This is a genomic window from Kosakonia sp. YIM B13588, from assembly GCF_042788165.1.
Taxonomy (GTDB): Bacteria; Pseudomonadota; Gammaproteobacteria; order Enterobacterales; family Enterobacteriaceae; genus Kosakonia; species Kosakonia sacchari.
On sequence record NZ_JBHZPO010000010.1, the window covers coordinates 57,672 to 115,342 of the forward strand.

The window sequence follows — 57,671 nt, forward strand, 5'->3', positions numbered from 1 at the left end:
CGCCGGTCCTCAAGCTGCTGATAACGGTCGTCATACTGTCTGCGCTGGTCGCGGCTTTGGTAGTCATCATCGCGCCTGTCATCGCGGCTATCTGTGTTATACGCCTCGCCAATCGCCCGCTGGATATTACCAATCGCATCATCAATCATATCCGCGTGGGCAACCTGACCACTGAGTAAGAGAGCGCCGAGCACCAGCGCATTCGTGTAACGTTTCATAAAGGCCAGCCTCAAATAGGGACGAGGCTTACGTTAATTCAGCCACGCGCGCACCGGGTAGCGGAGGAATCTCAAATCCACTATGCCGCAATGCGCCGCAGCGCCTGGGCGAGCTGTACGCGGGTAAACGGTTTGCGCAACAGTTCAACATCCGGCAACGCAGGGTTATGCGCCGGGCGCAGATCCTGACCGCTTATCAGCAATAGCGGCAGTTGCGGATAGTGCTGGCGCGCAAGGTTAATCACTTCCGCCCCGCTTAGCGTTCCGGGCAACATCAGGTCGCTAATCAGCGCGCCAATCTCCGGCGACGCGCTCAGCAGTTGCAACGCCTGCTCGCCGCTCTCGGCCTCCAGCGTTAAATACCCCAGCTCATGCAGCTGTTCACACAGCGTCTGGCGGACATCTGCTTCATCTTCCAGCACCAGGATCAGCGTGTCGCGGGTATCACGCGTTTGCGCCAAATCCGGCTCGGGGTGATTGACCACCTGCACCGCCGCGCGTGGCAGTTGCAAACGCACCGTGGTGCCCTGCCCTGGCGCGCTTTCAATCTCTACCCGTCCGCCGGACTGGCGGACAAAGCCGTAAACCATCGACAGCCCTAACCCGCTGCCGCTGCCGGTCTGCTTGGTGGTGAAGAACGGTTCAAACACCTGCGCTTTGACCTCTTGCGACATTCCGCAGCCGTGATCCACCACTTCCAGCGCCACCATATCCTGCTTGCGCCCGTCGCTGCGGGTGACACGCTGGTTCCAGGTGCGCACTTTGATAACCCCGCTTTGTCCTTCCATGGCATCGCGGGCGTTCATCACCAGGTTGATGATGGCGTTTTCCAGTTGCCCGACGTCGATCCACGCAGGCCACGCCGGGTTCTGCGCCTCAATCTCCAGCGTCAACGTCGCCGGCAGGGAGTGGCGCATCAGCTCGCCGAGGTTTTCCAGCAGCGGCTGCATCTCTACTGCGTGCGGATGCAGCGACTGTTTACGCGAAAACGCCAGCAAGCGCTGCGTGAGCAACGCCCCGCGCTCGGCGGCTTTCAGCGCCCGCGAAATGCGCGGCGCATCCGGCGAACCCGGTGCGACCAGTTCGAGGCTACCGATGATCACCGCCAGCAGGTTGTTAAAGTCGTGCGCCAGCCCGCCGGTCAGTTGCCCGACCGCTTTCATCTTCTGGCTGTGCAACAATTCAGCTTCCAGCCCTTTGCGCTCGGTTCGGTCCAGCACCACATTAACCATCCCACGCCCCGGCACCGGGCTGAAGCGCAGCTCAATAGTGCGGTCATCTGCCAGCCGCAGCTCCTGGGGTTTCGGCAGCGGGCGCGCCAGATTCTCCTGCACGTGACCGGGTAAATCACTCACCTGGTGCAGCAAACGCTGATAATGCTGCCCGCGCTGGAGCGCATCGGCGGTTAACCCCAGCAGCAGCGGATATTGCGGGTTCCACACCACCAGGCAGCCCTGGTTATCAAACAGGGCAAAGCCGTCGCGCATGGCGTGAAACGTGGTTTCCAGTTGCGTACTTTTCTCTTTCAGCAGCTTTGAGGTGTGCTCAAGCGAAGCAGTATTACGAGCGAAGACGTTAAACGCCCGCGCCAGCTCGCCCAGTTCATCACGCCGCTGCAAACCCGGTACAGAAACGTCCTTTTCACCGTGCGCCAGCCGCGACATCGCGCGCGAAATCGCGGTTAAATTAGACCCCAGGTTACGGTAGATATACCAACCGGCAAAGCCGGTGATCACCAGCGCCAGCAGCGCGAAAACGCTGATAAACGCAATGATGGACCGCATCTCCTGATGGCTCTGGGTGGTGCGCAGTTCCGAGGCGTTCGCCACTTCCGAGACATACTGGTTAATGTCGCTGTTGAGTAGCGCCACCAGCGCTTTGATGTGAAACATCGACCAGCTGATCGCCAGATCGCTCTCTTCCAGTTGCAGCGACAGTGGCTCCAGTTTGCGCAACTCTGCGCTGAAATCGGGCAGGATAAACGCCACCGTTGGGCTGGCGCTTTGTAGCGGTAATGCCGCCATCACCTCAGACAGCTGTTTGATGGTCGGGCGCGGGGAAGGCGTTTGAATGGCGGCAATGATGAGCCGGTCCATCTCTTCCAGCAGGCGGCTGTCGGGGATATTTCCTCCTTCCCGCGTATTTATCTCCTGTAAATGGCGCAAGTAGCTTTGGCTCTGGTAGAGCGAACTGAGCAGTGCATTACGCTCCAGGTGACGGTGCTGCCCGCGTTGCAGCATCTCGGTGACGCTTTGCTGCAACTCATGGCTGCGCCGCGTGATCTGCGCCACCAGCTGCGGCTCCAGTTGCGCCAACGGCGCGTTCGCAAGCTGGTTAAGCGAATGTTGTAGCGCACTTTGCGTCGCTTTCAGCCGCTCGGCTTCTCCTTTGTACTCCAGCGCGCCGACCACCTGCGACAAACGCACCGCCGCCGTGGCGACGTTGGCGGTATCGCGCGCCAGGTTCATGCTGCCGGTCATATCGTCCAGCGTCTGCTGCTGCACCTGTTCCTGAATCTGGCTGGCATGGCGAAAGCCGAACACCGCCACGCCGCACACCATTAAGGTTACCGCCACCACTAACACATTAAAAAACAGCAGCCGCCCACGGGCGCTGGAAAAGAACGGATTCGCGCGATACGGCATAGTGGCTCCACAAGAGGCTCAACGCGGTTATGTGGCGTCACTATGACAAATATGAACAGCTTCTGACATTGTGCATTTACGAACGTGTGATGAAGTGCCGATATCGTCCTTCCGAGGAGCCTGACATGAGCACAACGCCCGTTCTGGAGATGCGCAACATTGCCAAAGCGTTTGGCAAGTTTTATGCGCTCAAAGGGGTGGACCTGACGGTCTGGCCCGGCGAGATCCACGCGCTGATGGGGGAAAACGGCGCGGGGAAAAGCACGTTAATGAAAATCCTTGCCGGGGCGTACAGCGCCACCAGCGGCGAGATCCTGATTGACGGTAAGCCTTACAGTATCAAAGGCCCGAAAGACGCACTGGCAGCGGGCATCACCTTGATTTACCAGGAGATGCAGCTCGCGCCCAATCTTACCGTCGCCGAAAACATTTTTCTCGGCAGCGAAATCGCCCGTGGCGGGCTGGTGCAGCGCAAAGAGATGGCCGCGCAAGCCCAGGCGGTGATCGATCGCCTTGGCGCAAATTTCAAAGCCACCGACCGGGTGATGACATTAACCATCGCTGAACAACAGCAGGTGGAGATCGCCCGCGCATTGCATCGCAACAGCCGCATTCTGGTGATGGATGAGCCCACCGCCGCCCTCTCCTCGCGTGAAACTCACCGCCTGTTCGAACTGATCCTGCGCCTGCGCGATCAAGGGATGGCGATTATCTACATCAGCCACCGCATGGCGGAGGTGTATGAGCTTTCCGATCGCGTCAGCGTGCTGCGCGACGGGCAGTATGTCGGCAGCCTGACCCGCGACCAACTGAACGCCTCCGAACTGGTCCGCATGATGGTCGGGCGACCGCTCAGCGATCTGTTTAACAAAGAGCGCGATATTCCGCTCGGCAACCCGCGTCTAAGCATTCACCACCTGACCGATAACGAAAAGATCCAGCCGGTCAGTTTGCATGTCCGCGCCGGGGAGATCGTCGGTCTCGCCGGGCTGGTTGGTGCGGGGCGATCGGAACTGGCGCAGCTCATCTTCGGCGTGCGTAAAGCCACCGGCGGCATGATCGAAGTGGATGGCGAACCAGTGGTGATCCACTCCCCGCGCGCCGCCATTGATTTGGGCATCGGTTTTTTGACCGAGAACCGCAAAGAGCAAGGGCTGTTTCTCGAACTGGCGGCGCAGGAGAACATCACCATGGCGACGCTTGAGCGCGACGCCGCCTGGGGAATGCTCGATCGCAAAAAAGCGCAGTCGATCTCCGATGATGCCATCAAGCTGCTCAACATCCGCGTACCGCACGCGCAAGTACGGGCGGGCGGGCTTTCCGGCGGTAACCAACAAAAACTGCTGATCTCGCGCTGGGTGGCGATTGGCCCGCGCATTTTGATCCTCGACGAGCCAACACGCGGTGTCGATGTCGGCGCGAAAAGCGAGATCTACCGGATCATGAACCAGATGGCGCGCAAAGGCGTGGCGATCCTGATGATCTCCAGTGAGTTACCGGAAGTGGTCGGCATGAGCGATCGCGTATATGTGATGCGCGAAGGCGAGATTGCCGGAGAGTTACTCAACGGCGACATCACCCAGGAAAACATCATGACGCTGGCGACCGGCGTTAACGAATCCCTACACCCGGCGGTACACCATGACTGATTCCAAAGACAATACAGCCACAGAGGTCGTCAAATCGGCCTCCGCCAAGAAGATGTTGATGGGCGATCTGATGCAAACGGTCGGCATCTTGCCGATTTTGATCCTCATCGTCGCCGTGTTTGGCTTTATCGCACCGAACTTCTTTACCGAAAGCAATTTGCTGAATATCACCCGCCAGGCGTCGATCAACATTGTGCTGGCGGCAGGGATGACCTTCATCATTCTGACCGGCGGCATCGACCTGTCTGTCGGTTCGATTCTGGGCACCACGGCAGTGGCAGCCATGGTGGTGTCGTTGATGCCGGAGCTCGCCATGCTGTCGGTGCCGGCGGCGCTGATGCTTGGCCTGGTGCTGGGGTTATTTAACGGTGTGCTGGTCGCGTTCGCCGGGTTACCGCCGTTTATTGTCACGCTCGGCACTTACACCGCGCTGCGCGGTGCGGCCTATCTGCTGGCTGACGGCACCACGGTTATCAACTCCGACATCAGTTTTGAGTGGATCGGCAATAACTACCTCGGCCCGGTGCCGTGGCTGGTGGTGATCGCGCTGGCGGTAATTGCGGTGTGCTGGTTCATTCTGCGCCGCACCACGCTTGGCGTTCATATTTACGCGGTGGGCGGCAACATGCAGGCCGCTCGCCTGACCGGCATCAAAGTGTGGCTGGTTTTACTGTTCGTCTATGGCATGAGCGGGTTGCTTTCCGGTCTTGGCGGGGTGATGAGCGCCTCGCGCTTGTACAGCGCCAACGGCAACCTCGGCATGGGCTATGAGCTGGACGCCATCGCGGCGGTGATCCTCGGCGGCACCAGCTTTGTCGGCGGCATTGGCACCATCACCGGCACGCTGGTGGGGGCGCTGATTATCGCCACCTTAAACAACGGGATGACGCTGATGGGCGTCTCCTACTTCTGGCAATTGGTGATCAAAGGGGCGGTGATCATCATAGCGGTGCTGATCGACAAATACCGTACCCGGCATCATCAGGCAGCATAACAATACCCTACAAAACAGCAACATAAGTGAGGATTACAGCATGCGTCTTAAACCTCTTGTCACTGCGCTCTGCGCGGGTGCTCTGCTGGCAAGCGCCCCGTTCGCGCAGGCCAAAGAACTGAAGTCCATCGGCGTCACGGTGGGCGATCTGGCGAACCCCTTCTTCGTGCAAATCACCAAAGGGGCGGAGCTGGAAGCGCGCAAACTGGCGGGCGATAAGGTCAAAGTCACGCTGGTTTCCAGCGGCTACGATCTGGGTCAGCAAGTGGCGCAAATCGATAACTTTATCGCCGCCAAAGTCGACATGATCATCCTCAACGCCGCGGATTCCAAAGGTATCGGCCCGGCGGTGAAACGGGCGAAAGACGCCGGGATCGTCGTCGTGGCGGTTGACGTGGCGGCGGAAGGCGCTGACGCCACCATCACCTCCGATAACACCCAGGCAGGCGAAATGGCGTGTAAATACATCACCGATCGTCTGAAAGGCAAAGGCAATGTGGTGATCATCAACGGGCCACCGGTTTCCGCCGTGCAGAACCGTGTCGAAGGTTGCCAGACCGAGTTTAAACGCCACCCGGACATCAAGGTGCTTTCCGATAACCAGAACGCCAAAGGCAGCCGTGAAGGCGGGCTGGAAGTGATGACCTCACTGCTTGCCGCTAACCCGAAAATCGACGGCGTGTTTGCGATTAACGATCCAACCGCGATCGGCGCCGATCTGGCCGCTAAACAGGCGCAACGCAACGAGTTCTTTATTGTTGGCGTCGACGGCAGCCCGGACGGTGAGGAGGCGCTGAAACGTAAGAACTCGCTGTTTGTCGCCACCCCGGCGCAGGATCCACAAGTGATGGCCGCCCGCGCGGTGGAAATTGGCTATGACATCCTGCAAGGTAAACCCGCGCCGAAAGCGCCGGTGCTGATCCCGGTGACCATGATCGATAAACAGAATGTGGGTAGCTACAAAGGCTGGACGGTGAAATAGCGGTTTATCCCTCTCCCGCAAGGGAGGGGGAGCGCCAACACAGGGGATACCATGAAACGCTCCGCCATTAATGAGATTCTCGGCCATACACGACAGTTCTTCTCGATGCACGATGTGCATCTGCCTCCTTTTGCCAGTTTTCCACCGACCAAATGGCAACAGCTGGACAGAGAGGCCTGGCGCGAAGTGTTCGATCTGAAGTTAGGCTGGGATGTCACCGCCTTCGGCAGTTCGAATTTCTACGCCCAGGGACTGACGCTGTTTACGCTGCGCAACGGCTCGCCCAACGGCGCGCCCTATGAAAAATGTTATGCGGAAAAGATCATGCACGTGCGCGACGCGCAGGTGACACCGATGCATTTTCACTGGCGCAAGCGCGAGGACATCATTAATCGCGGCGGCGGTAATTTAATTATTGAACTGTGGAACGCCGGAGCGAATGACGAAACGCTCAACACCGACGTTACCGTGGTCATTGATGGCTGCATTCAGACACACGCGGCGGGCAGCCAGCTGCGCCTCTCACCAGGGGAAAGTATTTGCCTGCCACCGGGGCTGTATCACAGCTTCTGGGGCGAACCCGGCTTCGGCGATGTGCTGGTCGGGGAAGTGTCGTCGGTGAATGATGACGAACATGACAACCACTTCCTGAACGCCATGGATCGCTACAACAACGTTCTGGAAGACGAACCGGCGCTGCTGGTGCTGTGCAACGAGTATCATCTGTTTCTGAGCTAAAGGAGTTTGCTATGCCGCTGATTTCTCTTGCCGAAGGCCTGGCGCATGCCCGCGAACATCACTACGCCCTGGGCGCGTTCAACGTGCTCGACTCCCACTTTTTGCGCGCCTTGTTCGCCGCCGCGAAGCAGGAGCGATCGCCGTTTATCATCAATATCGCCGAAGTGCATTTTAAGTACATCTCGCTGGACTCGCTGGTCGAAGCGGTGAAATTCGAAGCCGCCCGCAGTGACATTCCGGTGGTACTCAATCTCGACCACGGCCTGCATTTTGAATCGGTGGTGCGTGCCTTGCGGCTCGGCTTTAGCTCGGTGATGTTCGATGGCTCCACGCTGGAGTACGAAGAGAATATTCGCCAGACGCGGGAAGTGGTGAAGATGTGCCACGCGGTGGGCGTTTCCGTTGAAGCCGAGCTGGGTGCGGTGGGCGGCGATGAAGGCGGTGCGTTGTACGGTCACGCCGATGAAGCCTGTTTCACCGATCCGGCGCTGGCGCGGGATTTTGTGGATCGCACTGGCATCGATACGCTGGCGGTCGCCATTGGCAATGCGCACGGCAAGTACAAAGGCGAACCGAAACTTGATTTTGAGCGCCTTGACGCCATTCGCCAGCAAACCGGCCTGCCGCTGGTGCTGCACGGCGGTTCCGGCATCAGCGATGACGATTTCCGCCGCGCCATCTCGCTCGGCATTCATAAGATCAATTTCTACACCGGCATGTCGCAAGCCGCACTGGGCGCCATTGAGCAGCGCATGGGCAACCGCCAGCCGCTGTACGACGAGTTCGCGCAGCTCTTGCTCAGTGTTGAAGAAGCCATTACCGATACCGTCGCCGGGCAGATGCGCATCTTTGGCAGCGCGGGGCAACTGTGATGGAACGTAAAGGGGTTATCGCCGCCGGAAATATGCTGGTCGATCATGTCCACCAGATTGTGCAGTGGCCGGAGCGCGGCTGGCTGGCGGAAATCACCCACAGCGAGCGCTCCACCGGCGGTGCGCCGCTAAATGTGTTGCTGACGCTGGCGAAAATGCACGTTGGCCTGCCGCTACAGGCGGTCGGGCTGGTGGGCGAAGACAGCGACGGCGATTATATTCTGGCGATGCTGGAGCAGTACCACGTCAACCGCCAGCATGTGCAGCGCGCAACGTCTGCACCGACGTCGATGTCGCAGGTGATGACCGACCCTTCCGGTCAGCGCACCTTTTTCCACTCGCCGGGTGCGAACCGTCTGCTGGATTTGTCTGCCTTTGACGGGCTGGATGACAGCATGAAGATTTTCCATCTCGGCTATTTGCTGCTGCTCGACAGCCTTGATAAAGCGGATGAGGAGTTTGGCACCCGCAGCGCGCGTCTGCTGGCGCAAATGCGCGAACTGGGCTTTGAAACGTCGCTGGATTTAGTGTCGCGCAAGGGCGATCCACGTTATCAACCGCTGGTGCTGCCCTGCTTGCCGCACCTCGATTACCTGGTGATCAACGAACTGGAAGCGGGCGAATTCAGCGGACTGGCAATGCGCACTGCCGACGACGGGCCGTATATCGACAATATCGCTCGCGCGGCGGCAAAACTGCTGGCGGCGGGCGTAAAACAGCGGGTGGTGATCCACTGCCCGGAAGGCGCCTGGGGTGAAACGCCCGGCGAAGCGGGCAACTGGGTGCCTTCGCGGATGCTGAGCCAGGCCGAAATTATTGGCAGCGTGGGGGCGGGAGACGCCTTTTGCGCCGGGTTTTTATATGGCTGCCACGAAAGCTGGCCGCTGCAAAAAAGCATCCTGCTGGCACATGCCTGCGCGCGCGCCAGCCTGCTGTGCGCCAACGCCATTGACGGCGCGAAAACGCTGGACGCGTTATTACAGGAGTGCTGAGGCTCAGGCGGCTTTATCGCCGTGAGAAACGTCAGCGGCAAACACGTAGCCAAGCCCGCGCAAGGTTTTGATCAACGCGGGTTGGTGGGGATTGGTTTCGATTTTGCGGCGCAGGCGCATAATCAACACGTCAATGGTACGGTCAAACACATCGACGCTTTCGCTATGCGTTAGCTCCAGCAACTGTTCGCGATTCAGTACCCGACGCGCGTTTTGCACCAGCGCCAGCAATAAACTGTACTCCCCTTGCGTCAACGCCACACTCTGCTGCTGCGGGTTAAACAGCTCGCAGCGCTCAGGATCGAGATGCCAGCCGTTAAAGACAAACCCCGGCGTTTTGATGGCACTGGCTTCCGCCGCCAGCACGCCGGTACGTCGCAATACGGCTTTGACGCGCGCGACCAGCACACGCGCGTTGAATGGCTTGCCAATGTAGTCATCGGCACCCATTTCCAGGCCGACCACCACATCTGATTCGCTGCCAAGCCCGGTGAGCATCACCACTGGCAGCGACGGGCGCAGTTTTTGCAACTGCTGTAACACCTGCAAGCCGTTGATATCTGGCAACATCATATCCAACAGCACCAGCGCGATATCCGCATGCTGCGCACAGAGGTTTACCGCATCGCGCCCGTTATGGCAGGCGTAGACCGTAAAGACGTGCTCGTTGAGCACATCTTCCAGCAGTGAACATACCGCCGTATCGTCATCTACAACCAGAATCGCAGGTTTCATTGTCCGCTTCCGCCAGGCTTCGTTTGCTCATTCTGGCTCATTCTGTTGGCTGCGATTGATAAATGCAGCGACTAAATGCCGGATTTTTAACCGGGGTCACATCCCCCCCACCTTTCGACACGTCACTTTTGACGATGACCTGCGTTTCGTCAGTATTTTGACCAAATATCCGCCGTAATATCAGTGAATACCCCCAGCAACACTGTGGCATAGAAGATGCATAATCGGGGGCGATATTCTTAACTGGAGCGAAAGTGATGAAAAAAGTCGTCACGGTTTGCCCGTATTGCGCCTCAGGTTGCAAGATTCACCTGGTGGTCGATAACGGCAAAATCGTTCGGGCGGAGGCAGCGCAGGGCAAGACCAATCAGGGCACTCTCTGCCTGAAAGGTTATTACGGCTGGGATTTTATTAACGATACCCAGATCCTGACGCCTCGCCTGAAAACCCCGATGATCCGTCGCCAGCGCGGCGGCAAACTGGAGTCGGTATCCTGGGATGAAGCGCTCGATTATGTCGCCGGTCGTCTGAGCGCCATCAAAGAGAAGTACGGTCCGGACGCGATCCAGACCACCGGCTCTTCCCGCGGTACGGGTAATGAAACCAACTACATAATGCAAAAATTTGCGCGCGCCGTTATTGGTACCAATAACGTCGACTGCTGCGCTCGCGTCTGACACGGCCCATCGGTTGCAGGTCTGCACCAGTCGGTCGGTAATGGCGCGATGAGTAATGCCATTAATGAAATTGATAACACGGACTTAGTGTTTATCTTTGGTTACAACCCGGCGGATTCTCACCCGATCGTCGCTAATCATGTGATTCGCGCGAAACAAAACGGGGCGAAAATCATTGTCTGCGATCCGCGCAAAATCGAAACCGCGCGCATTGCTGATATGCACGTTGCATTGAAAAACGGGTCGAACATCGCCCTGCTCAACGCGATGGGGCATGTCATTATTGAGGAAAATCTGTACGACCAGGCGTTTGTCGCCAATCGTACCGAAGGGTTTGAAGAGTACCGGAAAATCGTTGAAGGCTATACGCCGGAATCGGTTGAAGAGATCACCGGCGTCACGGCGCAGGAGATCCGCCAGGCTGCCCGCATGTATGCCGGTGCGAAAACCGCCGCCATTCTGTGGGGCATGGGCGTGACCCAGTTCTACCAGGGTGTGGAGACCGTGCGTTCGCTGACCAGCCTCGCGATGCTGACGGGCAACCTCGGCAAAGCACACGTTGGCGTGAACCCGGTGCGTGGTCAGAACAACGTGCAGGGTGCCTGCGATATGGGCGCGTTACCGGATACCTACCCTGGCTACCAGTACGTGAAAGAGGAAGCGCACCGCGAGAAATTCGCCAAAGCCTGGGGCGTTGACAGCCTGCCTGCGCATACCGGTTATCGCATTAGCGAACTGCCGCACCGCGTTGAGCACGGCGAAGTCCGCGCCGCTTATATCATGGGCGAAGATCCGCTTCAGACAGATGCCGAACTTTCAGCGGTACGTAAGGCGTTTGAAGGGCTTGAACTGGTGATCGTGCAGGACATTTTCATGACCAAAACCGCAGCCGCGGCGGACGTCATCCTGCCGTCGACCTCCTGGGGTGAGCACGAAGGTGTTTATACCGCAGCGGATCGCGGCTTCCAGCGCTTCTTTAAAGCGGTGGAACCGAAGTGGGATCTGAAAACGGACTGGCAAATCATCAGCGAAATTGCCACCCGGATGGGTTATCCGATGCATTACAACAACACGCAGGAAATCTGGGATGAGTTGCGTCATCTGTGCCCGGACTTCTACGGCGCCACCTACGAAAAAATGGGTGAGCTGGGCTACATTCAGTGGCCGTGTCGTGACACGTCGGATGCCGATCAAGGCACGTCGTATCTGTTTAAAGAAAAATTCGATACGCCGAATGGGCTGGCGAAGTTCTTCACCTGCGACTGGGTCGCGCCAATGGATAAACTCAACGAGGAGTATCCAATGGTGCTTTCCACCGTGCGTGAAGTGGGTCACTACTCCTGCCGTTCAATGACCGGTAACTGCGCCGCGCTCGCCGCGCTGGCGGATGAACCGGGTTATGCGCAAATCAACACGGCCGACGCCGCAAGGCTGAGCATTGAAGATGAAACGCTGGTGTGGGTGAACTCGCGCAAAGGCAAAATCATCACGCGTGCACAGGTCAGCGAGCGTCCGAATAAAGGCGCGGTGTATATGACCTACCAGTGGTGGATTGGCGCCTGTAACGAACTGGTGACGGAAAACCTCAGCCCAATAACCAAAACGCCGGAGTACAAATACTGCGCCGTGCGCGTGGAGCCGATCGCCGATCAGCGTGCCGCCGAGCAGTATGTGATAGATGAGTACAACAAACTGAAGACTCGCCTGCGCGAAAGCGCAATGGGTTAAGCGGTTAATGCGGGGTGTTCACCACCCCGCATTTTTTTCAGATCGCTTTGGTAAAACAGCCAAACCAGAACCCATTTTCTCGTTCGAACTTTTCATCGCCAAAAGCGCGAGTATGTTCGGAAACCACATCCAGACAGCAAACAGACAATCCCGCCAGATAGCGTTTCAGCTCATCCGCCGAATAGGCTTTTTCAATCATGTTGTCGAACTTACGTTTAAACAGGCCCGGTTCATCCAGCGTTGCATCGACGACTTTGTCGTTAAACACCGCCTGGTTACTGACGGCAAGGAAGAAATAAGCGCCGCCTGGTTTCAGGAGCCTGACCACATTGTTGAAATAAGCGACGCGTACCGCTTCATCGGGAATAAAAGTAATAGCGGACATAATATCGAAAATGCAATCGAAGTGATCATTCGGAAAGGGTAAATCACCTGCCGCGTTGGCCTTAATAATCTGCACAATGCCTTTCTGTTGATAATCGCTGAGCAGCTCCGTTGCTTTATGAATCGCGATATCGGTCTGATCAATACCGACGTAATTATCAGAGAAACCATGGGTAATAAGGTAATGAAGATTGCGACCAAACCCACAGCCAATTTCCAGCGTGTTGACGGTGGTAGAGTGAGTTTGAATATATTCCAGACTTTCGTAGATTCGTTTTATGGCATAACTGGGTGTGGTGCGCACACTTTCATCCGCCGATTTTTTATGTAACTCTTCCCATTTACTTTTATTTTGCTGACTACGCTTATTTGATGCAAAGATATCCATGGAATTCACCGTATTTCATGATCGTGGCAATTTGTTTAAACCCAACTTCCGCAAGAATCTTTCTGTTTTCTCGTTCGGTGCAGGGCCGCATCATTCCTTCGAGGCTAAATTTTTTAGCGAGAATTTCATCAACCGAAAACCCTCGCGACAGTTTGAATTTAAGATAACAAGACTCGATCATTTCATTTATTTTTGAGTCGTCAATAACCTCTTTTTCAAAAAGAATTAATGCACCACCCGGAATTAACGCATCATATAATTTTTCATAAGCCACTATGCGCTTAGTCAGTGGAATAAATTGCAAGCAGTAATAAGAGGCGATAAAGTCGCACGCTTCCATGTCGATATTTTCAATAGTGTTATTCAGATATTCAATGGGTAAGCTGCCGGTTCTTTTTTTCGCCTGCGCGATCATATTCTGAACCGGTTCAACACCAATAAACCGTGTCGCTGCTTTTTGACTATGACGGGTATAAATTTTATGAATCAGTGCGCCGGTGGAGCAGCCTATTTCATAAAATACTGAACCATCTTTAATAAAGAAATCACTTAAAAAACCAATAAGCTCATGGCCCTCCTGATAAACCGGCACCGACATTTGCACATGTTCATCAAAATGGCTGGCGACATCATTATCAAAAGACCATTGTTGCCCGGTTGATATTGAAATACTGTTACCCACTTCCATGTTAATACTCCCGATTAAGAAGAAAGAGTGAAAGGACAATCAGGCATCCGCCGATAATAAGCTGGATGGAAAGACCATCATGCAACGTGAAAATTGAAAAGATCGTTGAAAAGAGAGGAACCAGAAACAGAAAGCCGCTGGCAAGCGTTGCGCCGCCCTGCCGTAGCGCTGAAAACCACAGGCCGAACGAGCCGACGCTGGCTGGTAAAATAAGCCAAATAAACCACACCCAGCCCCAGGTTTGTAAATCGCCGATGTCATATTTTTCATGTCTTATCCAGGCAATGATCAACATAAACAACGCACCGAGAAAAAGCTGCCAGCCGGTAAATACCCAGCTATCTTTATCAAACACAAATCGCTTACTCACGACCGTGCATACCGCCCAGCATATCGAGCCTAAAAACGCATAAAATAAACCGGTTCCACCTTTAACGCTCTCAAGCCCCAGGCAAACAATCACCCCTGCGACACCAATGACCAGTGAGATTATTTTTCGCTTATTTAATTTATCGTGCAGCAGATAATGCGCTAATACCGCGAGCCACAGTGGGTTGGTAAATAAAATAATAGAAGACATGGATGAGGTAACGCTCTCCAGCGCCAGGTTGAGAAAACCCATTGTCCCTGTCGTCTGCAACGCGCCAACGACCGCGGTTAAAAGTAGCCCCTTCGCAACCGACCCTTCGCTGGACGGAATGATAGCCTGAACGCCACGGGTAAAAACCGGGATTAACAGCATAAAAAGCCCGGCCGCCATAAACCGCCAGCCACCCATTAAAAACGGTGGCATATTTTCATAAGAAATTAAGTATTTCCCGGTTGGAAAAGAAGACCCCATACAAAGGGTCGCAATAACGACTTTTATTAGAAAGTTCATATTTCTTGTGGTCACACGGCTTTCCTTTTATCAATACAGCCAATGGCAAACAATAAAACGAATGAAAGAGCAATAACGAGCATCGAGAGAAGGAGATAATCCAGTTGTCTGAAAAAAGCCACGGCGGTAAACAAATATTGAATAATGACCAGCGCCAGCAGTAGTTTTCGGATAAATGCATCCCCATGCCGAATAGAAAAGAGAATACCTAAAGGTGCAAAAATAATGACCACCGGAATCGTTGCACTAAGGTATTTTAATGTCTGCATACTCACGTCACCGGCACTGATATTTAATGCTGTCGCAAAGATGGATATCAACGCCATCACAATGACCGCAGAAGGTGTTGCCACGGATTCAGTGCGGGAAAACAGTAAAATCAACACGCAAAAAAAGACCACATCGATACCATTACCAATCCACGACGTCACAATTCCACCCGCGAAGCAAATAGCGATAAATAGCAATAATCGCCAGCCGCTCGCGTGAGCAGTTTCAATAGTCTGCGAAATAGTTTGTTTTCTTCTGACAAGAAAAATCGCTGCGCCAAAAGCAAGCCAGAAAGAGGAGAAAAAGACTTTTAAACCTGCGGATGAAAAGGGATTGGGAATATAAAATAGCGCCAGCAGATAACCTATAAAGCTGGTAATGACACACCAGGTTATCAGAAATTTATCCACCGGTATCTTGCGGGTAAATATCGCTAAAGAAGACGCCGACATGCCAAACGATTGCATTGCCAGGCAAAAAACCGCAGCCTCTTTCGCAGGGATCTGCTTGATAAAGGTCAGTACCGGAAACGCAACTACACCACCGCCCACGGGTGTGGCACTGCCGACAAACGCGCCGACCATCATGGCGAGACTTAAAATATAATTCTCGGCAATACTAACAAAGCCAGTAATATAAGCCGTCAATAGAAGCCATAAAATTAAAGCAAAAAATCTGAAAAAGAGGAGGGGGTCCTTATATAAAGGTCGTTGTAAGAACATTATGACTGCCTTGTCTGTTCTGAATTGCGGTATTCTTTACGAACAAACACATAAATGTTTAATTCTTTAATGAACTATGAACGTAATGACAGAACAACTTCCTAATTTTAGTCGGTTGGCTTGTTTGTTAGCAGATGCGAGCCGGGCAAGAATGCTCTGCGCGTTAATGGATAATAGCCGGCTCACCGCATCACAATTAGCCATTACCGCCGGGCTTTCTCCTCAATCGACGAGTAATCATCTGGCGAAACTCATCCATTGCCGCGTCGTTGCCTTCGATAAAATTGGCCGTAACCGTTATTACCGGCTTCATAACTCGCTGATTGCCCAGGCGATAGAATCAATGATGGTCGCCACCTATGCCGATAGCAATTTTCAGGAACGGCTAAAACCCAGCGGGTTCAAGAAAATGTGTTATGCCAGAACCTGCTACGACCACATTGCCGGGCATGTCGGCGTGGCAATCTACGAACATCTTTGCCAGCAAAAAGTGCTCGAGGCCGCAGAAGGAAACCTTGCCATCGGCACCACTGGTGATACGTGGTTCGGCACTCACTTAGGTATTGATGTTAACGCGCTTCGCCATTCACGTCGGGCGCTGGTTATCCCCTGCATGGACTGGAGCGAACAGAGTTACCATCTTTCGGGAGAGCTCGGCGCGCATCTCTTTAGCGCACTGCTCAAAAAGCGTTTTATCATCAAAACCAATGAAGCACGTATTTTGACCCTCACCCCTGCCGGGAAAGCGTTTTTGCAACGCAGCCTGGGGATCCATAACATTGATGATGAGTGACGTGCCGTTTATCAGCCATCGCCTCTTGTACCAGCCTATCGTGAAACGTTTTCCCCCCGTGGCACAGGGGACTGCGTAGAGGAGACAAAAAACACTCTGCTCCGCCACCGCTTCGATGGCAAAAACCGGCAGCACGCGATCTGAATTCACGGTTTCCGGCCAGTATTTTTCCGGTATTTATCGGCAAACGCAGAGTTCTTCGTCGATAACACATTTTCAGGCCCATTTCTTTTGGCAAAAAATAAATGCACACCACAGGAAAATTAAAATAAATATTCAACCGTCAGTAAAAGTCACAACCATCATTCATCATAAATAGCCGCATTATAAGCAGCTTATTTCGTTATTGATCAACGCAGTGCTAATGTTACCCTCTTGATATATCTAACAAAGTTAGCCAGAATTCACATTCCACCACTAATACCATTCGTTCTATAAATAATTAAAGGCAATAACATGGAAGTCACAAATAATAAGTGAGGAAATAATGCATCGTATTACCCGGTTATTCAGCATCATTTTATTTCTGTTTTTATTTACGCTAAGTTCTCACGCTTACAGCGAAACGCTCAATATAAGCTCGAAATTCTCGTCATCATCTGGAAACGATTTTATTAACACCACGCCGCAAGGCGATTTTTGTCTCGAATTTTCACAGCAATGCAGCGGCAATAAGACGTACAGTATCTCGCTCGCCCTCACGGCATCATTAATGCAGGACTGGATCCTGGCGTATGGCGCGCCTCAGGATGCTATGTACTACAAAATGCCGGGAGCCTTGCGGAGTGTGAAAGTGACGAATGCCGAACACAAAAGTGTATTTGTCCATTTTAGGTTTGCAGGGCTCGCCGCCACCTATTCAACACACACTGACTGGACCGTTGCGCAGCACACTAATACCTGGGCTGGTGGTGCATTTGTTAATGCGCCGAGCCCGTGTATCTCTTCCGGCGTCGGGTTGCCTTTAGAAAGAAAGTATACATTTATGTGGAAATGGCCCGAAAACAATGTGGCTTGCTATAAAACCCCGGTCGCGGATCTGCATTATGAACCTTATGTGATACATGACATGAGCATTGTTTATGAATTGCGAACACCTGACCCATTTCAACTGGCGTCCGGTGAATATAAAGGAAAATTGCATTTCACCATCGGCCCCGGCGGGGATATGGATTTTGGCGATCGTTTTGTCCCCAGCGATTCCAGCCTGGATATTAACTTCCTCTTGTCCGTGAACCATGAGTTTAAAATAACCACCTCCGCAGAAGACCGGATGGTGGCGCTACAGCCCTGCAAACCTGGACAGGTCTGTTCCGCAAAAGAGGGCGAGGCGAACTGGGAACGCTGGATGGTCAGCCGCGTCACACCGCAGCTCACGGGGCGAAGCAACTTTGGCATCACCAGCTCCGGGGATTTCACCGTTTATCTTGCCTGCATGAATAGCCAAATTGGTCAGGACTGTGCGCTGGAAAGTGATAACACCGCGCAGCAGGTGCCATTCTCTGCCTTTATCAACCTGCCCGCGAATATTGTGGATAGCACCACGGGAGCGGCGGTCGTTCAGCAGCGCTTACATATTGGCAAAGACCCCGCGAAGAATCTCTTTACCACCAAAACCTATGCGCAGAATCAAAAAGGCAGTATCGACTTCCTGGTCGCGCAGCATGATGTCGATACCATGCTCAGCACCCGACCGGATACCTATCGTGGCGGCGCAACGGTGATTTTTGACCAGAACATCAATTAGCGGCGAGTTTGCTATAAAAATCCCTCCGTAAAGGAGGGATTGAAAAGCCACTGTTCGCCCGTTTACGCTGATTATCGCTACATCCTTTCCTCATAGACCAGCACTGTTTAGCACTCAATTTATCCCGCTAATTCCAGCGTCTTTTCTGGCGGAAAGTACGTTTCCGATATCGCTAAATGGGAAAAAAGACGAAAACATGCAAGACAACTTACTCACGGTTAAACGTCATAAAAATTTATTTCCCCATCACCATTCATCATAAAAAGCGCCAATATTGCCGGGTAATCGCCCTATTATTATTCACCACCTAAATGTTACCCTCAACGCTATATGTGTACGATTTAGCGGAATTATTTCTCACCGCTATTTTACTGGCGGGATACTATCATTGGTCACAGCACAAGGTGGCAATAAAAAATTAAGTGAGACAGCAATGAGCCGCGTCACCAAATTATTCAGCATTATGTCCTCTATTTTTCTGTTAATTATGAGTTTTCACACCTACGGCGAAAGACTCAGTATTAGCCAGGAATATAACTCCGCATCCGGAAGCACCTTTGTTAACACCACGCCGCAGAGCGGGTTTTGTATAGAACATGCTCCGCTGTGTACCGACGGTAAAACGTTCAGCCTCTCACTCCATTTAACAGCAACGTTGATGAAGACATGGATCCTGGCGAACGCAGCCCCACGAGATGGCGTGTACATAAAATTGCCGGGGGTCGGGGGTGATGTGAGGGTCATCAATGCCGAGGGGAAAATCACCACGGTTCATTTCAGGATTGTGGGCTTAGCCGCGAATTATAATACCCATTATGACTGGGATCTTACTGATCACATTAACTCATGGGTCGGTGGATCGTTTGCGACTGCGCCCAGCCCATGTACCTCTTCCGGGATAGGTGTAGCTCTCACCCGAGACTACCAATTTATGTGGAGATGGCCTAAAAGCGCTGTGGCTTGTTATAAAACTGCCGCAATGGATCTCGAAAATGAACCCTATTTATTAAATGAGCTGAGCATTATCTACGAATTAACAAACGCCAGCCCGCAACTATTAGTGTCGGGTGATTATACCGGGACATTACATTATTCCGTCGGTCCCGGCGGAGATATTGATTTTGGCGACGCGTTTGTCGCCAGTGATACCTCCGGCATTGATATTGACTTTCGCCTGACCGTGAAGAATGAGTTTAAAATCACCACCACCGCAGACGACCGACAAGTTGCTTTGCAACCGTGCAAGCCCGGCAAAATCTGTACACCAGATGAAGGCGAAGCAAACTGGGAGCGCTGGATGGTCAGCCGCGTCACACCGCAGCTCACAGGGCGCAGTAATTTCGGCATCACCAGCACCGGCAACTTCACCGTTTACCTTGCCTGTGCTGACGGTCAGGTGGGTCAGGATTGTGCCTTAAAAAGCGATAACACCGGGCAACTGGTGCCGTTCCGGGCATCACTCAACCTGCCGACAAATATCGTGGACAGCACGACGGGCGCGACAGTTGTTCAACGGCACCTGAACGCCGGGAAAGATCCGTCGCAGAACATCTTTACCACCAAATCCGCGGGACAGGATCAAAAAGGCAGTATCGATTTCCTGGTTCCTCAACGCGATGTTGAAGCCATGCTCAGCACCCGGCCGGATACCTATCGCGGCGGCGCAACGGTGATTTTCGACCAGAGCATTAATTAGTTTTTGATGTCATGTTGCAGGCAAGGCAGGCAACACCGCCTTGCCGAAAAATGCTTAATAAAAAAAGACTTAAGTCGTTAACTGCGAATATTGTCCTGAGTGCCAGGCTCAGAATTCGCTCATTTCACTCAGTTTCGCTGTTCTGGCGAATCAGGCCAAATGACGACACCATGCCTGTGCAGATCCTCGCCCTCCCCGTACGTTAAAGCACATCCAGTATCGGTTTTAGTAATCCACAAGGTTATGTTTAATAAAAGAGTTATGGTAAATAGGCGCATTACTGAACGTTAATCACATTATTATTTCATGTAGCGTTAAGATTATACTCAAAAATAAAATCTATTTATTAGCCCTCATCACCTGTATTTTTATTATTTATTTTTACCGTGCACGCCACGATAAAAATTAACGCGAGACAGTAATGCCCCATTCCATCAAATTATTCAGCATAACTTCATTGTTATTTTTACTTATTGTATGTTTTCACTCTTATAGTGAAACAATCAATATCAATGCCAGATATTCCCCCTCGATGGGTAACAATGCGTTTACCATCACCACGCCACAAAGTGAGATTTGTACCGTACACCCGCAGATATGCAGAGACAGCCAAACCTTCAGCGCTACGGTGGAAGGGTATGTCACATTAATGCATGCGACGATTAACGCGGGTGCGGATCCACGCATGGGCATGTACTTCAAAATGCCGGGGGCCTGGCGCAATGTGACGGTGACAAATAAAAGCGGGCAAAGTGCAACGGTACAATTCCGGGTGGCAAGTTTCGGCGCCGTTTACGAAACTCATACCGACTGGACAGCCGAGAAGCACAACGACGCATGGGTTGGCGGATCGTTTGCTCAAGCACCAAGCCCATGTACGGTGACCGGGCAAGGCGTTGCCGGTACGCGTCAATTTATATTCAGGTGGAACTGGCCGGTCAGCGATGCGGCTTGTTATAAGATCGCGGCAATCGATCTTGGCAATGAGCCTTATGTATTACTCGATATGATCATCACGTATGAAATAAAAACCCCAGACCCGATGCAAATGCCAGCCGGTGACTACGCGGGTGTGTTGCGTTTTCACCTTGGCCCCGGCGGCGATATGGATTTTGGTGATGCTTTTGAACCCAGCAATACTGCTATTGATATCGATATCCACTTAACCGTGGAGCATGAACTTAGCATCACCACAACGTCACAGGACAAACAGGTCGCGCTGCAACCGTGCAAACCCGGCCAGATCTGTACGCCGGATCAAGGCGAAGCGAACTGGGAGCGCTGGATGGTCAGCCGCGTCACGCCGCAGCTCACAGGACAGAGCAATTTCGGTATTACCAGCACCGGCAGCTTCACCGTTTATCTTGCCTGCGCTGACGGCCAGGTAGGCCAGGATTGTGCCTTAAAAAGCGATAACACCGGGCAACTGGTGCCGTTCAGATCGTCACTCAATCTGCCGACGAATATTGTGGACAGCACAACAGGCGCGACGGTGGTTCAAAGGCCGCTTGGCGTTGGAAAAGATCCGGCGCAGAACATCTTCACCACCAAAACCTACGGCCAGGATCAAAAAGGCAGTATCGATTTCCTGGTTCCGCAACGCGATGTTGAAGCCATGCTCAGCACAAGGCCGGATACTTATAGAGGCGGCGTGACGGTGATGTTCGATCAGAGCGTTAATTAGCGAGCGGTGTCGTTTGACAGGCAAGGCGGGCAAGCCCGCCTGATGTAAAAATCCCTCCGTGAAGGAGGGATTGAGAAGGTTACTGATCGGCGGTTTTATCAAATTTGCCCAACATCTCGCGCTCGTAAGCGCGCGCTTTTTTGCGGTCAAATTTGTGTTCCCACTTGGCAATCACCAGCACCGCCAGCGCATTACCCACCACATTCAGCGCAGTACGCGCCATATCGAGGATACGGTCAACACCGGCGATAAATGCCAGCCCTTCCAGCGGAATACCGACGCTACCCAGCGTTGCCAGCAGCACCACGAAGGAGACGCCCGGCACACCCGCGATACCTTTCGAGGTGACCATCAGCGTCAGCACGAGGATGATTTCCTGCCACAGCGACAGGTCAATGCCATACAGCTGCGCAATAAAGATGGCCGCAATACTCTGGTACAGCGTCGAACCATCGAGGTTAAAGGAGTAACCGGTCGGCACCACGAAACTGGTGATCGACGCCGGTGCGCCATAGGCTTCCATCTTCTCGATAATGCGCGGCAGCACACTTTCCGAACTGGCGGTGGAGTACGCCAGAATCAGCTCATCTTTCAGGATGCGGATCAAAATCCAGATGCTCAGGCCGCACACGCGCGCCACAATCCCCAGCACCACCAGCGCAAAGAACAGAATGGCGAAATAGACCAGGATAACCAGCTTTGCCAGCGGCCACAGCGAAGCGAAACCAAAGTTCGCCACCGTCACTGAGATCAGCGCAAACACGCCGACCGGCGCATAGCGCATCACCATATGAGTGACTTTAAACATGGTTTCGGAAATAGAACGGAACACGGTGACCAGCGGCTCGCGGTGCGAGGCAGGCAGGGAAGAGAGCCCAAGACCAAACAGCACCGAGAAGAAGATGATCGGCAGCATATCGCCCTTCGCCATCGACGCGATGATATTGGTCGGCACCAACGATAAAATCGTCCCCATCAGGCCGTGGGCGTGGCTTTGCACATCCGCGGTGGTGCTTTGGTATTTCGAAATATCCACCGTCGCCAGCTGCGACATATCAATTCCCGCGCCCGGCTGGAACACATTCGCCAGCGTGATGCCGAGAATAATCGCCACCGTAGTGATCACTTCGAAATAGATGATGGTCTTCGCGCCGATTCGGCCAAGCTGTTTCGCGTCGCCAACGCCTGCAATGCCGACAATCAGCGTCGAGATAACAATCGGCACGACAATCATTTTGATCAAATGGATAAAGATATCGCCTGCCGGAGACAGGAGATTCGCAATCAACCATTCGCGGCTGTCGCTGTGGTAGTGCAGATAACTACCCAAAAGAATACCCAGCACAAGGGCTAGCAGAATCTGCCAGGCCAGGCTGATTTTCATGTTTTTCATAACTACAGACATCCTCAATGAAGCGCCATTCCAGGTCCGGAACGACCCATACTGAAAGGGTATGATTAGCGTCGCACAGTATTGCGGGGTTTTTTAACGCGCATTATCAGTATCATTTGCAGGGTGTAACGCGCAACCCTATACCGGGAGGGGGTTTGACTGAATTTTTACTCAAAAACCGTCTTTTATTTCAGTTATGATAAATAACTCTTTGTTATGAAAAACTTTTCACTACTCCTAAATCCAATATTTACCATTAGAAATTATTACGCATAATTTGTTCATTTGCGCATTTTTTAATCATGAAAAATGCCATCCCGACCAATCTTTACCGAAATTTCGTCTGCCTTTCGTGATGAATGCAGTGAATAATACACAGCACCAACCATTATCAGGCTAATAATCGAGTAGTGCATTTTCATAGACTTGCATCAGCCTGCATTTTTACGCCGATAGTAAGCGTAATCGAACTGCCACATTCCATAACTTGCTGTTATGAAGCGCCTTTCTTTCCGCTCCACCTTTTTGCGTTCTTTCGCGCGCCAGCACATTTATTTTGCTCGCTTTTTGCACAATTCATTTAATGCGTGATCTATCGCGCAAATAGTAAACAAAGCTGGCAAAGGCCCTACAATTAACGTTCTTGTGACATATTATTAACATCTTACAAGGAGAGCAATCGCCATGAGCCAAATACATAAACACGATATTCCCGCCAATATTGCGGAACGTTGCCTGATAAATCCGGAGCAGTATGAGGCCAAATACCAGCAATCGGTAACTGACCCTGACACATTCTGGGGCGAACAAGGCAAAATCCTCGACTGGATCAAGCCTTACAAGAAAGTGAAAAACACCTCCTTCGCGCCAGGCAATATTTCCATTAAATGGTATGAAGACGGCACGCTGAACCTGGCGGCCAACTGCCTCGACCGCCACCTCGCCGAACGCGGCGATCAAACGGCCATTATCTGGGAAGGTGATGACGCAAGCCAAAGCAAACTCATCACCTACCGTGAACTGCACCGCGATGTCTGCCGCTTCGCCAATGTGCTGGTGTCGCTCGGTATTAAGAAAGGTGATGTCGTCGCCATCTATATGCCGATGGTGCCGGAAGCCGCGGTGGCGATGCTCGCCTGTGCGCGTATTGGCGCGGTGCATTCGGTCATTTTCGGTGGCTTCTCGCCGGAAGCGGTCGCCGGGCGCATTATTGACTCCAGCTCGCGGCTGGTGATCACCGCCGATGAAGGTGTGCGTGCCGGGCGCAATATCCCGCTGAAGAAAAACGTCGATGACGCGCTGAAAAACCCGAACGTCAGCAGCGTCGAGCATGTCGTGGTGTTCAAACGCACCGGCGGCAAAATCGACTGGCACGAAGGGCGCGATCTGTGGTGGCACGAGCTGACCGACAAGGCCAGCGACCAGCACCAGCCTGTTGAAGTGGGCGCAGAAGATCCGCTGTTTATCCTTTATACCTCCGGCTCCACCGGGAAACCGAAAGGCGTGCTGCATACCACCGGCGGTTACCTGGTCTATGCCGCGTCGACCTTTAAATATGTCTTTGATTACCACCAGGGCGATGTCTACTGGTGTACTGCCGACGTCGGTTGGGTCACCGGGCACAGCTATCTGCTGTACGGGCCGCTGGCCTGCGGCGCCATCACGCTGATGTTTGAAGGCGTGCCGAACTGGCCGACCCCGGCGCGCATGAGCCAGGTGGTGGACAAACATAACGTGAATATCCTCTATACCGCGCCAACCGCCATTCGCGCGCTGATGGCAGAAGGGGATAAAGCGATTGACGGCACCAGCCGTGCTTCGCTGCGGATCCTCGGTTCCGTAGGCGAGCCGATTAACCCGGAAGCCTGGGAGTGGTACTGGTCAAAAATCGGCAACGGTAAATGCCCGGTCATGGACACCTGGTGGCAGACGGAAACCGGCGGCTTTATGATCACCCCGCTGCCGGGTGCTACCCAGTTGAAAGCCGGTTCCGCCACGCGTCCGTTCTTCGGCGTGCAGCCTGCGCTGGTGGATAACGAAGGTAACGCGCTTGATGGCGCGACCGAGGGCAACCTGGTGATCACCGACTCCTGGCCGGGCCAGGCGCGTACGCTGTTTGGCGATCATGATCGCTTTGAGCAGACCTATTTCTCCACCTTCAAAAACATGTACTTCAGCGGCGACGGCGCGCGTCGTGACGAAGATGGCTACTACTGGATCACCGGTCGCGTGGATGACGTGCTGAACGTCTCCGGCCACCGTCTGGGGACGGCTGAAATCGAATCGGCGCTGGTGTCGCACCCGAAAATCGCCGAAGCGGCTGTGGTGGGCATTCCGCACAACATTAAAGGCCAGGCCATTTACGCTTACGTCACGCTCAACCACGGTGAAGAACCGTCACCGGAACTGTACACCGAAGTGCGAAATTGGGTGCGTAAAGAGATTGGCCCGCTGGCGACGCCGGACGTGCTGCACTGGACAGACTCACTGCCGAAAACCCGCTCCGGCAAAATCATGCGCCGTATTCTGCGCAAAATCGCCGCTGGCGATACCAGCAATCTCGGCGATACCTCAACGCTCGCCGATCCTGGCGTAGTGGAAAAACTGCTCGAAGAGAAGCAGGCCATTACCATGCCATCGTAATAATCGTAAAACCCTGCCGGATAGTGGCGCGAAAGCGTGTTATCCGGCGGCAAACGCAACCATAACGCTCTCCTTCCAAGGAGAGGAAACAACCACTTCACCCTACAATTCCTAATGGATTTCGTGTTGCAGGAAAGCGGCAAACGCGCATATCCCAGGCGCAACGATAACGATGTGACTGGGGCGGGCGCGTGCGGCCAACTGACCGGCAGCGCGCAAGACAACGGGGAGACCTCTGGAGAATTCTGTGATGAATAACATTTATCAACAGATAGAAAACAGTGCGCATTTCAGGGAGTTAGTTGAAAGACGGCAACGGTTTGCCTTTATGCTTTCCATCATCATGCTGATTATCTACGTCGGCTTTATTTTGCTTATCGCGTTTGCCCCGCACTGGCTCGGTACGCCATTGCATGAAGGCACCAATGTCACGCGCGGCATTCCGATTGGTATTGGTGTGATTGTGATTTCGTTTGTGCTGACCGGCGTGTACGTCTGGCGAGCAAACGGCGAGTTTGATCGTCTGACAAAAGCGGTTCTGAGCGAGGTAAAAGCATCATGAAGAGAGTCCTGACGGCGCTGGCCGCCACACTTCCTTTTACGGCTCACGCCGCCGATGCCATCACCGGCGAGGTACAACGCCAGCCGACCAACTGGCAGGCGATCATTATGTTCGTCATTTTCGTCGCACTGACGTTGTACATCACCTACTGGGCGTCCAAACGGGTGCGTTCGCGCAGCGATTACTACACCGCGGGTGGCAATATCACCGGTTTTCAGAACGGGCTGGCGATTGCCGGCGACTTTATGTCTGCAGCCTCGTTCCTGGGGATTTCCGCGCTGGTGTACACCTCCGGCTACGACGGCCTGATCTACTCGCTCGGCTTCCTGGTTGGCTGGCCGATCATTCTGTTCTTAATCGCCGAGCGCTTGCGCAACCTGGGGCGTTATACCTTTGCCGATGTGGCCTCTTATCGCCTGAAACAAGGCCCCATCCGCACCCTTTCCGCCTGCGGTTCGCTGGTGGTTGTCGCGCTGTATTTGATTGCGCAGATGGTTGGTGCAGGCAAATTGATTGAGCTGCTGTTTGGCCTGAATTACCATGTCGCCGTGGTACTGGTTGGCGTGCTGATGGTGCTGTATGTGCTGTTCGGAGGCATGCTCGCCACCACCTGGGTACAGATCATCAAAGCGGTGCTGCTGCTGTTCGGCGCAAGTTTTATGGCCTTTATGGTTATGAAACACGTTGGTTTCAGCTTCAATAACCTGTTCACGGAAGCGATGGCGGTCCACCCGAAAGGCGCGGCTATTATGAGCCCAGGCGGGCTGGTGAAAGACCCGATCTCCGCCCTGTCGCTCGGGCTTGGGTTGATGTTCGGCACCGCCGGTTTACCGCATATCCTGATGCGTTTCTTCACCGTCAGCGATGCGCGTGAAGCGCGCAAAAGCGTGTTCTACGCCACCGGGTTTATGGGTTATTTCTACATTCTGACCTTTATCATCGGTTTCGGCGCCATCATGCTGGTGGGCGCAAACCCGGCGTTTAAAGACGCGGCGGGCGCGCTGATTGGCGGCAACAATATGGCGGCGGTGCATCTGGCTGATGCGGTCGGCGGCAACCTATTCTTAGGCTTTATCTCCGCCGTGGCGTTCGCCACCATTCTGGCGGTGGTTGCCGGGTTAACGCTGGCGGGTGCCTCTGCGGTTTCCCACGATCTCTACGCCAACGTGATCCGCAAAGGCGCGACCGAACGCCAGGAACTGAAAGTGTCGAAAATCACCGTGCTGATCCTGGGGGTTGTCGCCATTCTGCTTGGCATTCTGTTCGAAAAACAGAACATCGCCTTTATGGTCGGACTGGCGTTCTCCATTGCCGCCAGCTGTAACTTCCCGATCATTCTGCTCTCGATGTACTGGTCGAAGCTGACCACGCGCGGTGCGATGATCGGCGGCTGGCTGGGTCTGTTGACGGCGGTTGTCCTGATGGTTCTCGGCCCGACAATTTGGGTGCAGATCCTCGGTCACGCCGCACCGGTGTTCCCGTATGAGTACCCGGCGTTGTTCTCTATCGCCGTGGCGTTTATCGGCATCTGGCTCTTCTCCGCTACCGATAACACCGAAGCCGGCAAACTGGAGCGCGAGCAGTTCCGTGCGCAGTTTATCCGTTCGCAAACCGGGATCGGTATCGAACAGGGCCGCGCTCATTAATCTTTTTACCCCGGTCAGTAATGGCCGGGGATCACACTTTCCCGCCTTTTCTCTACCCCTCTTCTGCCAGCGCGCTACAGTACCCTCAGCTTATTGAAACAATGTTTTTAATACATCAGCACGTTAATTCATTTATGATTTAAGAGGGTGTGATGAAAAAATATGCTTTAGTGGGAACCGGCGGGCGCGCCGGGTTATATATTTCCGCCATCGGCGGGCAGTGGAAAGAGAATGCCCGTATGGTGGCGTTTTGCGACAGCAACCAGACGCGCATGGATTACGCAAATCAGCTGTTACAAAACGAAGATGCGCAGCCCGTTTCCACGTGGAAAGCGGCGCAATTTGAAGCGATGATCCGCGAAACCCGGCCAGACATTGTTATCGTCACCACCATGGACAGAACCCATGACGACTACATTGTGCGGGCGTTACACGCAGGCTGCGATGTGATCACCGAAAAACCCATGACCATCGACGAACAGCGCGCGCTGCGCATTCTCGATGCCATTGAACAGACCGGCAAAACCGTGCGCGTGGCGTTTAATTACCGCTATGCGCCGCACCACAGTAAAGTGCGCGAATTGCTGATGAACAACACCATCGGCGACGTTTATTCGGTGCATTTCGAATGGCTGCTGAACACCGAACACGGTGCCGATTATTTCCGCCGCTGGCACCGGGAAAAGCGCAACAGCGGCGGCCTGCTGGTGCATAAATCGACCCACCATTTTGATCTGATGAACTTCTGGCTCAACAGCTACCCGCAGCGGGTGTATGCCGAAGGCGGGCTGCGTTTTTATGGCAAAGAGAACGCCGAAAAACGCGGCGTCACGCAGTTTTATCCGCGCACGCACGGCTATGCCGCCGCTCACGATGATCCTTTTGCGCTGCACATGGTCGACAACCCGCAGTTAAAAGCGCTTTATCTCGACGCGGAACATGAAGATAACTACTGGCGCGACCAGAGCGTGTTCAGCGACGGCATCACCATTGAAGACACGCTTTCAGTGCTGGTGAAATACCAGAACCAGTGCCAGTTGAGTTATTCACTCAATACCTACTTGCCGTGGGAAGGGCTAAACGTGGTGTTTAACGGCAGCCAGGGGCGGCTGGAGATGAAAATCGTCGAGAAATCCTACGTCAACGCCGGCGGCGAGCGCGCCAATGAAGGCAGCCTTGAATCCTGCGACATTACCGTGTTTCCGATGTTTGCCGAACCGTGGAAAGCCGACTTCACCCTTGGCGAAGGTGGCCACGGCGGCGGCGATAACGCCATGCTGGCGGATTTGTTTGGCACACCGGGCAATGACCCGCTGAAACGCGCCGCCGATCACCGCGCAGGCGCGATGTCGATTCTGACCGGCATTGCTGGCAACATTTCCATCCAGCAGCAACGCCCGGTTAACTTTAACGAGTTCGAACTGGTTGCAAGGCTGAAAAAGCACTGACCTTGCGGCTCCCCGTTGCAAGGCGGGGAGCTAAAACATCACGCGGGCGATCAAGGGCGCTGCCAGCACCATCAACACGCCAGAAAGCATCATCACCAGGCTTGCAACCACGCCCTCCTGCTGACCCAGCTCATAAGAACGCGCCGTGCCCGCGCCGTGCGAGGCCGCGCCAAAACCCGCGCCTTTCGCCACGCCTTCGCGAATCGATAAGCGCAGAAACAGCACATCGCCAACCGCCATGCCAAACACGCCGGTGACCACCACAAACAGCGCCACCAGATCCGGCTGACCACCAATCGGCCCGGCGGCCGCCAGTGCAAAGGGCGTGGTGATTGAACGCACCGCGAGGCTGCGCTGGATCTCATCCGGCAGTGTAAACAGGCGCGCCAGCCAAACCGAACTGGTTACCGCCACCACCGAAGCAGTAATTACGCCCGCAGAAAGCGACATCCAGTGGCGGCGAATAATCGCCAGGTTGTCATACACCGGCACGGCGAAGGCGATGGTCGCGGGCCCCAACAGCCACATCAGCCAGTGGGATTCCCCGATGTAGTCCTGCCAGGAGATATGACCGAACACCAGCATTAACACTAACAGCAATGGTGTGAATACCAGCGGCATCAGCGGCAATTTTCGAAAACGGCGGTAGAGCCGTTTATTGAGGAAATAACACACCAGCGTCATCGCCAGGCACAGCAGGCTTAAGACGAAATCACTCATTTTTCAGCCTGCTGAGTTCGAAGCGGTAGACTTTATCCACCACCCAGGCGGTGGCACCGAGCACCAACAGCGTGCTCAAACCGATCACCATAAAAATGCGCCAGCCTTCCACCATCAACAGTTGCGCGTAATTGACCACGGCGACCACCGCAGGCACAAAGAACAGCAGCATTTCCGCCAGCAGCCAATGCGCCCCGGCGCGCACCCAATTGAGCGGGATCACCCGGCAAAGTATTAACCCCAGCAGCAGTATCATGCCCACCAGATTGGCGGGAAGCGGCAAATGCAGCCATTGCACCAGGTATTGCGCAAAGATAAACAGCCCGGCATAAAGCACCACCTGAACCGGAACCTGCAAGCGACGCACAAGGGCAGGCGTAACACGGCTTAACGCCACGTCCATAACGATTTTCCATCAAATAAGCAGGCGGCCAGTATAGAGAGCCCCAGTGCACTACTGAAATGAATTAAACTCATCGCATACATAGTTCTAAGGAATAATTATGGACATCAGAACGCTGCGCTATTTTGTGGAGGTGGTACGCCAGCAAAGTTTCACCCGCGCGGCGGAGCGCCTGTTTGTGACGCAACCGACAATCAGCAAAATGCTGAAAAACCTTGAAGATGAGCTGAACTGCACGCTGCTTATCCGCGACGGGCGCAAGCTGTTACTCACCGATACCGGCCGCGTGGTGTATGAGCGCGGCATCGCCATCCTCGCGGAGTTTCGCCAGTTAGAAACCGAACTTGGCGACATCAACCACCTGAACAAAGGGGTTTTGCGCCTCGGTATTCCGCCGATGGTCGGTATGTTGATGGCCGGGCCAATCAACCTCTTCAGCCAGCGCTACCCCGGCGTGGAGCTGAAAATTGCCGAATTCGGCGGTCTGACCGTACAGCAAGCCGTGAGCAATGGCGAACTGGATGTGGCGATGACCGCGCTACCGGTTGAAGAAGAGAGTGGCCTGGCTACCCTGCCGCTGTTCAGCCATGCGATGTGCGTGCTGGTGCCGCGCTCCGGCAATTGGCTTGAGCGCGACGTCGTGACGCCGGAGGAACTCGCTGAACATCCGCTGCTGATCTACAACGAAGATTTCGCCTTAAGCCGCCAGCTCATGCTGCTCTTTCAACAGCATGGCGTGAAGCCGCGTATCGCCGTGCGCAGCGGTCAGTGGGATTTTCTCGCCGCCATGGTGCAAGCGGGCGTAGGTATTGCCATTCTGCCGGAGCCGGTCTGCCAGCGGCTGGATAAAACTACGCTGCGCTGGCTCCCGCTGCAGAGCGACCTGCGCTGGGAGTTAGGAATGATTTGGCGCGAAGGCGTTTACCTTTCGCGCAGTGCGCAGGCATGGCTGCAATGTTGTAAAGGGTTCTGGCTGGATGAGAAAAGCGAGTAGCGGGGTTAACTGACCGGGCAGCGCATAAACGGCTGCCCGGCGCAGGGTTTACTTATGCTCTAACAGCAGCGCTTCCAGCAGGTCGAGATCGTGCAGCAATTTTTGCAGCGTCTCGTTGCTGATCTGCCGGGTTGCGCGCAGATGGTAAAGCTCGGCGCGCTCTGAGCGCAGTGCCGCCAGGCGGAAGCGACGTTCCAGATTCTCTTCCTGCAGGGAACTCTCAACGTTATTGCGTCCGTCTGCACGGCGGCGCAGGTTACCAATTACCCGCGAACTCACTTCCGTGAGTAACTGGTTATCGATGTTCTCTTCGGTGTCTGCCGCCAGGCGCTCTTCCATCTTTTGAATCGCTACAATCGCCACGTCCGCCGTTGCCGCGCGCGCCATCCGTTCCTCTTTGTACTGCTGCGCGTGGTCGCGCACTTCAACATGCTGCAACAGCGCAGGCAGCGCGATTACGCCAACAAACAGCGAGAACAGAATCACCCCGGCGGCAAGGAACACCAGCTCATAGCGCGCCGGAAAGACATCGCCGCTCGGCAACAACAGCGGAATGGAGAGCACACCGGCAAGCGTTATCGCCCCGCGCACCCCGGCAAAGGTGGCGATCAGCAGCTCGCGGTCGCTCCACGAGGCGAACTCCATCGGTTTTTTCACCAGGAAGCGCTGGCTGAATCTCTTCATCGTCCACAGCCAGCCAAAACGCACCAGCATCAGCGCGGCGTAAATCAGCACAATATCGGTAAACAACATCCAGGTTTCGACATTTGGATCGGCTTCTGCCGCCACCAGCGAAGACTCAAGAATGCCCGGCAACTGCAAACCTAACAGCAAGAACACCATGCCGTTAAAGACGAACTCCAGCATCGCCCAGGTGCTGTTGGCGCGCAGACGCATCGCCAGCGGCGCGGTGCGCATCACGCCGGAACGGGTGATGGTCATCCCCGCCGCGACTGCCGCGAGGATGCCGGAAAAGCCGATATGTTCCGCAATCAGATAGGAGGCAAACGGCAGCAGAAACAGCAGCACGATTTGCGTTGCCGGTTCATCGCCGCCCCAGCGGCTGAGGAAACGCAGCGAGCGGCCATACAGCCAGCTCACTACAAACCCGGCCAGCAGACCACCAATCGCCACTTTGAAAAACTCGAGCGTTGCGCCGCCGACGGTGAACACCATGGTGCCCATCACGACCGCCACGGCGAATTTCAGCGACACCAGGCCCGAAGCGTCGTTCATCAGCGCCTCGCCCTGCAAAATGCCCATGATTTTCTTCGGAATGCGCCCTTCCCCGACAATGCCGGAAAGCGCTACGGCATCGGTTGGCGACAGCACGGCCGCCAGCGCAAAGGCGGGCACCAGCGGAATGCCCGGCACCATCCAGTAAATTAAGAAGCCGATCCCGACCACGGTGACCACCACCAGCGCCAGCGCCAGGCCAAAGATTTCGCGGCCATGCTCGAGAAATTCGCGCGTGGGTGTTTTCCAGCCGTCGGCGAACAGCAGCGGCGGAATAAACAACACCAGGAACAGTTCCGGGTCGAACTCCACATGCAGGCCAAAGGTGGGAAAGGCGAGCAACGCGCCGATGGCGATTTGCATTAGCGGAAGCGGGATTTGAAATGGAAGAACACGAGTCACGACGCCAGAAAGCGAGACGACAAGGGTCATGATGAGAATGGTAAAAAATATTTCCATGCGTTCCCTGTTTGCGATGTGTTGTTATAAAGGCCTCAGACCTTGATGCCAGAGCCTTCAGCTTAACGCAAAGAAACCGGGCTGTGGGCAAAAAAATGGGCAACCGAAGTTGCCCATTATGTAAAGGTTTACGCTCAATGCCCTCTGCCCACAGGAAGAGGAAACGCGGTGTCAGATTGCCCAGCCGCCCGCATAGAAAGCCACCAGCGCGATGGCAATCACCACGGTACCGATGTTCAGCTTGCGCCACTCACCGGATACCACGCGGCCAATCACCAGCGATGCAAAACCGATCATGATGCCGGTGACGATGTTGCAGGTCAGCACGATAAACACGGCAGTAATCAGGCCCGCCATCGCGTCGACGAAGTCGGCAAAATCGATTTTCGCCACGTTGCTCAGCATCAGCAGACCCACGTACATCAGCGCCGGTGCCGTTGCGTAAGCCGGCACCAGGTAAGAGAGCGGAGAGAGGAACAGGATCAGCAGGAACAACACGCCTACGGTGATCGCCGTCAGACCGGTTTTCCCGCCTGCCGCCGTACCCGCCGCAGATTCGATATACACCGCTGCCGGTGCCGCGCCCACCAAGCCAGAGAAGACGCTGCTAAGGGAATCGGTGGTCAGCGCTTTGCCGCCATCGATAATCTGGCCGTCTTTACCCAGCAAGTTTGCCTGGCCCGCTACCGCACGGATGGTGCCAGTGGCGTCAAATACCGCCGTCATCACCAACGCCAGCACGCTTGGCAACACCACCGGGTTCAGCGCGCCGACGATATCCAGGCTGCCGATCAGCGAGTTGCCTTTGTCATCGCTCAGCGATGGCATGGCGAAGATGCCAGAAAAATGCACGCTCGGGTCGAAAATCAGGCCGACAATCGACACGCCGATAATGGTCAGCAGAATGCCGCCCGGCACTTTCAGTTTTTCCAGACCGATAATCACCGCCAGACCAATCAGCGACATGATCACCGGGAAGCTGGCAAAGTGACCGAGAGTCACCGGCAGGCCATCCAGCGGGTTCTTGATAACCAGACCCACGCCATTCGCGGCGATCAGCAGCAGAAACAGGCCGATACCAATACCGGTACCGTGCGCAACGCCCTGCGGCAGGTTGCGCAGGATCCAGCTACGAATGCCGGTGGCAGAGATAACCGTAAACAGCACACCCATCAGGAACACCGCGCCGAGCGCGACCGGTACGCTGATATGCTGACCCAGCACCAGGCTGAACGCAGTAAAGGCGGTCAGAGAGATAGCACAACCGATAGCCAGCGGCAGATTCGCCCACAGGCCCATCACGATGGAGCCAACACCGGCTACCAGGCAGGTGGCGACAAACACCGCAGCCGGCGGGAAACCGGCTTTACCCAGCATGCCAGGTACGACGATGACCGAATAGACCATCGCCAGAAACGTGGTTAAACCGGCAACGATTTCCTGACGAACCGTGCTGCCACGGGCAGAAATTTTAAACAGTGCGTCAAGCGAACCGCCGGTACGCGCAGAAGGCGTAGACATAGAAACATCCCCTGAGAATTTTATTGTGCGTTGGCATGCGTGGTGGACAGTCCACTGCCGGTTAAACGTCATCTCCCTGTGCTGCGTTGTGACAAGGGGCCACAAAAAAGCAAACGTTTAACTCCGCGCATACAACGGTTGGTCAAAAAAAGGCAAACGATTATCCAGCGTTTATATGGCGCTTTTCAACTGAACTTTGCCGCTTTTCGCTAAATTTCGCGCGAAGCGGCGAAGAAGTGGCCGGCGGATGCGCAAACGTTATCGTCGGTGCGCAACTTTGCAACATTTGCCGATCATTTTTAGCTACCAGGCAGATCAAATGGCCCACCCTGCACAATGGCGCGCTGCCATGCCGGACGCATCTCGACCCGTTTTTTCCACGCACGTAAATTGGGCAAATTCTCCACGCCGCCGCGAGCCAGCAGCGCGAACACCGGAAAACTCATCTGAATATCGGCCATGCTCAGTTGGTCTCCGGCAAACCAGCTTTTCTGCGCCAGTTCGCCCTCGATAAAGCGCGCATGGTTTTCAATTTGCTGTTTCAGGAACGCTTTATCGACACCCTTCGCGAGGAGTTTGCCAACACTGCGTATCCCAAACGGCACCGGAGGTTTGCCCAGGCTGCTCATCACCAGTTTCATTAATAGCACGGGCATGAGCGAACCTTCGGCGTAGTGCAGCCAGAAGCGGTAATCCAGCTTCTGTTTTGTCTCCTGCGGTTTAAAGCGCTGCTGTGGATCGTACGTTTCCTGCAAATATTCGAGGATTGCCCCGGATTCGGCGAGGATCAGCCCTTTATCTTCCACTACCGGTGACTTGCCGAGCGGGTGCACTTTTTTCAGGGATTCCGGTGCCAGCATCGTTTTTTCTCGCTGGTAACGGACAATTTGATACGGCACGCCCAATTCTTCTAAAGCCCAGAGCACGCGCTGGGAGCGCGACTGATTAAGGTGATGCACCGTAAGCATGTTTTTCTCCAAAGAATTCATACACATTAACTATAGAAAACCTACCCTTGCAGCGGTGAAAAAAAAGACAAAAATAATTGCTCAAAAAAGTAGCAGTTTCACGATACTGGCCTACACTAAAAGTGTCAGCACAACCCGGAACCTCCAACATACTGAGGGGTGCTGGTGTCGGGGGAAACCCTCCCGTAACAGAGCGGGATAGAGAGAAAGACAAAGACCGGAAAACGACTAAAGCGCCCCAACGGGCGCTTTAGTTTTTTGTACGTTTCAATCGTCTTCCAGCAAGCGCGCGCCGGTGCCCTGTTGCCCAAGTTGGTCGCCGGGGTTACGCAGCGGACAATCGCTGCGCGACAAACAGCCGCAGCCGATACAACCATCCAGCTCATCACGTAATGCCACCAGCGTGTGGATGCGCCTGTCCAGTTCTTCGCGCCACTGTGACGACAACTGTTTCCACTCTTTCTTGCTTAGCGTATGCCCTTCCGGCAGCACACCAAACGCGTCGCCAATGGTCGCCAGCGGAATACCAATGCGCTGGGCAATCTTGATGATCGCCACATAGCGCAGCACATCACGCGTATAGCGCCGTTGATTGCCGGTATTACGGGTACTTTTGATTAAGCCTTTGCTCTCATAAAAGTGCAGCGCAGAGACGGCCACCCCGCTGCGCTTCGCCACTTCACCGGGGCTGAGTAAGGCTTTAATACGTGGCGTTTTCTTTTCCATAAAACCTCTTTACCTCAAGTTAACTTGAGGAATTATACTCGCTCCCAGACAAAACGACGAATCGGGAAATGAGGAAGCCATATGTCCCATCAGCAAATTATTCAGACACTTATTGAATGGATTGATGAACATATCGACCAACCAATGAACATTGATGTAGTCGCCAGAAAGTCAGGTTATTCGAAGTGGTATTTACAGAGGATGTTCCGCACCGTGATGCATCAAACGCTGGGTGACTATATTCGCCAGCGCCGTTTACTGCTGGCAGCGGAAGCGCTGCGAACGACGCAGCGGCCTATTTTTGATATCGCGATGGATTTGGGATATGTCTCGCAGCAGACATTTTCACGCGTCTTTCGCCGGGAGTTTGATCGCACACCCAGCGATTACCGGCACCAGGCCTGATGGCCTATTACTTTAACGAAGGCGGCTGCTGTACCCAGCGTTTAAATTCCTGTGACGGCAGCGCCTTTGCAAAGTGCCAACCCTGACAGAACTGTACGCCACGTTTTAACAGCCACGTGACCTGCTCCGCCGTCTCGACCCCTTCCGCAATAATCTTCAGACGCAGGCTCTGCGCCATCTCAATAATGTGTTCAGCAATCAGATGGCTGGTACTGTTAGTCGTCAGCGTATCAATAAAAGATTTGTCGATTTTCAGGATATCGACATTCAGCGAGTACAGGTTGTGCAAATTGGAATAACCGGTACCGAAATCATCAATCGCCACTTCGTAACCCGCCTGGCGAAACGCCTGAATAACCGGCGTGGTTTTCGGCACATCAATAAACCCGCGCTCGGTCACTTCAATCTTAATCTGCTCGGCGCGCACCGCATGCATTTGCGCTTTATTGGCAATCAATGAGATCAGGCGCGAGGAGTGAAAATCAGCGGCGGAGAGGTTAATCGAGATATAAAGGTGCGGCACCATTGCCAGGAAATCGCCCAAATCGCTGAACAATTCATCGACGACATAATCAGTAATACGCTCAATCATGCCCTCTTTTTCTGCCAGCGGAATAAACTCCGCCGGGCTCATGACCGGCCCATTAAACCCCGGCCAGCGCAACAACGCTTCCGCGCCAACGCAGGTGCCATTTTTGATATCGATAATAGGTTGGTAATGAAGGCGAAGCTGGCGTCGGGTTAACGCCCGGTGGAGCATACGGCGTGGAGAGTTAAACTCCTGCCGTGTTCGCGACCATATTAATAGCAGAACAACGCTACCAATCACGCCCAGCGGCAGCGTTAATGTGGCCTGGTGATAAAGAGACTGAAAATAGTGGTCACTCGATGTCGAAACAATAATCGCGATCGGACGACTCTCCGAACGCGCAATGGTATAAAAGCGCTGATCTTGCTGGAATGTTAAATCGTCGGTGCGTAACAGCGTAGCTAACTTATCAAGGTGGGCATTCTGGCTGACAGAAAAAAACTGTCGCGTAACGGTATCGTAAATACCGTAAGCCAGATCAGTATTGTCTGATGCCACATCGCTGTAAGTGAGCGGATTAATCACCGCGACATAATTTCCGCGCTGCATGTACACCATCTTGTAGCCTGCGTAAAAAGGCGTATCACGATAGTAATAAATGGCGATATCGGGCGCGCGTTTATAATCCGCTGGTGAAATAGCATACGATTGTGTGGGCGTTATTACGCTCGAACATAAAAAGTGATCGCCACGAGCATAAATTAAATCCGAAACATACATGCTGCTGCGGACGATATTGAGCATAGCCGCGCGATGTTCCGGCGCACAAATTTGTCCGTGGTATTTTTCCGCCGCGCTACGAACCGTATCCACTTGCTGGATAACGCGTTCCGTTTTATTTAGCGCTAATTGGGCAAACGATTGAAGCTGGGCACTCGTTTCTTTCACCGCACGAATATGCGCAAACCATAGCGACAACACCAGCGGTAGAAGAACTACCGTGATGAGCACGACGACGCTGAGCATCTTGCGACGCACGCTATGATTCATGTCCGCCTATATCCATGCATTTAAAGTGCCTTTTTAATGTTTGGCAGGATGCTTTGATAAACAGGTGATTACGTTGCATGAATCAAACGACATTAGCAACTGACTTTTCTCATTAAAAACCTAATATTTGGTTATGACCGAAATACGCGACCATAAAGCAAACTCAGAGTGTGCCCAATGTTTATATTAAGGAAAATATTAATCCATTCGTATGGGGGTGTTTTAAGTTAATACAACAGAGTATCGTTGATTAAGCCAAACTGGCCGCAGGATAAAAAAAGGTGCGCCATTCGGGTATTTTTTCATCTGTCGTTGAGAAGTCTTCATAATTTCTTCTTTATTTATAAAAAAGCACCAACCACCACGGTTTTACTGCGTCCTGCACGTTTCGCATCGTACAAAGCGTTATCCGCAAGCGTAAGTAAAACTGAAGTATCGGACTCTTCACCGGTGACGAATACTAAACCAGCGCTAAAGGATAAGGCTATCTTTTCACCATTGCTAAACAATGGATTTCGCGCCAGTGACGCGCGAATCTTTTGGCTAAAACGCAGCGCCATTTTACTGTGGGTATGCGGCATTAAAATCAGAAATTCCTCACCGCCTAAACGACCAAAAATATACGATGGATCGCAATGTTCGCGGATCTGATCGCAAAAATGGATCAGTGCGGCGTCGCCCGTTAAATGCCCCCAGCGATCGTTGATATTTTTAAAATAATCCAGATCCAGCATCAGCAGGCTGAAGTGGCTGCGCGGCTCGTCCGACCGACACGCCACCAGCGCCTCTTTTAACTTCCTCAGCATGGAAAAACGATTATAGCAGCCGGTAAGATCGTCAATGGTGGCTTTCATTTCCAGCTGCCGCTCCGCTTTTTTACGCTCGGTAATATCAAGCCCGATGCTGAGAACCGACTGATCTGGCAGTTGAATATTCGACCAGAGTACCGTCAGCACCTGGCCATCACGGCGTACCGGGTGCCATTCGTGCATGTCGACGCCCGGCGATGTATTAACCGAAGAGCGAACTTTTTGCCGAACCTCGGGATCGGGGAAAAATAACGCTAATGGATCGGCCTGCTGATTGAGCTCATTAATGCTCCAGCCAAATACGCGTTCGCACTCACCATTCCATAATACGCAGCGGTTACTTTTATCAAAAGAGTTCATTAAAACCGGGGCGCGTTCAAATAGCGCTTTATATTGTGTCACTATGCGCTGCATCTCTTTTGCTGTGCGTTCTCGCGCGACAATTTCAGCAAGATAGTTTTTTAGTTTTTCGACCAAAACAATAACAACATTTTTCACAATCGATAAAGAGTTCAAGGGCTGCGGAAATGCCAAAAAGAAATAACCTTCGAGTCCCGACTCTTTATAATTTAACTTACACAAAATACCGCTGCGTAATTTTCTGGCCGATATTTCTTGATGCGGAAATAATAAATCGCCAGCATGCCGTCGCCAGCAAATGGCTCGCCAGGCACGCTGATGTCGTTGCAGTTGAGATTGCTCAAGAAAGGTTTGTACATCCTGCAGCGTGCAGCCTGGCGCACCTGCGCTGACCAGCTGCCACGCGTCATCCTGCCGGATAACCACCCACGCAAGCGTGGATCCAAGTGCCGCATTGATTGCGCGTAATATCTCTTCCATTGAACGTTGCGCGGTGAGCCAGGGCATCAGCCTTACCAGAACCGACAACGCCGCATCGGCATCCTCTGGCGGCACGGCGGAATTTTCTATTTTCATATTTTTTCATTCGCAGGTTATAAGACGCGAAACCAGCTCAAATGATGTCATCAGGAAAAAAGAAGAGGCGGCCATCAATTCAGTTAGCGCAACTGCACGCGCAAATATCTTCCTCACGCATGAAAAACGTGATGAAAAGAATATATCGATAAAGATCAAAACCCTGAATCATCATTCACAGGCTAATAAGATTTTCCTCAAAAGCATAATATATGCGACACAAGCTGTAAACGTTGTAGCAATTAGGATGCTAAATATCACTCAAATGTATTAGATGGAAAAATCATTAATTCCTCCGCACACATAAATATATCGGCAATATATTTACGAATGAAACACAACTATCACGATGCAAAAAGCACGCTTTTTGTACTGGCGAATAAATCAACAAATGTGATATAGTTCACATATTCTTGAAACGAAAAACACCGTTTCAATTCGTTGTGTTATTCGCGGATGTTCAGCATTGCCACTCGCGCAACATGCTTGTCCGCCCGGTATTCGGTTCTTTCTGAGGATGGTTTGATGGCTACCTTTACCGCCAGCGTCGTGCTTCTCCGCTGGCAGTTGCTGAGTGCAGTGTTGATGTTTATGGCCAGTACGCTGAACATTCGTTTCCGTCGTGCTGATTATATTGGCCTGGCGGTGATCAGCAGCGGCATGGGCTTAGCGGCGGCATGCTGGTTCGCTACCGGTTTGTTGGGCATTACGGTGATAGATCTCTCCACGACCTGGCACAACCTGCTCGTCGTGATGGAAGAGATTGCGCAAAAAGCGCCACCCGAATGGCCGATGATCGTAACGTGATTGCTTAAAGCGCCTGCGGGCGCTTTTTTATTTATCCTGGTGGTCATTTTTCTCTTCGACGCACTTTCGCACAAATATAAATAACGACTCTGCGCCAGCGGCCGATCTGTACCGCAATTGGCATAACGGATCACCGGCGCGTAAAGAGGCTAACAGCCACGCGCTTTCAAAACGGATCGGGCGGATAAGCCGTCGCCAGCCTGGGGGGTAAGCGAGAATGCACACTCGCCGAACCAATGCGTAAAAACAGATGCCCGCTAAGATTCTGCTTCGCGGGCATCTGCACTTTTACTTCAGCACCATGATTGTTTTATTCAAGGATGCGGCTTTCCCACGGCCGCCAGAGCGGGTGGAATTTCTGTGGCTGATAGTGCGTCGTTTCTCGCTTGCCAAAATAGAACAGCGCATCCATCTCATTTTTTATCACCACCATATTTGAACCGTCCGCATGCCCGCCGACAGTGACCGAACCGTGATAGCCTTTTACCGGCACGCCGGTGTAATTCGCCAGTTTTTGTGCGAAAGAATCAATGCCGCCTTCCGCACCGTGACAGCTTAAGCATCGGATATTCTTAAACCGCACATCGCCAGCCAGTTCCAGCGTATCAAGCGCCACATCGAACGGCGCTTTGATACCACCAGCGACCTGCATGCCGGTGGTGCTTTCGCCGTTTGGGGTAAAAATGCCATGGCCAATGATATTCAGCCGCGGCTCCCCCTTATAGCTATCGGTGAAAAACATATACATATTCGGGTCATTTAACGGGCCGTCGCGACGCACAATATTGATGTCGCCGGATAAGGTCACCGCCCCCATTTCTTTTTCACCCACATCCGCGCCAACTTTAGAAATTTCAGCGAATTGTTGGATGCTGAGTTTTGACGACGCCATGGGATCGGAAAAATTTTTTCCTCCCGCTTGCGGTAATGACACCTGTAATAGGTCTGGCCCGGAGGCTTCGGGTATGGCGTGACTTAACGGCTTACTGCCAGAAACATTCGCTTCCGTTGCTGGTTTTAATGGTCTTGCCATCGCCATCTTCGGTTCCGCAACAACGGGGTTGATCTCACCACGTAACTCTTTAGAGGCACCGGAAGGTCTTTCAGTCAACCGCGCGGCGCCCGCACCGGAAAGTGACCGCAAGCCACCAGGGTATTCCGGCAGCGGGCCACCCAACACCGCGCCCAGAAAAACCTCCTGCAAACTTTCACCCAACGTGGGCAACGGAGTTTTTCCTTCGTCTTTCGGTATCCGGGAAGCGTCCGGTTTTTTGTCACCGGTCCGCCACGAATAATGCCGCTGTTGAAAATCCTCAAAAGATTCCCTGGAAGGGGCATAGGCTGGTTCCTGCTGAACTGCTCTTTGCGTTTTGTCTTCGTAGGGTGAAATATCATAAGGTTTAAATACATCAATCGCTGCCGGGCCTTTGATATCCATACGTTTTCCTCCGACTGTTGCCGTCTTGTTTTGGCTGCTTGCGTTGCGCCACAGCTCTCTATTAAGTGGCCCGGCACGCGCCTTTTCGTGACGTCGTCAGATAATTATTTCCCCAGTTTCGACAGCATTTCCGGGCGCATAAATTTATGAATAACCATCATAAACAACACCGACGGCACCAGCAGGATCAACGCGGTAATGGATGACACCTGGTAGTTGCCCGACATACTGGCGGTATAGAGCAAAATGGGCAGCGTGGTGATATCCGGCGCGCCAACAAAAAAGGTGGCGGTAAATTCATCCAGCGATTCCAGGAACACAAAAATGCTGGCGGCAATCAGCCCAGGTGCGGCCTGCGGCAAAATAATATGGAAAAACGTGTAAACCGGCCCGGCGCCCAGGTTGCACGAGGCGCGCGCCAGCAGCGGATCGAGTGAAGAGAACGCCGCCACGCTTATCCAGATCGAATACATCAAGCCGTGAACGCTGTGTACCAGCACCACGCCCGCCACCGTACCGTTAAGCCCCCATTGATAAAATAGCCGCGCCACGTTCATATACACCGTCAGGTTGGGAAACGCCTGCGGGATGAGAAACAGCAGCATAAAGAAGGCGCGACACGGCATAGATCGATGCGACAGCGCGTAACCTGCCGGAATAGAAATCAACAGGCAAACCAGCACCGACAGCACGGCGATCAGCACGCTAATGGAGAGCGATCCTGATACATCGCTGTAGGGGCTAAACACCTGGCTCCAGTACTTTAATCCCCACTGGCTCGGCAAGGTGTGCGGGAAAAACCAGCTTTCTGCCACCGTCCAGATAAGCAGGTTCAACAGCGGGCCAAACAGCGCCAGCACCAGAAAAGTGAGCAACAGAGTTTGCAGCAGAAAACTGCCGCGGAGTTTTTGTCGAAACGTGGTCATCACTGCGCTCCTTTCGCATGCAGGCTGTGGCGTAAATAGAACCAGGAGAGCGCCGCGCAAATCAGATAGGAGATCACCCCCATCGCATTTGCCACCGGGTAATCGCCGTAAGAGTTGACGCGAAACGCCATATCGACCGTCATCATGGTTGGCGTGCCGGTGCCAATCATCAGCGGCACGGAAAGTACCGACATCATCGTCACCGTGGAGAGCACCATCGCCACACCAATCGTCGGCAGCACCTGCGGCAAAATGATGTCGAACAGGATGCGTAAACGCGACGCACCGAGGTTTTTCGCCGCCAGAGTATGCGACGGATCCACCGCCGACATCGCGCCGCAAATCAGTAACGTCGAGAACGCCATCTGCTTCCAGACAAAAGTAATAATGATCCCGCTCCAGCCCAATAGCGAAGTGGTATCCATCGGCGTTAACAGCCCGCCCGCCACCAGCACATTGTTCATCAGGCCGTTTTTGGCAAGGAAGGTGCGCATCATCTGTGCGGTAACAATAAAGGGAATAAACAGCGGCAGGCGGTATAAAAATGCCAGCGTCTTAACGATGCCGCGAAACGGCGACAGCACAATAATGGCGGAAATAGTTATCGACAGCAGCGCCAGTATTGCCAGTGAAACCAGCACGATAAGCACGGTAAAGAGAATATCGTTCGAATAGAGCGCAAAGACTTTATCAAAGTGCGCCAGCGTGAATGTCTGCGTATCACTGGTGAACGCCGAGATCAGCGAAAAGCCCAGCGGCCAGAGGAAAAAGACGGCTATCAGCAGCGTCGCCGGGCCAACCAGTAAGAAGTATTTAAAGGCGTGTCGCATGGTGAACCTGAATAATCACAGCAAAAAAATGCCCGGGCGAAATGCCCAGGCATATCCGTCAATCAGTTAGAAACCTGGCTCTCGTAGCCCTCTTTGATATCGTCAAAGTACGGCGTGATCGGGAAACTTTTGCCATATTTGGCTAAATCATCCGGCGAAATTTCCGCAAACAGTTTCTGCCAGGTCGCGGCGTCCAGCTTCTCTTTCACGTACTTCGCATCAATACCCGGATACCAGTTGAACTGCTTCACAATGCCCTGCGCCTGCACGTCCGGGCTGGTCGCCAGCGCAATAAACTCCTGCGCCAGTTTGGCCTGCGCGGCGTGTGCCGGAACGACGTAATACATCGGCTGGCCCGGCATCCCCGGGGAGATTAACGCCAGTTTGATCGACGGCGGCACTTTGCCCTGATCTTTCCAGCTATAGAACATATCGACCCACACCGGCCCCATAGTGATTTCGCCCCGACTGAGCATATCCAGCGTCCCGGCGTTACCCGGCGTGAAGGTGACGTTTTTATTGAATTCTTTCAGTCTGGCGAACGCCTGGCTCCAGGTTTTTTCTACGCTTTTGTCATACGGCAGCGCGGAAAGACGGGCCGCATCGGTGCCATAAGCGTAAATCCAGCCGACCACGAAGCTGACGCCGGACATGCCGTTTTTAATGCCGTTATAGCCAAAGGCTTTCGGGTTTTTCTGCGACCACTGCACCAGCTCGTCGTAAGATTTCGGCGGGGTTTTAATCAGATCGCTGTTATACGCAATGGCGGTCTGGCTTAAAAACATCGGCATTACATAGCCATCAACGTTAACGCCCAGCGCGTTTTTAGCGTTCTCCGCCGTCACCATTGAACCGGTATTGATGGACGAGCGGTATTTCTCCAGCAGCCTTTTCTCCACCAGCTGACCACCCGCCGCCTGGTGCACAACCGCGACGTCGATATCCCAGTTTTTCGCGCCGCTCTGCTGTTGCGCCGTCAGTTTTTCAACAATCTTGTTCGAGCCCGCATCGCCCGGCCCGGTGCCGACCACCTGCACTTTCACGCCCGGATGCGCGGCTTCAAACTTTGGCCCCAGCCAGGTTTTAACGTAATCGACCATATTTTGATCGCCCGCCGTCGCCACATTGAGAACCGTTTCGGCGCTGGCGGTGTGAACTGCACCCAAACAGAGTGCGGCGATGACAGCAAGTTTCGGTTTTACTGACATGATAATCCCCAGGAAAAGTGTGTGTTGGTTGGCTTAAGAAGTTGCAAAAACATGCAGCGCCGTTTCCGGCACATGCAAAATTACAGGCGTTCGGGCAGGCCAGAACTGTGTGGAATCGGCGAGAAAAACCTGCCCATCGCAGCGCACGCTGTGGCGATACTGATGGCCGAGAAACGCGCTCTCTTCCACCACGCCATTCAGCACCAGGCCTGATTGCTCCACCTGCGTTAACGGGCGGTGCATGTTGACGTCCGAACTGCGGAAATAGAGCGTTTCCCCGCCCGCATCAGCCCGCGTCATGCAGTTATCCGCGCCCATAAAATCCGCGACAAACGGCGTGGCCGGGCGGTGATAAATATCTTCCGGCGTCCCCATTTGTTCGATGCGCCCGTTATTCAGCACCGCAATTCTGTCGGCCATCACCAGCGCCTCTTGCTGATCGTGCGTGACGATTAACGAGGTAAATCCGAGCTTTTTCTGTAGCGCTTTGATCTCATGGCGCACGTTGAGGCGCACTTTGGCATCCAGGTTCGACAGCGGCTCATCAAGCACCAGCACATCCGGCTCAATGGCTAATGCGCGCGCCAGTGCCACGCGCTGACGCTGGCCGCCGGAAAGCGCTGTCACTTTTATATCCGCATAATTTTCAAGGTTGACGATTTTTAATAATTCCTGCACGCGTTGCGCAATCGCCTCTTTTTTAACGCGCCGGACTTTTAAGCCATAACCAATATTTTGCGCGACGGTAAAATGCGGCCATAAGGCGTAACTCTGAAACACCATGGTAATATTTCGCTGCTCCGGCGTGCTGTAAGTAATATCTCTACCGTTAACGGAAATACCACCAGAACGCACCGGAATAAAACCGCATAACGCGTTGAGTAACGTGGTTTTTCCGCAGCCAGATGGCCCAAGCAGCGCAATCATTTCGCCCTTTTCCACAGCGAGATAAATATCGTAAAGAACGATATTTTCGCCATAGCCAATTTTCAGTTTTTCAATCTGTAAATAACTCACGGGCGTTCCTTTCTTCAACTTTTCTTTCACCGATGAACACGTGTTCATTTATTTGTAAAAAAAATGCAACTTTGCACCGACATTATGTGAGCCTACTTTGTCGTCTATTTGTGACAGTTTGATTAAGTGCGCAATAATTTTGGTGGGGCGAAATGAAAATAGATGTTCTGGGCTGCGGTAGCGCCTTCTCGTTGCAGCAAAACACCTCGGCAATCCGCGTTATCGATAACGAAAACCGCCAGTTGCTGATCGATTGTGGCCCGACAATCCCGCGCGCGTTGTGGCAGCGCGGCGGCGACGTAAACGACATCGACGCCATTTACTTCACCCACGTTCACCCGGATCACTGCACCGGGCTTACCGCATTGCTGAATTACTGGAAAAGTTTTCAGCGCCGTAAGCCGCTGATCATCTGGTCGCAGCGCGAGCAGCGCCCGGTGCTGATAAAACTGGCAAGCCTCGCTAACTGGCCGGCAAACAATCTCTGTTTCGACATTGACTGGCGCGACAGCGAAGCCGAATGGCAGTGGCAAGGCTGGCGCATGCGCACCGCGTTTACGCACCATGAACTGCCTAATCTCGCCCTGCGAATCGAAGCAGACGGCCACACCCTTTTCTACAGCGGCGACGGACGCCCAACGCCGGAAAGCATCGCGCTGATGCACAACGCCTCACTGGCGTTTCAGGAGTGCGCTTCAGCGACGGCGCTGCTCAATGACGCCTCGCACGGTGACTTTCCCGGCTGCCTGGCGCTGTTCGAACAATTGCGCTTACCACGCCTGGGTTTGTACCACTGCAACGACGCCGCCTTGCCCGCGATTGAGCAGGCGTGCACGCCCTATCCGGGTTTGTTTCTCAGCCACGATGGTTTCGCCACCGATCTCAGCCGCCGCGCGGAGGAGAAAGTGTGAGCCAGACGTTACGCAAACAAGCAGTAACCGCCGAAGACGTGGCGAAGCGCGCGGGCGTGTCCCGCGCCGCGGTGTCGCGTGCGCTCAGCAGCAACGGCAGTATTTCGCCTGCCACCAAAGAGAAAGTGCTGCGCGCCGCGCAGGAGCTTGGCTATCAGGTCAATTTCCTCGCCCAGGGGCTGAACCGCCAGCGCAGTCACTTGATTGGCGTGATTGTCGCGCGCATTGGCGACCCGTTTCGCAGCAGCCTGCTGGAAGGTTTGCTGCATGAAATTCAGCGCCGGGGTTACCAGGCGCTGGTCACGGAGATCACTGGCGAGCAGGATTTGGTCACTACACTGCGCCGTTTTACCCAGTTTCGCGTCTCGGGTGTGATTGTCACCTCCGGCCAACCGCCAGAAGCGATTGTTAACGAGTGCGTCAGCCAGCGCATTCCGGTGGTCGGCATCAACCGCCACCCGGATATTCCATTGGTCGATTTCGTCTGTTCCGACAACGTTTCCGGCGCGCGCCAGGCCGCTGAGCAGCTTTATCACGCCGGTTGTCGCCGTTTTGGCTGGCTCAACAATTGCGGATCGACCTGGGCGGGTATTCAGCGCGGCGAAGCCTTTTTCCAGGCGTTGCAGCAACTCGGCGTCGATACTCAGCAGCAGGTACGTTGGTTTGACGCCCGCGAAGAGGGTTACGACGGTGGTTTTCAGGCCGCGCAGGAGAGCGATGCGGATCTGCCGGAGGGCATATTTTGCGCCAACGCGCAGCTGGCCTGCGGTTTTCTTGACGGCATGCGCCAGCGCGGCAAATCCGCACCGGCCGATTTTCATCTGATAGGTTTTGATAACACGCCGCAGAGCGGCCAGTTCAGCTACCAGTTAACCACGCTGCATCAGGATGTGGCAGAGATCGCGAACCGGGCGCTGACGCGTCTGCTGGAGCGGGCGAAAAATCCTTTACAGCCTTCCCGCGTTGAGTGGGTTAAGGTGAAACTGATCCACCGACAAACATCGCCACAGATTGGCTAAGAGTCCAGATATGACAGAAGAGTTTACCCAGGCGCTGTGCGCGCTGATTCGTCGTCTCGGTCAGGAGGCGAAACAGCTTCGTGATAACGGGCTGACCATCGAACAAAAAGGCCGCCAGGATTTTGTCTCCCAGGCGGATGTGTATGTCGAAACCGAACTGCGCGCCTGGCTGAAAGCCGAACGCCCGCAGGACGGTCTGCTCGGCGAGGAGCGCGGGCTGGAGCCGGGCAGCGACGGCGTATGGGTTATCGACCCGATTGATGGCACCACTAACTTTATTCTCGGCATGGATTACTGGTGTATTTCCGTCGCTTACGTGCGCGATGATGCCATCAAACTGGGGGTGATTTACGCCCCGGATCGCGACGAGTTTTTCTTCGCCGAAAGCGGCAAAGGCGCGTTTTTAAACGGCAAACGCTTAACCCTGAGCGAGCCGGACGCCGACGCGGTTGTGCTTGGCATTGGCCGCTCCAGCCGCAGGCCGCCGCGCGAATATACGCAAACCATCGAAACCTTGTTTGAATACGGCGTGGAACATCGTCGTTTTGGTGCGGGCGCGTTAATGCTGGCGCACGTAGCCGCAGGCCAGGTGCATGGTTATTTCGAAGCGCACCTGCACAGCTGGGATGCGCTGGCGGGGCTGGTGATTATTAAAGAAGCGGGCGGCATGCATAACGATTTTCTTGCCAACAACGGACTGACGCAGGGCAACAACGCCTGGGCGGCAACGCCACAAGTGTGGCAGCGTCTGCAACCCGTTTTGCTGCCAAACGGTTAAATCCGGTTTGATACGTCACAATCCGCCTTCGACGAAGGCGGTATTGATGGCGCTTTCAGGGGTGCAGCAATATCGTCAAAAAGCGTGTCTGCCCAGCGAGCTGCCAATCCATGCAATGCAACGCTAAAGCCTGTTGAGAACCACATTCAGTGGACGACTTTTCAGCGAGCAATAAAACGGTTTCCGCGCGACGTTATGTTTCCGGGTATGCGTAGTGAATCGCCAGCCAGATGGTCGGCGGTTCGGCCTGCGTCCAGTTCACCCGATGGCGACATTGCGCGGGAATATTGACGAAATCGCCGACGTTCAACACACGTTCCTCCCGTTCACCTTCCAGTTGTAAACCAGCCGCGCCCTGCACGATCAGCACCCATTCGCTTTGCGCCTGGCAGTACCAGAAATCCGGCGGGCTGGCTTGCCCGGTAGAGATAATGCGCTCAATTTTCACATCCGGGCGCGAGAGCAGATCTTCAAACGTCTCTGCCTCGCCCGCGCTTGCGGGGAAATCACGCAACAGGTTGGTCAGCATCGCTTGCGCTCCATTTGGTCGGTAATCATCACCAGCATGGCAGGCTGCGCCCGTCCATTTTTAAATCCCGCCACGGTGTTGTCCGGTAGACATGCAGTATTGTTCAAACGCCATCAGGTTATCACGCGCTTCCCAATGCGCAGCACGCGCATATTGTTCCCTCAATATGCGCGCGCCGGTTTCAATGATAACGCCAGGCGACACCGTCAGTGTTGATGCGCCCTGTTATTGCACTTCCTTAAATACCACGGTGACAGGTTCGATATAAATGTCATTGATGCTAACAAAATCTACACTAACCTCTGTGCTTCCGGCGACATCGCTTGTCACCCCATAGACGTACGTTCCGTCACCTTTATCCGCAGGGATAATAGTAGATCTAACTATTCCAATGGCGAACGCGACCTGCACCCCCGGGATCGGCCTTCCGTCTTTATCCTTCAATGTAAGCGTAATACCCGATTCGTCCGTGCCATTTGCCAGAACGGTGTCCGGAGACGCAGTCAGCGTTGAGAGTGTTGGGTCAGGTGGGCCTGGAGGGATAGGCACCGGATCGATTCTCACTGGGTAAGGTCTTGTATCAAAAGTAGAACCATTTACCATTGCCGAAATCATAGCTTCTCCAGCAACGGTGCTGGTCATCCTCGAGTCGTACGTCCCGTCATGATTATCTACCGCAATTTCATTGAGCGAAACACCTGACAGGCTACTGCTAAATGTCACATACTGTCCGGTCATCAACTCTCCATCCTCATCTTTCAGTATCAATGTAATAATCGAGATATCTGTACCATTTGCAGAAATACCAAAGGGGTCTGCGGTCAGGTTTGACAACGTAGGACTTGGCGCACTGGGATAAACCGACGCGCTGATTTTCACCGTGACAGGCGTCATCGCAAAATCAACACCGTTCACGATGAGCGTTACCTCAGCGTTTCCGGCGTCAATGCTGCTCATCGTCGCGGAGTAAGTCCCATCATTGTTATCCACTACGCTACTGAGCGTAACGCCCGGCGCATTACAGATGAAATCCACGTACTGCCCGGGTCTGAACACCTCATCCCCATCTTTCAGCGTCAGGGTAATGGTTGAGATGTCCGTACCATTTGCCGTAATGGTGTCTGGCGACGCACTGAAGGTGGATAATGTCGGGCTGAGCTCGCCTAAATTCGATGCATTAACGAGCGTGATGGACGCTGGCGTAACTGCAAAAGCAGAACCATTCACCGTTACGCTAATTTTATTGTTGCCGGAAATATGGCTACTCAGGAGTGCAAAGTAAGTTCCGTTACCATTGTCCACAATCTTACCAATGGTAATGCCGGCACCGAAGAGACTGTTGGTAAAGGCTACGGACTGACCCGACACCAGGTTGCCGCGAATATCTTTCAGTGTGAAGGTGACCATCGCCGTGTCGATTCCATTTGCCAGAATGGTTGGTGGCACCACGGTCAATGTTGATAATGTCGGGCTGAGATGAGCAAGATCTACCGCAAAGGTGGTCGTCGTAGAGCCGGTGACCCCGCCCGCAGATACCGTAACCGTATGCTTACCCGCAACCTGGCTACTAAACGCAACAATGCTTTCCCCCATGAGATTCGTCACATCATAGGCGGAATCTAATATCACACTGTCGTCACTGCTGTATTCCACATATGTTTCCAGCATCGTGTCACCAAACTGATCATGAACGAAGACTTTGGCATAGTTGAAAGCCTTGCCATCGGAGAGCCCATTATCCCTTTCCAGGATAACCTCTATTGATGAAACGACCCGAGGTTGCGCCAGGTAGCGGAAACCTACAACGTAAAACGTGTCATACGGCGCATTGAGAGTATCGTTATAGTAGTATCCTCCCGAGTCCAGCCCCACATTTCGGTGCAACATACGATTATCGAAATCGGTGACCCAGCAGAAATAACCCGGCGTAACGCCGGTTCCAGGATTGCGGGACAGATCGCCCCATTCCGACCACAGATACAACCCAGATTTGCGGCGTCTAGCCGCAGAATCAGGATATGAGATATCGGACACCGCGGGCATCTGTAATCCATTTTCTTCACACCAGCCAACGGCGCTCTCCCAGTCGGTTTTCAGCATCCCGGCGGTGATAAACCATTTTTTCAACGTGAAAGTATGGGTGTACATCGGCGTTCCCGCATCGATGGGGATTGCCCAAATCGTGGCGGTATTATTCGTGGTATCAGGCGTACCGATAAACTCCACATTACCGTTACTGTCGACACTCATCCAGGGCTGATCGGATCCCCACTGATAAAGACTGTTATTCGATTCGGAGCCTTCAAACAGCACCTGGAATTGCGCACCAAGAATGCCCGTATTTGGGAAACCGTTGGCAGGCCGGAAGAACGGATAATCGTTAGGGTTGAAAATCGTGGTATTTGGCATTGCATGTCTGAGCGGCGTCATATTTACCACAAAGGCAATGCCATCCATGACATTGCCATTCGCGCTCACCGTCAGGGTGGTTACGCTGATAACATTACTGGTGAGTTGACAGGTGTAAGAACCGTCACCGTTATCAACCACCTCCGTCAGGGTAACGTCTGCTACGCTGCTAAAAATGGACACACTCTGGCCGGCAGCCAGATTGCCGTAGGAATCCTTCAGAATGAAGGTGATTGTGGCAGCATCGGTACCAATCGCCTGAATACTTCTCGGCGTAGCCGTCAATGTCGATAACGTCGGGCTTAAATGCTCAATATCGACAACAAAGTTGGCTGTCAACGAGCGGCTAATTTTGCCCACAGTGACAGTAATCGTATGTACGCCCGCAACCGTGCTGCTAAAACTCATAATGCTTTCGCCAACGAGATTCGTCACATCAGATGCAGACTCGAATATCACACTATCGTCGCTGCTGTATTCCATAATCTGATCCCGCATCAGACTACCGAACTGATCATAAATGAAGGCTTTGGTGTAGTTGGTCTTCAGACCATCTGCCACCGCATTATCTCTTTCAAGAGTAAACGTCATTAACGCAGGGGCCCGTTCCTCTTCCAACAGAAGTTTACCCACCACATGGTGCGTTTCATACGGTGCACCATCGCTGAGATCCAGAGAGTTTGCACCCGAATCGAGAGCCACATTCTGGTGCATTCCGCGGCTATCTAAATCTGTGACCCAGCAGAAATAATAAGAGGTAATACCGGTTCGAGGATTGCGGGACAGATCGCCCCATTCCGACCACAGGTACGGCCCCGCATGACGTGCCCTTTCCGACACGTTAGGAAAATCAATATCCGTAGTTGCCGGCATCGATAACCTACGCTCCCGGCACCAGATAACGGCACCGTCATAGTTCGTCTTTTGCGATCCTGCGGTGACAAACCATTTTTTCATGGTGAAGGTGTAGGCATACATCGGCGTTCCTGTATCGATGGGGATTGCCCAAATCGTGGCGGTATTATTCGTGGTATCAGGTGTACCGGTAAACTCCACATTGCCGTTACTGTCGACACTCATCCAGGGCTGATCGGATCCCCATTGATAGAGACTGTTATTCGATGCGGAACCGTCAAACAGCACCTGGAATTGCGCACCAAGAATACCTGTATTTGGGAAACCGTCTGAAGGCTGGAAGAAAGGATAATCGTTAGGATTGAAAATCGTGTTATCTGGCATCGCCTGTCTTTGCGGCGTCATATACACCTCAAAGGTGATGCCATCCATAACATTGCCATTCACGCTCACCGTCAGGATGGTTGTGCCGACAACATTGCTGGTGAGCTGACTGGTGTAAGAACCGTCACCGTGATCAACCACCTCCGACAGGGTGACGCCTGCTACGCTGCTAAGAATGGACACACTCTGACCGGCAGCCAAGTTACCGTGGATATCCTTCAGGATGAAGGTAACGGTTGTAGCATCCGTGCCAATCGCCTGGATATTTTTTGGCACTGCTGCCAATGTTGATAATGTTGGGCTCAAATGCGCAGCATCGGCCGTGAAAATTACCGTCACCGTACTGCTTCGCCCGCTGCAAGATACGGTCAATGTATGCGGTCCTGCTACCACACTCTTTAAAACAGCCGTAATGCTGCCATCGGCGTCGGTGTTTCCGCCAGCTTGTTCAAGCGTCACATCGCTATCAGCGCTAAATGTCACGAGTTGATCGCCCATCGGGACACCATACTGATCATAAACAGTGGCGTTGACACTGTCAGATGAGGAACCATCAGCTGCTGCACTGTTAGTGACAGCAGCTAGCGCAATCGACCAGACAAGCCTGACCGTCGACAAATCGTTTTCGTCTTCACTGACCACAAACCACGGGGTATACAGTGACCTGCGCAAATATCCTTTTGCCGTTAAGACCTGAATATCACGCCCGATAGGATCGTAAAAATGGGTGTCGGCATACAAATCTTCACGCGCACTGTCATCCACCACCCACTGCCAGCTATTCAGAAAATAGGGTTGATACGCGCGAATCGCCTGCCCTTTATTGTCATATTCCGTACGCCCGCTTACTGCCCAACGCGTTGTCGTCTGCACTTCATCGGTAATAAGTGTGCCATCATCCGCACGTTGCCAGGCCTCCCCCGCTTCGAAACGCACCGCAGTTTGTAGCTGCCGCCCAAAACCATCACAAAAAAGCACCGACTGACGGATCTGCTGCTCATCACTGTCGTCATAGCGATCGGTAGTCAGCGTCACCACATGCGGTGGTATTCCCGCACCATTTTGCCAACTGTCGGTAACATAAACCTGGCACTGGGCCACGGGTAACGGCGCCGTCAGCGCCAGAGCCTCTTCTGCATCAGCAGGCTGGTTGAATGCTGTATTACTATACCCAACAGCTTTCCCGTTCTCGGTACCGCTGAAACGTTGGCTGGTCACTCGCCCCAAAGCATCAAGCGTTACCTGCTGAATATTGTTGTTTACATCGATAATTTTGACTGGCGTTAAGAACCGCCAGTCATATTCCGCCTGGGTGGTTAGTCCTGCGGCATCGATGACTTTCGTTACCACGCAGTCGTACACGTCGCGAATCAGAATTATCGATCCCGTTAATTCCGAATCTCGCACCATCTGCGGTAGCCAAAAATGTTCCGCTGCACCAAACACGGTGATATCCCGCTTCGCAACCCAGCAAGGACCATAATTTGAATACCAGTAATATCCCGCTTGTTGCAGGGTATCGTCGGTCAGATCTTCTTTCAGCTCTGCAACCGTATCGGCGTCCAACACCGCTGTTTGAGTCAACCCTACACGCGGAGGAAATGCCGGAGCACTTGCGGTGGCATTATCACTGCTGTCCAGATACCACAGCTCCTGCATACCTGCGAACGCCTGACTGGCAGGGGTTCCGAGTGGTTCCCCGGAAAGGCTAAATTTTTCCAGGGTGAGCCCTGCGTCCGGCGAAGAGGAATAGAGGTAGACATAGCGCCGAACCATGTCAGCAAGCCCCTGCATCCAGATGCCTGAAGCCATATCTTCTATACCGTACCAGGTATTAATCTGGCATGTCACAACCAGTTGCTGTTGTTGATCATCGTAGCTGGAAGCAAACAGCGTATCTGGCAGCGTATCCGGATACGGGCTGGTGTCTGGTTGCTTGCGACGAGGGTAATTCACAGTCGCTGCATACAACGGTTGACCATACTGATCGCTTGATAGCAGGATCTGCTGGCTACATAGCGGATCATTGCTCACTCGTTCATACACATAGGTACGCGTTTCTGCGATAACAGACCAGATAATCGGATAGCTATTCTCAGCCGCGGCCGCCACCAGACGAACTTGAGGTCGGGTTTCGCTAACTTGATACGGCACGGTTTGCTGGTCGCTACTGTCTTGACCGTACAGTTCACTGCGCAGCAATATGCCTTTGGTGCCACGACGTAGCCAGAAGACCTCACTATCGTCCGGAATATAAGCCTTTTCCTTATCCCCACTACCCGAGGTGAAGCGGGGAGAGAAACGTGCAAACGCCGCGCTATCACCGGCCCACCAGTTCGCCGCCAGTTGATCATCCACTACAGGTAATCCAGTGGAAAACCAGCGACGCGAAACCGATGGCTGGCTAATTTCTGTGGTTGTTCCCGCACTTTCCTGAATATCTGTATCCTGGAGTTCGACAAATCCAAAGCCACGAAACTCGCGTTCTTGTCCATCCCAGGCACCATAACGGTAACGGGCAGTACTAACCAGACGATTACCGGTGATTTCGTCAGTGATATCCGTGCGCGATAATAAATGAAGCGCGAAGGGCAAATAGCTGGCCGGAACCGGAGCACCTGCCGTTGCGGCATCTTGCTTTTCATCCAGCCAGAACTGCGCCGAACTGCGGTAGGTAAAGTCGTGTCGTTGCCCCATATTGTTGCGCATTTGGTTCAACAACCACGGTTTGATACCCGATAAATGGCAGACATAGTGGCGGGGTTCTGGGTGCGGCACGGTCAGCATCAGACTGGCAATGCCCAACCCCTGAATGTCCGCAACCTGTAGATCACAGGTATTGTCATAACGGACGCCATCCGGCAGGAGAACTTCAAAAGGCGCAGAGAAACTGTTCCCGCTTTGATTGATATATACCAGGATTTTTTTACTCAGCGCATATATCACATCCGTTGTGCCTGAAGCAGGGCATTTTCATTCACCGTGCTGGAACGGGTGGTGTTGATTTTTTTTAAGATCGTAGAGATATCGTAATAAGAATCGTACATAAGGTATCCCTCAACTTTTTAAATAGGGAAGGCTGGTTAGATACAGATGAAAATTTACGTTGCGAGAAGCCACGCCATCATTAATTAATGCTGGCGGATATAAGCCCAGATAAAGACATGCTGTTTTCAGCTTACCGGGATATGCATTCAGGCGCTTCGAATGCGCTTACAATGAATTACCGTTAAATAGCCTCGTAATAAAGCGGATAGAAAATACGCCGCCAGAGGAAGATGAAATACAGCGTAGGATATCCTTGCGCATCACTCCAGCGACGATACACACGAGTCAAAACGCGGAAAAAAAGTGATAAACGAGAGCATTTCAAGAGGATAAAAATGCGAAAGGATAAAAAAATGATGGCCCTTCAGAGTTTTATTCTGTCTTTTTTAAATAAAAAAACCGCCATAAACCGGATGTGAATTTCAAAGGCATATAAATACCTAGGATTATTCATGAAAACATTAAAAACACAAATAGGATAATTCATGAAAAATAAAAAACATCCAGGATTCTTCATGATCATTTAGTGCGTAAATATATTTTCACGTAAAGTGATATTGAGCAAGAATATATCCTACTCAATAAAAGAGGTTATCTAGCGAGGCGCTGATTGCTCTCATCTTTGCTGTGCGAGCAGCTCTTTTTCATCGGGTAGAAACTCACCCGTTGCAACGTCTTAGAATTCAAAAATTACTCCATGTCACCATCGACTAAGTTGCAGTATTTTATGGTTTTTAGCGCAACCATAGCCGGAACACATTCAATGGAATTTACATCAGCAAGGAATAATTCTTCGATACTGCGATTCTTCTCAAGGACAGCAAAACCCCGCAACGCTTTGTATTTTTCCAGATAGCGCGCGGAAAGATTATCTAGCTTATGGACTTCAGAAATAGCTTTTAATTTAGGGTGATAAACCAGACATAGCGACGACAGCGCCAGAGCGGCGATAATTCCCGCCTGGCTGGTTACTTTCGTTCTGCTGATCCGCAACGCTTTCAGCTTATTAAATTCATTAAAATCATTACGGCCTTTTAAATAGGGCATAGTGAGTTTTTTTAACTTCGCCATACTATAAAGTGGTGAAAGAGCGATGCTTTTTTATTTCACATCATCAGTAATATAAAACGAGACAATTGTGTCGTTATTGATCAATGGCGAGAAATCTGGCTTTTACGGGATTGATCAATTTTATTTGATCAAACTTTTTGCTTTCAGCGTATAAAATCCCTTTAGCCAGTAAAGTAAAAGGAACGTCCAGCACATGACTATTTTCGTCATAGACAATATCTTTCATACATTATATTTAGCAACGAGACACAGAGGTTAATATTTAAGACACGCCTGGTGAGATAAGTGTATTAAAAAGAAGTGAAGCGCAAAGTCCTCACTTCTTTAGGGATCAATGTTGTGCCAGATATTGCTGTACCAGCTCGTTACCGGCAACACCCATCACATTGAATTGCTTGTATTCGCTCTTATCAAGCACTCTGACGTACTCATCGCCATTGTACAAATGCCCGGCACTGTGGAATATTTTCAGCTCGTTTTTCCAGTCCGTCAGCGGGATATTACCGATGAT

Annotated in this window: 46 protein-coding genes (2 of these 46 cut by a window edge); 21 read left to right on the top strand and 25 right to left on the bottom strand. The window is 53.1% G+C overall.

Annotated elements, in window-relative coordinates:
• Positions 1–218 carry the 5' portion of a DDRRRQL repeat protein YjdP gene (yjdP, locus tag ACFX4U_RS16995; protein ID WP_313507893.1) on the bottom strand. 94 nt of this gene lie to the left of the window's left edge, so only the first 218 of its 312 coding nucleotides appear in the window; its start codon is at positions 216–218; its stop codon lies beyond the left edge, outside the window.
• Between the two features lie 80 nt (positions 219–298).
• Entirely contained in the window at positions 299–2,863 is a 2,565-nt protein-coding gene (locus ACFX4U_RS17000) for an ATP-binding protein (RefSeq protein ID WP_313507894.1), read from the bottom strand.
• Between the two features lie 125 nt (positions 2,864–2,988).
• Here ACFX4U_RS17000 and ACFX4U_RS17005 point away from each other — a divergent pair, with 125 nt between their 5' ends.
• From ACFX4U_RS17005 to ACFX4U_RS17030, 6 genes are read left to right on the top strand one after another with little or no spacing between them, the layout of a single operon-like run.
• Entirely contained in the window at positions 2,989–4,512 is a 1,524-nt protein-coding gene (locus tag ACFX4U_RS17005; RefSeq protein ID WP_313507895.1) for a sugar ABC transporter ATP-binding protein, read from the top strand.
• Entirely contained in the window at positions 4,505–5,506 is a 1,002-nt protein-coding gene (locus tag ACFX4U_RS17010) for a ribose ABC transporter permease (RefSeq protein ID WP_313507896.1), read from the top strand. The genes ACFX4U_RS17005 and ACFX4U_RS17010 overlap by 8 nt, the downstream gene beginning before the upstream one ends.
• A gap of 40 nt (positions 5,507–5,546) precedes the next feature.
• Positions 5,547–6,488, top strand: a complete 942-nt coding sequence (locus ACFX4U_RS17015; RefSeq protein ID WP_017459503.1) for an ABC transporter substrate-binding protein — start codon at positions 5,547–5,549, stop codon at positions 6,486–6,488.
• Positions 6,489–6,539: 51 nt separating this feature from the next.
• Complete coding sequence (locus ACFX4U_RS17020; RefSeq protein WP_200552068.1) at positions 6,540–7,226, top strand: D-lyxose/D-mannose family sugar isomerase; 687 nt, start codon at positions 6,540–6,542, stop codon at positions 7,224–7,226.
• Between the two features lie 11 nt (positions 7,227–7,237).
• Positions 7,238–8,098: a ketose 1,6-bisphosphate aldolase gene (locus ACFX4U_RS17025; protein WP_200552067.1), complete on the top strand. Its 861-nt coding sequence runs from the start codon at positions 7,238–7,240 to the stop codon at positions 8,096–8,098.
• A complete protein-coding gene (locus ACFX4U_RS17030; protein WP_313507947.1) occupies positions 8,098–9,090 on the top strand; it encodes a carbohydrate kinase family protein in 993 nt (330 codons plus the stop codon). Before ACFX4U_RS17025 ends, ACFX4U_RS17030 begins: the two co-directional genes overlap by 1 nt.
• Before the next feature lie 3 nt (positions 9,091–9,093).
• Here the strand turns inward: ACFX4U_RS17030 and ACFX4U_RS17035 are convergent, their stop codons facing one another.
• The gene (locus tag ACFX4U_RS17035; protein ID WP_313507897.1) at positions 9,094–9,825 is read right to left on the bottom strand and encodes a response regulator transcription factor; all 732 of its coding nucleotides are present in this window, start codon (positions 9,823–9,825) and stop codon (positions 9,094–9,096) included.
• 257 nt (positions 9,826–10,082) lie between these two features.
• Here ACFX4U_RS17035 and fdhF point away from each other — a divergent pair, with 257 nt between their 5' ends.
• Positions 10,083–12,230 (top strand): formate dehydrogenase subunit alpha, encoded by a 2,148-nt coding sequence (gene fdhF, locus ACFX4U_RS17040; protein WP_313507898.1) that lies wholly within the window; start codon positions 10,083–10,085, stop codon positions 12,228–12,230.
• Positions 12,231–12,267: 37 nt separating this feature from the next.
• Here the strand turns inward: fdhF and ACFX4U_RS17045 are convergent, their stop codons facing one another.
• The 4 genes from ACFX4U_RS17045 to ACFX4U_RS17060 are packed head-to-tail and all read right to left on the bottom strand — an operon-like array spanning position 12,268 to position 15,562.
• Positions 12,268–13,002 carry a class I SAM-dependent methyltransferase gene (locus ACFX4U_RS17045; protein ID WP_313507899.1) on the bottom strand — a complete coding sequence of 245 codons (735 nt, stop codon included), beginning with the start codon at positions 13,000–13,002 and terminating at the stop codon, positions 12,268–12,270.
• Positions 12,980–13,690 (bottom strand): methyltransferase domain-containing protein, encoded by a 711-nt coding sequence (locus tag ACFX4U_RS17050; RefSeq protein WP_313507900.1) that lies wholly within the window; start codon positions 13,688–13,690, stop codon positions 12,980–12,982. Before ACFX4U_RS17050 ends, ACFX4U_RS17045 begins: the two co-directional genes overlap by 23 nt.
• Before the next feature lies 1 nt (position 13,691).
• Positions 13,692–14,585: a DMT family transporter gene (locus tag ACFX4U_RS17055; protein ID WP_313507901.1), complete on the bottom strand. Its 894-nt coding sequence runs from the start codon at positions 14,583–14,585 to the stop codon at positions 13,692–13,694.
• A complete protein-coding gene (locus ACFX4U_RS17060) occupies positions 14,582–15,562 on the bottom strand; it encodes a sulfite exporter TauE/SafE family protein (protein ID WP_313507903.1) in 981 nt (326 codons plus the stop codon). The genes ACFX4U_RS17055 and ACFX4U_RS17060 overlap by 4 nt, the downstream gene beginning before the upstream one ends.
• A gap of 151 nt (positions 15,563–15,713) precedes the next feature.
• Here ACFX4U_RS17060 and ACFX4U_RS17065 point away from each other — a divergent pair, with 151 nt between their 5' ends.
• The 4 genes from ACFX4U_RS17065 (at position 15,714) to ACFX4U_RS17080 (ending at position 21,482) form a co-directional block, all read left to right on the top strand.
• Positions 15,714–16,355 (top strand): helix-turn-helix domain-containing protein, encoded by a 642-nt coding sequence (locus ACFX4U_RS17065; protein ID WP_313507948.1) that lies wholly within the window; start codon positions 15,714–15,716, stop codon positions 16,353–16,355.
• Positions 16,356–17,340: 985 nt separating this feature from the next.
• Positions 17,341–18,102: a hypothetical protein gene (locus ACFX4U_RS17070; RefSeq protein WP_313507904.1), complete on the top strand. Its 762-nt coding sequence runs from the start codon at positions 17,341–17,343 to the stop codon at positions 18,100–18,102.
• Between the two features lie 274 nt (positions 18,103–18,376).
• Positions 18,377–19,798 carry a hypothetical protein gene (locus ACFX4U_RS17075; protein ID WP_349350640.1) on the top strand — a complete coding sequence of 474 codons (1,422 nt, stop codon included), beginning with the start codon at positions 18,377–18,379 and terminating at the stop codon, positions 19,796–19,798.
• A gap of 532 nt (positions 19,799–20,330) precedes the next feature.
• Positions 20,331–21,482: a hypothetical protein gene (locus ACFX4U_RS17080; RefSeq protein ID WP_313507907.1), complete on the top strand. Its 1,152-nt coding sequence runs from the start codon at positions 20,331–20,333 to the stop codon at positions 21,480–21,482.
• A 79-nt stretch (positions 21,483–21,561) separates the two neighbouring features.
• Here ACFX4U_RS17080 and gltP read toward each other — a convergent pair whose 3' ends face one another.
• A complete protein-coding gene (gene gltP / locus ACFX4U_RS17085; protein ID WP_017459491.1) occupies positions 21,562–22,875 on the bottom strand; it encodes a glutamate/aspartate:proton symporter GltP in 1,314 nt (437 codons plus the stop codon).
• 684 nt (positions 22,876–23,559) lie between these two features.
• Here gltP and acs point away from each other — a divergent pair.
• The 4 genes from acs (at position 23,560) to ACFX4U_RS17105 (ending at position 29,174) form a co-directional block, all read left to right on the top strand.
• Positions 23,560–25,518 carry an acetate--CoA ligase gene (acs, locus tag ACFX4U_RS17090; RefSeq protein ID WP_313507908.1) on the top strand — a complete coding sequence of 653 codons (1,959 nt, stop codon included), beginning with the start codon at positions 23,560–23,562 and terminating at the stop codon, positions 25,516–25,518.
• Between the two features lie 247 nt (positions 25,519–25,765).
• Positions 25,766–26,080, top strand: a complete 315-nt coding sequence (locus tag ACFX4U_RS17095) for a DUF485 domain-containing protein (RefSeq protein ID WP_025263759.1) — start codon at positions 25,766–25,768, stop codon at positions 26,078–26,080.
• Positions 26,077–27,726 (top strand): cation/acetate symporter ActP, encoded by a 1,650-nt coding sequence (gene actP, locus ACFX4U_RS17100; protein ID WP_313507909.1) that lies wholly within the window; start codon positions 26,077–26,079, stop codon positions 27,724–27,726. Before ACFX4U_RS17095 ends, actP begins: the two co-directional genes overlap by 4 nt.
• 152 nt (positions 27,727–27,878) lie before the next feature.
• Complete coding sequence (locus ACFX4U_RS17105) at positions 27,879–29,174, top strand: Gfo/Idh/MocA family oxidoreductase (protein WP_313507910.1); 1,296 nt, start codon at positions 27,879–27,881, stop codon at positions 29,172–29,174.
• A gap of 30 nt (positions 29,175–29,204) precedes the next feature.
• Here ACFX4U_RS17105 and ACFX4U_RS17110 read toward each other — a convergent pair whose 3' ends face one another.
• Together ACFX4U_RS17110 and ACFX4U_RS17115 are read right to left on the bottom strand one after the other, a co-directional pair.
• Positions 29,205–29,894: an LrgB family protein gene (locus ACFX4U_RS17110; protein WP_175273904.1), complete on the bottom strand. Its 690-nt coding sequence runs from the start codon at positions 29,892–29,894 to the stop codon at positions 29,205–29,207.
• Complete coding sequence (locus ACFX4U_RS17115) at positions 29,887–30,297, bottom strand: CidA/LrgA family protein (RefSeq protein ID WP_313507912.1); 411 nt, start codon at positions 30,295–30,297, stop codon at positions 29,887–29,889. Before ACFX4U_RS17115 ends, ACFX4U_RS17110 begins: the two co-directional genes overlap by 8 nt.
• A gap of 100 nt (positions 30,298–30,397) precedes the next feature.
• On the opposite strand from ACFX4U_RS17115, the gene ACFX4U_RS17120 reads away from it, so the two are divergent.
• On the top strand, positions 30,398–31,291 hold the full coding sequence (locus ACFX4U_RS17120) for a LysR family transcriptional regulator (protein WP_313507914.1): 894 nt from the start codon (positions 30,398–30,400) through the stop codon (positions 31,289–31,291).
• Between the two features lie 48 nt (positions 31,292–31,339).
• Here ACFX4U_RS17120 and ACFX4U_RS17125 read toward each other — a convergent pair whose 3' ends face one another.
• From ACFX4U_RS17125 to soxR, 4 genes are all read right to left on the bottom strand, one after another.
• On the bottom strand, positions 31,340–32,986 hold the full coding sequence (locus ACFX4U_RS17125) for a Na+/H+ antiporter (RefSeq protein ID WP_045511816.1): 1,647 nt from the start codon (positions 32,984–32,986) through the stop codon (positions 31,340–31,342).
• 171 nt (positions 32,987–33,157) lie between these two features.
• The gene (gene ghxP / locus ACFX4U_RS17130) at positions 33,158–34,507 is read right to left on the bottom strand and encodes a guanine/hypoxanthine transporter GhxP (RefSeq protein ID WP_086873947.1); all 1,350 of its coding nucleotides are present in this window, start codon (positions 34,505–34,507) and stop codon (positions 33,158–33,160) included.
• A 299-nt stretch (positions 34,508–34,806) separates the two neighbouring features.
• Positions 34,807–35,475, bottom strand: coding sequence for a glutathione S-transferase (locus tag ACFX4U_RS17135; RefSeq protein WP_313507918.1), 669 nt, complete (start codon positions 35,473–35,475; stop codon positions 34,807–34,809).
• Positions 35,476–35,742: 267 nt separating this feature from the next.
• On the bottom strand, positions 35,743–36,201 hold the full coding sequence (gene soxR / locus ACFX4U_RS17140) for a redox-sensitive transcriptional activator SoxR (RefSeq protein ID WP_017459479.1): 459 nt from the start codon (positions 36,199–36,201) through the stop codon (positions 35,743–35,745).
• Between the two features lie 81 nt (positions 36,202–36,282).
• On the opposite strand from soxR, the gene soxS reads away from it, so the two are divergent.
• Positions 36,283–36,606 carry a superoxide response transcriptional regulator SoxS gene (gene soxS / locus ACFX4U_RS17145; RefSeq protein WP_017459478.1) on the top strand — a complete coding sequence of 108 codons (324 nt, stop codon included), beginning with the start codon at positions 36,283–36,285 and terminating at the stop codon, positions 36,604–36,606.
• A gap of 7 nt (positions 36,607–36,613) precedes the next feature.
• Here soxS and ACFX4U_RS17150 read toward each other — a convergent pair whose 3' ends face one another.
• Together ACFX4U_RS17150 and ACFX4U_RS17155 are read right to left on the bottom strand one after the other, a co-directional pair.
• Positions 36,614–38,185: an EAL domain-containing protein gene (locus ACFX4U_RS17150; protein WP_313507921.1), complete on the bottom strand. Its 1,572-nt coding sequence runs from the start codon at positions 38,183–38,185 to the stop codon at positions 36,614–36,616.
• Between the two features lie 341 nt (positions 38,186–38,526).
• Positions 38,527–39,930 carry a sensor domain-containing diguanylate cyclase gene (locus tag ACFX4U_RS17155; RefSeq protein ID WP_313507923.1) on the bottom strand — a complete coding sequence of 468 codons (1,404 nt, stop codon included), beginning with the start codon at positions 39,928–39,930 and terminating at the stop codon, positions 38,527–38,529.
• Positions 39,931–40,455: 525 nt separating this feature from the next.
• Between ACFX4U_RS17155 and ACFX4U_RS17160 the strand changes: the two genes are divergently transcribed.
• A complete protein-coding gene (locus ACFX4U_RS17160; RefSeq protein ID WP_200552054.1) occupies positions 40,456–40,737 on the top strand; it encodes a YjcB family protein in 282 nt (93 codons plus the stop codon).
• Between the two features lie 310 nt (positions 40,738–41,047).
• On the opposite strand, the gene ACFX4U_RS17165 is transcribed toward ACFX4U_RS17160, so the two are convergent.
• From ACFX4U_RS17165 to ACFX4U_RS17185, 5 genes are all read right to left on the bottom strand, one after another.
• Positions 41,048–42,175 carry a hypothetical protein gene (locus ACFX4U_RS17165; RefSeq protein WP_313507927.1) on the bottom strand — a complete coding sequence of 376 codons (1,128 nt, stop codon included), beginning with the start codon at positions 42,173–42,175 and terminating at the stop codon, positions 41,048–41,050.
• Positions 42,176–42,279: 104 nt separating this feature from the next.
• Positions 42,280–43,101: an ABC transporter permease subunit gene (locus ACFX4U_RS17170; protein WP_349350641.1), complete on the bottom strand. Its 822-nt coding sequence runs from the start codon at positions 43,099–43,101 to the stop codon at positions 42,280–42,282.
• Positions 43,101–43,931, bottom strand: coding sequence for a sugar ABC transporter permease (locus ACFX4U_RS17175; RefSeq protein WP_313507930.1), 831 nt, complete (start codon positions 43,929–43,931; stop codon positions 43,101–43,103). The genes ACFX4U_RS17170 and ACFX4U_RS17175 overlap by 1 nt, the downstream gene beginning before the upstream one ends.
• A gap of 62 nt (positions 43,932–43,993) precedes the next feature.
• On the bottom strand, positions 43,994–45,139 hold the full coding sequence (locus ACFX4U_RS17180; protein ID WP_313507931.1) for an extracellular solute-binding protein: 1,146 nt from the start codon (positions 45,137–45,139) through the stop codon (positions 43,994–43,996).
• Between the two features lie 33 nt (positions 45,140–45,172).
• Positions 45,173–46,156 carry an ABC transporter ATP-binding protein gene (locus ACFX4U_RS17185; protein ID WP_313507932.1) on the bottom strand — a complete coding sequence of 328 codons (984 nt, stop codon included), beginning with the start codon at positions 46,154–46,156 and terminating at the stop codon, positions 45,173–45,175.
• 152 nt (positions 46,157–46,308) lie between these two features.
• On the opposite strand from ACFX4U_RS17185, the gene ACFX4U_RS17190 reads away from it, so the two are divergent.
• Genes ACFX4U_RS17190 through ACFX4U_RS17200 form a run of 3 tightly spaced genes read left to right on the top strand, consistent with a single transcriptional unit; the run spans position 46,309 to position 48,864 of the window.
• Positions 46,309–47,067: a ribonuclease Z gene (locus tag ACFX4U_RS17190; protein WP_313507934.1), complete on the top strand. Its 759-nt coding sequence runs from the start codon at positions 46,309–46,311 to the stop codon at positions 47,065–47,067.
• Positions 47,064–48,086 carry a LacI family DNA-binding transcriptional regulator gene (locus tag ACFX4U_RS17195; protein WP_313507935.1) on the top strand — a complete coding sequence of 341 codons (1,023 nt, stop codon included), beginning with the start codon at positions 47,064–47,066 and terminating at the stop codon, positions 48,084–48,086. The genes ACFX4U_RS17190 and ACFX4U_RS17195 overlap by 4 nt, the downstream gene beginning before the upstream one ends.
• A 10-nt stretch (positions 48,087–48,096) precedes the next feature.
• Positions 48,097–48,864 carry an inositol monophosphatase gene (locus ACFX4U_RS17200; RefSeq protein ID WP_313507936.1) on the top strand — a complete coding sequence of 256 codons (768 nt, stop codon included), beginning with the start codon at positions 48,097–48,099 and terminating at the stop codon, positions 48,862–48,864.
• A 193-nt stretch (positions 48,865–49,057) separates the two neighbouring features.
• Here ACFX4U_RS17200 and ACFX4U_RS17205 read toward each other — a convergent pair whose 3' ends face one another.
• From ACFX4U_RS17205 to ACFX4U_RS17220, 4 genes are all read right to left on the bottom strand, one after another.
• Positions 49,058–49,393 (bottom strand): cupin domain-containing protein, encoded by a 336-nt coding sequence (locus ACFX4U_RS17205; protein ID WP_313507937.1) that lies wholly within the window; start codon positions 49,391–49,393, stop codon positions 49,058–49,060.
• 225 nt (positions 49,394–49,618) lie between these two features.
• Positions 49,619–55,987 carry an invasin domain 3-containing protein gene (locus ACFX4U_RS17210; protein WP_313507938.1) on the bottom strand — a complete coding sequence of 2,123 codons (6,369 nt, stop codon included), beginning with the start codon at positions 55,985–55,987 and terminating at the stop codon, positions 49,619–49,621.
• A gap of 792 nt (positions 55,988–56,779) precedes the next feature.
• Complete coding sequence (locus ACFX4U_RS17215; protein ID WP_313507939.1) at positions 56,780–57,160, bottom strand: hypothetical protein; 381 nt, start codon at positions 57,158–57,160, stop codon at positions 56,780–56,782.
• Between the two features lie 331 nt (positions 57,161–57,491).
• A protein-coding gene (locus ACFX4U_RS17220) for an immunity 26/phosphotriesterase HocA family protein (RefSeq protein ID WP_131407051.1) crosses the window boundary here: on the bottom strand, positions 57,492–57,671 show its final stretch. It continues 246 nt past the right edge of the window; the window shows 180 of its 426 coding nt (coding positions 247–426); the start codon falls outside the window, past its right edge — the gene reads right to left on this strand; it ends in the stop codon at positions 57,492–57,494.

Excerpts from the sequence above, each read along its gene's own strand:
- ACFX4U_RS17000 (WP_313507894.1), bottom strand. The coding sequence starts at position 2,863 with ATGCCGTATCGCGCGAATCCGTTCTTTTCCAGCGCCCGTGGGCGGCTG.
- ghxP (WP_086873947.1), bottom strand. The coding sequence starts at position 34,507 with ATGTCTACGCCTTCTGCGCGTACCGGCGGTTCGCTTGACGCACTGTTT.
- ACFX4U_RS17170 (WP_349350641.1), bottom strand. The coding sequence starts at position 43,101 with ATGACCACGTTTCGACAAAAACTCCGCGGCAGTTTTCTGCTGCAAACT.
- ACFX4U_RS17155 (WP_313507923.1), bottom strand. The coding sequence starts at position 39,930 with ATGAAAATAGAAAATTCCGCCGTGCCGCCAGAGGATGCCGATGCGGCG.
- ACFX4U_RS17010 (WP_313507896.1), top strand. The coding sequence starts at position 4,505 with ATGACTGATTCCAAAGACAATACAGCCACAGAGGTCGTCAAATCGGCC.
- ACFX4U_RS17035 (WP_313507897.1), bottom strand. The coding sequence starts at position 9,825 with ATGAAACCTGCGATTCTGGTTGTAGATGACGATACGGCGGTATGTTCA.
- ACFX4U_RS17175 (WP_313507930.1), bottom strand. The coding sequence starts at position 43,931 with ATGCGACACGCCTTTAAATACTTCTTACTGGTTGGCCCGGCGACGCTG.
- ACFX4U_RS17025 (WP_200552067.1), top strand. The coding sequence starts at position 7,238 with ATGCCGCTGATTTCTCTTGCCGAAGGCCTGGCGCATGCCCGCGAACAT.
- ACFX4U_RS17150 (WP_313507921.1), bottom strand. The coding sequence starts at position 38,185 with ATGAATCATAGCGTGCGTCGCAAGATGCTCAGCGTCGTCGTGCTCATC.
- ACFX4U_RS17030 (WP_313507947.1), top strand. The coding sequence starts at position 8,098 with ATGGAACGTAAAGGGGTTATCGCCGCCGGAAATATGCTGGTCGATCAT.
- ACFX4U_RS17110 (WP_175273904.1), bottom strand. The coding sequence starts at position 29,894 with ATGAGTGATTTCGTCTTAAGCCTGCTGTGCCTGGCGATGACGCTGGTG.
- soxS (WP_017459478.1), top strand. The coding sequence starts at position 36,283 with ATGTCCCATCAGCAAATTATTCAGACACTTATTGAATGGATTGATGAA.
- actP (WP_313507909.1), top strand. The coding sequence starts at position 26,077 with ATGAAGAGAGTCCTGACGGCGCTGGCCGCCACACTTCCTTTTACGGCT.
- ACFX4U_RS17050 (WP_313507900.1), bottom strand. The coding sequence starts at position 13,690 with ATGGAAGTGGGTAACAGTATTTCAATATCAACCGGGCAACAATGGTCT.
- acs (WP_313507908.1), top strand. The coding sequence starts at position 23,560 with ATGAGCCAAATACATAAACACGATATTCCCGCCAATATTGCGGAACGT.
- ACFX4U_RS17080 (WP_313507907.1), top strand. The coding sequence starts at position 20,331 with ATGGGTAACAATGCGTTTACCATCACCACGCCACAAAGTGAGATTTGT.
- ACFX4U_RS17120 (WP_313507914.1), top strand. The coding sequence starts at position 30,398 with ATGGACATCAGAACGCTGCGCTATTTTGTGGAGGTGGTACGCCAGCAA.
- ACFX4U_RS17200 (WP_313507936.1), top strand. The coding sequence starts at position 48,097 with ATGACAGAAGAGTTTACCCAGGCGCTGTGCGCGCTGATTCGTCGTCTC.
- ACFX4U_RS17020 (WP_200552068.1), top strand. The coding sequence starts at position 6,540 with ATGAAACGCTCCGCCATTAATGAGATTCTCGGCCATACACGACAGTTC.
- ACFX4U_RS17165 (WP_313507927.1), bottom strand. The coding sequence starts at position 42,175 with ATGGATATCAAAGGCCCGGCAGCGATTGATGTATTTAAACCTTATGAT.
- ACFX4U_RS17015 (WP_017459503.1), top strand. The coding sequence starts at position 5,547 with ATGCGTCTTAAACCTCTTGTCACTGCGCTCTGCGCGGGTGCTCTGCTG.
- ACFX4U_RS17215 (WP_313507939.1), bottom strand. The coding sequence starts at position 57,160 with ATGGCGAAGTTAAAAAAACTCACTATGCCCTATTTAAAAGGCCGTAAT.
- ACFX4U_RS17125 (WP_045511816.1), bottom strand. The coding sequence starts at position 32,986 with ATGGAAATATTTTTTACCATTCTCATCATGACCCTTGTCGTCTCGCTT.
- ACFX4U_RS17070 (WP_313507904.1), top strand. The coding sequence starts at position 17,341 with ATGTGGAAATGGCCCGAAAACAATGTGGCTTGCTATAAAACCCCGGTC.
- ACFX4U_RS17190 (WP_313507934.1), top strand. The coding sequence starts at position 46,309 with ATGAAAATAGATGTTCTGGGCTGCGGTAGCGCCTTCTCGTTGCAGCAA.
- ACFX4U_RS17060 (WP_313507903.1), bottom strand. The coding sequence starts at position 15,562 with ATGTTCTTACAACGACCTTTATATAAGGACCCCCTCCTCTTTTTCAGA.
- soxR (WP_017459479.1), bottom strand. The coding sequence starts at position 36,201 with ATGGAAAAGAAAACGCCACGTATTAAAGCCTTACTCAGCCCCGGTGAA.
- ACFX4U_RS17105 (WP_313507910.1), top strand. The coding sequence starts at position 27,879 with ATGAAAAAATATGCTTTAGTGGGAACCGGCGGGCGCGCCGGGTTATAT.
- ACFX4U_RS17065 (WP_313507948.1), top strand. The coding sequence starts at position 15,714 with ATGCTCTGCGCGTTAATGGATAATAGCCGGCTCACCGCATCACAATTA.
- ACFX4U_RS17135 (WP_313507918.1), bottom strand. The coding sequence starts at position 35,475 with ATGCTTACGGTGCATCACCTTAATCAGTCGCGCTCCCAGCGCGTGCTC.
- gltP (WP_017459491.1), bottom strand. The coding sequence starts at position 22,875 with ATGAAAAACATGAAAATCAGCCTGGCCTGGCAGATTCTGCTAGCCCTT.
- ACFX4U_RS17180 (WP_313507931.1), bottom strand. The coding sequence starts at position 45,139 with ATGTCAGTAAAACCGAAACTTGCTGTCATCGCCGCACTCTGTTTGGGT.
- ACFX4U_RS17045 (WP_313507899.1), bottom strand. The coding sequence starts at position 13,002 with ATGGATATCTTTGCATCAAATAAGCGTAGTCAGCAAAATAAAAGTAAA.
- ACFX4U_RS17115 (WP_313507912.1), bottom strand. The coding sequence starts at position 30,297 with ATGGACGTGGCGTTAAGCCGTGTTACGCCTGCCCTTGTGCGTCGCTTG.
- ACFX4U_RS17205 (WP_313507937.1), bottom strand. The coding sequence starts at position 49,393 with ATGCTGACCAACCTGTTGCGTGATTTCCCCGCAAGCGCGGGCGAGGCA.
- ACFX4U_RS17005 (WP_313507895.1), top strand. The coding sequence starts at position 2,989 with ATGAGCACAACGCCCGTTCTGGAGATGCGCAACATTGCCAAAGCGTTT.
- ACFX4U_RS17160 (WP_200552054.1), top strand. The coding sequence starts at position 40,456 with ATGGCTACCTTTACCGCCAGCGTCGTGCTTCTCCGCTGGCAGTTGCTG.